Here is a 57,671-nt window from a genome sequence, read left to right on the forward strand (position 1 = left end):
TGCCGATCGGGGCGCCGATCCAGAACATCCGGATCTACGTCCTCGACCGCGCGGGGCGGCCGTGCCCGGTCGGTGTGCCCGGCGAACTGCACATCGCCGGTGTCGGTCTGGCCCTGGGCTACCACAATCGCCCGGAGCTGACGGCCGAGCGGTTCGTGCCCGACCCGTTCCACAGTGGACTGATGTACCGCACCGGCGATCTCGCGCACTGGCGCCCGGACGGGACGATCGCGTTCCTCGGCCGGATCGACCACCAGGTCAAGCTGCGCGGCCTCCGCATCGAACTGGGGGAGATCGAGACGACCTTGCGCGCCCAGCCGGGTGTGCGCGACGCCGCCGTGATCGTCCGCGAGGACACGCCGGGGGACAAGCGGCTGGTCGGGTACGTCGTCGGCGACGCCGAGCCCGGCGCGCTGCGGACGGCGCTCAAGCAGAGCCTCCCGGACTACATGGTCCCGCCGTCGTTCGTCGCGCTCGACGAGCTGCCGCTCACCCCGAACGGCAAGCTCGACCGCAAGGCGCTGCCCGCTCCGGTCGCGTCCCGGGACGCGACCAAGGAACTGGTCGCGCCGTCGAACCCGGTCGAGATCCTGCTGGCCGGGATCTGGCGGGACGTGCTCAAAGTGGACGAACTGGGCGTCGACGACGACTTCTTCGACCTCGGCGGCCACTCGATGCTGGCCACCCAGGTGGTGGCGCGGATCGGCAAGGAGGGCGCCGGCCAGGTCGGCGTCATGGACCTGTTCCAGCACCGCACGATCCGCGAACTGGCGTCCTTCATGGACGGTGACGGCGCCGACCGGCCACGGCACCTGCTGTACGAACTGACCAAGCCGGCGAAGCAGCGGACGCTGAACTACGTCTGCTTCCCCTACGGCGGCGGCAGCGCGATCGTCTACCAGCCGCTGGCCGACGCGCTCCCGGAGGGCCACTCGCTCTACTCGGTCGCCATCCCCGGCCACGACGTCGGACTGTCCGAAGAGGCCCTGCCCTTCGACGATCTGGTCGAGCGGCTGGCAGGCGAGATCCTCGACCGCATCGACGGCCCGCTGGCCATCTACGGCCACTGCGGTGTCGGCAACGCGCTCGCCGTCGCCGTCGCCCGGCTGCTCGAAGAACGCGGCCGCGAGCTGGAGGTCGTCTACATCGGCGCGATCTTCCCGTTCGCCCGGATGAAGGGCGCGGTGGGCACGCTGCGCACCCGGCTGGAGAAGCTGCGCAGCAACCGGTACTACTCGAACTGGCTCAAGGGCATGGGCGTCGACACCGACGACCTCGACCCGGCGCAGGCCGACCGGATCATCACGAACATGCGCGCCGACAGCCGTGCCGCCGAGGAGTACTTCAGCGGCCTGCTCGACGCCCGCGTGGCCAAACTGCGCGCGCCGATCGTGTCGGTCGTCGGCTCCGAGGACCCGGTCACCGACTACTACGCCGAGCGATACCGGGAATGGGAGTTCCTCACCGACACCACCGCGCTCGTGGTGCTCGACCAGGCCGGGCACTTCTTCCTGCGCTACCGGGCCGAAGAACTCGCGGAGATCGTCACTCGCGTGCATCCGGCGCTGGACGATCCCGGCGAGCTCGACGTCCGGGTCCGCGGCGAAGACGCGGCCTGGGCGGTACACGAGACCCATCGGTCCACTGTGGACGAGAAACCCGCGGTGCGGCCGAGCATGGCCCGGTTCGTCACGATCACGATCGGGCAGCTGGTGTCCTCGACCGGCTCGGCGCTGACGTCGTTCGCGGTGCCGATCTGGCTCTACACCCGCACCGGTTCGGTCGCTGATCTCGGCCTGCTGTGGGCGCTCGCGCTGCTGTTCGGCGTGCTCGTCCTGCCGGTGGCGGGCGCACTGGTCGACCGCGGCGACCGGCGGCGGATCATGATCGCGGCCAGCGGCATCGCGGGCGGGATCCAGCTGGCCCTGGCGTTGGTGCTGGTCACCGGGCACGTCCAGCTGTGGTTGTTCTACGTGCTGATCCCGCTCGGGTCGGTGGCCTCGTCGTTCCAGCGCATCGCCTATCAGTCCTCGGTGGCGCAGCTGGTGCCGAAGCAGTACCTCGGACACGCGATGGGCCTCGCGCAGCTGACCACCGGTTTCGCCCAGCTGCTGATGCCGGTGCTCGCGGCCGGGCTGCTGGCGGCGATCGAGTTGTCCGGCATCCTGATCCTGGACATGGCGAGCTACGTGTTCGCGATCGTGGGCCTGCTGCTGGTGCGCTTCCCGGACACGCTGGGCTGGCGCCCGCGCGAACCGCTGCTGACGGCGATCGCGGGCGGGCTGCGGTACTCGTGGAACCACCGCGGCTTCCGCACGATGCTGCTGTACTTCGCGCTGGCGAACGTCTTCCTCGCCCCCGCGCTGGTGCTGGTCTCGCCGCTCGTGCTGTCGTTCGGTTCGGTCACCGACGTCGCGCAGGTGGCGCTGGCCGAGGCGCTCGGCGCGGTGGCGGGCGGGATCGGGATGGCGCTGTGGGGCGGCCCGCGGCACCGGCGGATGGTCGGCGTGCTCGCCGGCAACGTCGGGATCGCGCTCGGCAGCCTGGTGATGGGCCTGCGGCCGTCGCTGATCGTCGTCGCGGCCGGGGTGTTCCTCCTGGCCGCCGCGATGTCCGTGTCGCAGGGCATCTACGCGACGCTGGTGCAGGTCAAGGTGCCGCAGCGGTTCCACGGCCGGGTGTTCGCGATCAACCAGACGATCACGTGGTCGACGCTGCCGATCGGGTTCGCCGTGCTGGCGCCGCTGGCCGTCGGCTGGTTCTCGCCGCTGCTGGCGCCGGGCGGCGCGCTGACCGGGTCGGTCGGCACCGTGCTCGGCACCGGGGAGACCCGGGGCATCGGGCTCGCCTATGTCGTCTTCGCGCTGATCCTGCTGCTGATCAACGTGGGCGGGTTCTCGCTGCGGCAGCTGCGCCGGTTCGACACCGAGGTGCCCGATTCGCTGCCCGACGATCTGGTCGGGGCGCAGGAACGCGAGCGCAAGCTCGCGGGGAAGAAGGCCGCATGAGTACGGCAGTGCTGGTCAGGGAGGCCCGCGGGCACTGGGTCGGCGAGGTCGCGCCTGCCGTGCGGGCGGCCGGGCACCGCGTGGTGCTGCTCGCCCCGCCGATGGACGAGGCCGAGCGGGCCGCGTTGACAGGTGTGGTGGACGACGTCGTCGCGCTCGACGACGTCCACGACCCGGAAGCCGTCGCGGCGAAGGTCCGCGAGATCGCCGGTGACGCGCCGGCCGGCATCTTCACCGGCTCGGACGGCGCCATCGCGAGCACCGCCCAGGCAGCGGAACTGCTCGGGGTGGCGCGCTGCCCGGCGTCGGTGTTCGCCTTGTGCGCGAACAAGTTCGCGGTCCGGGAGGCCCTTGCCACGGCCGGGTTGCCCGGCCCCGCGCACGCCCTGATCTCGTCGGCCGCGGAGGCGGCGTCGGTGGCTTCGGCGGTCGGGCTCCCGGCGATCGTCAAACCGGTCAACGGCGCGGGCAGCAACCTCGTCCGCGTCGTGTCCACTGTGGATGAACTGGCGGCCGCGTACGAGCTGCTGGCCGCGCGGCTGCCCGAGTCCGCGGACCCGCGCTACCACCGTCCACTGGGGACACTGGACCCGTCGCGGACGTTCCTCGTAGAAGGGTTCCTGCATGGCCCGGAGTACGCAGTGGACGTGCTGGTCCGTGACGGGGTGGCCGAGCCGGTCGAGATCCTCGACAAGCCGCTGATCGACGAGCGGAAGTTCGAGCTGGCGCTGTCGTGCCCGCCCGCCGGGCTCACCGGCGACCGCGCCGAGCTGGTCACCGCGGCGGCGGTCGCCGCGGTCCGCGCGCTGGGTCTCGACAACACCTGCGCCCACGTCGAGCTGATCGACGACGCCGACCGCGGCCCGACGATCGTCGAGGTCAACGCCGGTCGCCCGGCCGGGTCGATCATGCCGCTGCTGGCGAAGCTGCGCACCGGCATCGACGTGTTCGCCGAGCTGGCGGCGCTCGCGGTGGGGGCCCCGCCGCCAGAGCGGGAACCCGCGAAACTGCCGATCCCGCTGGGCATGCTGATCCTCTACGCGGCCGGTTCGGGCCGGTTGACGCGGATCGGCGGGCTCGACGAGATCGCCGACCTGCCCGAGGTGATCGACGTCGTCACCACCGTCTCGCCGGGACAGGTGCTCACCGACGAGCAGGAGACCTACGCGGTCAACCTCGTCGTGGCGGGGTTCGCCGATCACGACGACCTCGCCGCCCTGCACGCGGAGGCGAGCAAGCTCGTCCAGCTGGACCTGGAGGACGTGTGAACACCGCGTTCGTGGTCCGGGAGACCGCCGGGCAGTGGATCGCCGACGTCGTGGCAGCCGTGCGCGCGGCCGGGCTGGGGGCCGAGCTGGTCACCCAGCCCCTGGAGCCGGCCGAGCAGGCACAGCTGGCGGACTTGGTGGACGGCTTCGTCTTCGTCGACGACGTCCGTGACGCCGAAGCCGTGGCCGAGGCGATCCGGGCGCGGACCGCGCGTCCGGCCGGGGTGGTGACCGCCGCCGAGGGAATCATCGCGAGCGTCGCCCGTGCGGCCGAGCTGCTCGGCGTCGCGCGCTGCCCGGCGTCGGTGTTCACCGTGACGCACAACAAGTTCGCGGTCCGGCAGGTGCTCGCCGCGGCCGGGTTGCCGGGGCCGCGCTGCGCCCTGATCTCCGCCGAGTCCGAGGCGGCGTCGGTGGCCGCGGTGGTCGGGCTCCCGGCGATCGTCAAGCCGGTGAACGGCGCTGCGAGCAATCTCGTGCGCACGGTGTCCACTGTGGACGAACTGGCGACGGCGTACCGGCTGCTGGCCGAGCGGTTGCCGCTGTCGGAGGACACCCGGTACCACCGGCTCATCGGTGGCGGGCCGTCGCCGATCGACCCGCTGAAGGTGTTCCTCGTCGAAGGCCTGCTGCGCGGCCCGGAGTACGCGGTCGACGTCCTGGTGCGCGACGGCGTCGCGGAGCCGGTGGCCGTGGTGGAGAAGCCGCTGATCGACGAGCGCAAATTCGAACTGGGCATGGTCTGCCCGCCGCTCGAACTGTCCGAAGAGGACACCGAACGGCTGTTCGCGGCGGCGACGGCCGCCGCGCTCGCGCTGGGCCTGGACAACACCTGCGCGCACGTGGAGCTGATCGACGACGCCGAGCTGGGCCCGGTGATCGTCGAGGTGAACGCGGGCCGTCCGGCAGGCGGCGCCCAGCCGGTGCTGCTGAAGCTCGCGACCGGCATCGACGTCGTCGCCGAGGCCGTGTCGCTGGCACTGGGCACGCCACCGCCCGCACGGGGTGCGGGCCTGCCGGTGCCGGTGGGCTACCTGATCTTCTATGCCGAGGGCACCGGGCGGCTGGTCCGCGTCGACGGCACCGACGAGGTCGCCGACCTGCCCGAGGTCCTGGAGGTCGTCACGATCGTGCGCCCCGGCCAGCTGCTCACCGACGACCAGGAGATCTACGCGGTGAACGTGCTCGCCGCGGGGTTCGCCGACACCGAAGACCTCGCCGCGCTGCACGCCGAGGCCGCCAAGCTGATCCGATTCGAACTGGAGGAGTCATGACCGCCGAACTCGCGGCGAACCTCGACGGTGCCCATCACGTCGAGGGCAACGAACACACCAAGCTCACCGTGTACGCGGCCACGGGCCTGGACTGGGTGCGCGCGCACCGCGAAGCGCTGCAGGACCGGCTGCGCGAGCACGGCGCGATCCTGCTGCGCGGGATGCCCGCTGATCTGACGGTGTTCAACCAGGTCACCGAGGAGATCGGCGGCTCGCTGCTGACGTACACGGAACGGTCGACGCCGCGGTCGGCGGTCCAGGGCAACATCTACACCTCGACGGAGTACCCGCCCGCCGAGTCGATCCCGATGCACAACGAGAACTCGTACTCGGCGCACTGGCCCGCGCGCCTGTTCTTCCTGTGCGACACGGCGGCCGAAACCGGTGGCGCGACGCCGATCGCCGACAGCCGCGCGATGTACCGCCTGCTGCCGTCGGACCTGCGCGAGCGGTTCGCGGACGGCATCGCCTACACCCGGGCGTTCCGGGAAGGCCTCGGGCTGACCTGGCAGGACGCGTTCCAGACCGACGACCGGCAGGCGGTGGAGGACTACTGCACCGCCAACGGACAGACGTACGAGTGGACCGACGAGGGCCTGCGCACGCGGCACGTGCGCCCGTCCTTCGCCGCGGAACCGCACACCGGCGCGATGGTGTGGTTCAACCAGGCCAACCTGTTCCACGTCTCGAGCCTGGGGGAGGAGGTCAGCGAGGCGCTGCTGGAGCTGTACCCCGAGGAAGACCTGCCCCGCAACGCGTACTTCGCCGACGGCTCGCCGATCCCGGAGGCGGACCTGATCGCGATCAAGGCGGCGTACGACGAGGTCAGCTACGCGTTCCCGTGGCAGCCGGGCGACATCATGGTGATCAACAACATGCTGATGGCGCACGGACGCGAGCCGTTCACGGGCAAGCGGCGGACCCTGGTCGCGATGACCTGACCCGGCTGAGGGCTTCGAGCGGCCGTTCACTCAGGAGGTGGGAGCACGCTGATCTCCCGGTGCACCCACCTCCGGAGAAATGCTCGTACCGGGGCGGGCATGGCGGCGCGTCGCACCGCCACCATCACGTCCGCGCGGCTCGAACCCTCATTAAGGCGTCCCTCGATCAGGTCCGTGCACAGGTTGTCGACGGCGGGAATCAGATCGACCATCCCGTGATCGGCTGTCATCTCCAAGTACGGAAGCATGAGCAACCGGCGCAATGTCGATCCGGCGGCGTCCGTCCGCAACCCGAATTCGCGAAGCCACATGTAGGGCCGTTCGTCCTTGGAGTGGTCTCGCCACCAGGCGGTGGAAGAGAACCAGGGCAGCGGCGCCGTGATCATTTGCGCGCAGAGCGCTTCGGCGTCGTCGCGATCGATGGCCCAGCTATTCAGGTTGAATAGGCGAGATTGCATGAAAATGAACCTGGATCCGGTGAGAAAATAGTCACGCAGATAAAGAATGTGTGGTCCGTGCAAGGCTACTCCGTCTTGGATCGACTTGACTCGGCCATCCACGTACCAGGCGTATCGTTCCATCCAGGCTCGAAGTGCGTCGGCGCGGGTTTCGGTCAGCTCTTGCTGTACGTCTCTCCAGATGGTCACCCGGCTCTCGTCCGCGTTCGTGAAATGCCTGGAGATGTTGCAGGCGATGAAGATCGCGATTTCATCACCATTGTCAATGGCCGCGCCGAGCGTTTCCACGATGGTCCGCCGGACAATGGGGAGGTTGGCGGGCAGACTGTCGTACATGGCCGCGAACAACGCGTTGTCCACCGCATCCAGGTCGTCATAGACCTGTGAGCTCATCCCATAACGCAGGCGATCGGCGACGGCGGTGTTCAAACAGGCGGCAAGGGCGTCCTTCGTGATGGCGCGCACGGTGTGGTGGCCGGGCTGGCAGAAGCCCAGTGTCCGTGAGAGGAAGCCGCGGACACGGGAACCGTGTTCGGGGGAGTCCGGCATTTTCGACAACGCGAATGCGACGAACAGGTCAGCGCCGTCCTCGACATTACGGTCGAACAGCTGGATCGCGATCTGGCCGATGACCTCCCATTCGCCGACCGTGATCCTCGGGAGCAGCTCGGTCCAGAGTCCGCTGATGGTGGCATGTTGGCGCACCAGGTGTTCGGCGGCGAAGTATTCGAGGAACGTGCGATGAGTGAACCCGTACCTCGGCTCGGTTTCGGTCGCTCCGACATCGGTGAGAACCCAGGCGCGACCGGTGCAGAACTGGATGAACTCTTCGGCCGTCTGAGCTGCGTCGTCCTCGTCGAATTGTTTCTTCACGAGGTATTCGGACAAGATTTGAACGATGCGCCGACGGGTCAGGGCCCCATCCGCCGGTGCGCTCGTGAATTGCTTCCAGGCCAGGTGCTGGATGGCTCCCCTCAGCCTGCCCTGAAACTGGATGGGTATCCCGATGCCGCGCATCGAGTCCCAGCGCTCGAAAAGCATGGTCGCACAGCGTTCGTATACCTGCGCGAGATTGCGCGGGATATAGCGATCACTCGAGTACATAGCGCAGAGGAGCGCCAGGATGAGCGAGTTCCGGCAGAGTTCCTTGACGTACTCACTCTCGCTGGTGAACGACTGCGCCAGTTGTTGCTGCTCGGCCGCCGACAAGGCCGGATCGAGCGCGAACCATTTCCCCGCGTACGAGGCGACCTCTACGTCTTCCAGTTCGGTCACCACGCCGACCTGGAAGAGGTTGGGGCTCAACGGTGCCTCCGCGTAGCCGATCTTCCTAGCCGTGACCAGCACAGGAACCAACGGGTACCGGTTGACGAACCCCTCGACCAACTGCACGACCCGACGGCGAAGTTCCGACTCGGCGAGTTCGTCGAGCCCGTCCAGCACCACTACCGCCCTGCCGTTGCGCAGCAGGTAGTTCACCGCGTGTGCGGGCGGCTGAAGATTGTAGGGATCCTGGCACGCCTTTTCCAGGTAGCGCACCAGCTGCGAGCCGCCCTTCCGGAAGGAGGCCGCGAAGCTGCGGAGGACGATCAGGAACGGGACACGGCCCTCCGCGCCGGGAAATCGATCAGCCGCCACGTCGTGGGCGAGTTTGGTGGCGAGTGTCGACTTCCCGGCTCCGGGGTCACCCAGGATCACCGTGCGTCGACAAGGATGCGCCAACTGGTCCAGTCGCGGGACGGGTTGCCCGTCTTTCTCACTGCAGAGGCTGGGTTCGGTGTAGAGCTGTTCGTAGGGGACCGATCGGCTGATCCCCAGATGAGGCAGCCGGATCTCGCCGTGCAGGGCGACGACCTGGGCACGCAGCTGATCGGCGAACCGGTGGAACTCGGCGAGACTCTCCACCTTCTCGAGCAGCTTGCTGTTGGCCACCGCTGCCGCGCTCAACCGGCCGGCGACCGCCAGCGTGTTCGGATCGATCGCCGGGCCGACGCTCTGAATCGCCTCCTTACCGGCGACGACCAGCGCGTCGAAGATGACATCGGCGCTCGACGTCAGCAGTTCGGTACGGATACGGGCCGCTCGTCGCAGGCCCAGCCTCAGCTCGTTGCGGATATCGACGGACAGCCGCTCCCACCGTACGTCGCTGAGCTTCATGCCGAGCACGAGCTGGAGCGCTATTTCTTCGAAGTCGGGAGAACGCAGGTATTCGTCGAGTTTGAGACGCTCGTCCTCGGAAAGGTCTTCGAGCAGCTGATCGGCGACCCGGCCGGCCGTTAGCGGGCGGGTGTCCGCACGGGACTTCCGTCGTTTGCGTTGTACCCAAGCGGCGCCGAACAGCCGGGGTGCCACCTTCTGCAGTGCTTGCTGAGCAGCCACTTCGATACCGGACATCGTGGCCTTCCTGGCGACTCGTGCCTTTGAAGAGACGGTGCTGTGGAAGCTGACCGTTGGTCGTGGCCAGGGCCGGGCCTGTTACACCAGGAGGACTTCGTGCGGGCCCAACTCGTGTGTCGGTCGCGGCTGCCGGGGTGCGAGTCGGACCGCCGCGCGGTCAGCGTCGATAGTTGACCTCACCACGCAGAGCAGGTGCCGTGGGGCTGCCACAGCGCTGTTCGAACGTCGTGAGGAGGGGCGACGAGCCTCCCAGCGCCGCGTTCGAGGTGGTCGATCGTGAACGTCGAATAGTCGTCGACGCAGGCCAGGCCGTTGGAGGTGGTCCGGATATGCGCTCCCTCGGTGTGGTCGCGGGTGTCGGCCTGCAAGTTTCCGGACGGCGCGGAGAAGTCGAGCGCGATGAAGTCGAACCCGGTGGTCGGTCTCGGCGTCCACCCGCAGGGTCGCGCCCCAGAACCGCACCTCGTTCTCCGGCGAGGTAGTCCAGTGACCGCTTCTGCCGTTGACCGGAAGGGCGCCCTGTTGGGCGGTGAAGTCGAGGCTCGCGACGGGCTCGGCGGCTGCGGCCGGCGGGAACGCGGCGGCTGCGGCCGGCGGCGATGGCATGCGTGGTGAAGACACGACGGAACTTCATGGAACCCCCAATGTCAGCCGTTCTCCGCAGAGCGGTCCTTACCGATACTGCCGGGATTTCCAGTACCTGCCACGAGTCGAACTATTCAACCAGCCCCGCTTGCGCGGGAGGACATTTGCTGACCTGGTGCTTTGACGATCCTGCTGGTGGATCTTGTTCGGTTCGGGCTGTGGCGGTGCTTCATCTGAGGAGTCTGGCTCGTGTTGTTGGCGGCGCCGTGTGTGGTGGTTCCTTTTCCGCCATTTTCTGAGGATACGGCGGCCGTAGTTGTGGGTGACGGCGATCCGGTCGGGGTCCGCGCCGGTCAAAGCGAAGGGGCAGCTGGCGAAACTTCTCAGCATCCCGGCCACGCGGCCGCGTTCGCGGCGGCGCTGATCGAACGCCTGCTGAAGGTCGACCATGAGGTGCCCCAGGGCGGCAGCCCGCTCAACGCCACGCCCCGGATACCTGGCCAGCGCTGAGAGTAACGCCAACAGTGGCGACAGGGAAACCGAGCCCGCCGATGAGGTGCCGACGAGGCGACGCTTCCTTCGCCCGGTGGCGTCGCTGCCGGGTTTCCGTGACCTGCTTGAAAATCTCCTCATGGGTCGCCGGATACTAGGCGGGGTGGTTCCGAAGCTATCCGGGCCACCCCGCCCGTGCCTAGATGCCGTTGCTCCCGTTGCTCCCGTTGCGGCGGGTCCACCATTGCCTGATGATCGTCCAGGATGCTCCACCGGTACCGGCGACGCCGGCGAGAGTCGCTAGAGTGCCCCAGAATCCGGGGTTGAGCAGTCCGATGAACAAGATACTTCCTGAAACCAGGGATGCCAGGATGACAGCGGTGACGAACAGCGGGATGAGGAGCGTGCGTGCGCGTTTGGTCCGATCGTCGTCGTCGAGGATCCAGCACATCTTGCTTGAAGGCGGCGCTACCCGTTGCGGCCGCCGGACTTGTCCGCCTGGGCCGGTCGTTGAGAAAGCGGGGACCCCGGTGCCGGGGACGCCGTTAGAACGGAAATCCACAGGTGTTCTCCAGAACGTGTGAGGGCATGTCCGCGATGCGGAAGCCCGAAGTCGTTTCTGAGTGACGGTGATACGGCGAGGGTTCGTCCGGCTGTTCCTTTCCGCTGGGAAATGCGGTCAGTGTGCTTTCGAGCGAACGAGCTTGTGCAGCATGTGCCGTGTCTCCGGGTCCGTCGAATAGACGATTGTGCCCTTGCGGCTTCGACTCAGGAGAACTCTGTAAGTTCGTCGGATGTGCTTGTCGAAAGCGTGGTCGTCCAGACGGTTGAGGCCGAAGTCCAGGTTCTCCGTGCGTTGCGCGACCCAACGATCGGTGCGCCACACCAGGTCCGGCCCGAGGATGACGCCGGTCCAATCGAATTCGAAACCCTGGACGTTATAGACCGAGCCAATCTGGCCGATCCCGGCCGGATCACTAGCCCAGTGGCTGCTCGATGGTGCGCCATTCACTCCGCGGTCGCCTTTGACACTCCAGGGCCGCGCCCAGTCACCGATCTGGATGTCGAGCGGCAGGTTCTCACCAGGCTTGGCCTCGCTCCACGGCCAGCACAGTCCTGCGACGATCCGGGACGTGCCGTCGAGGTCCTGTTGCCTGATCCGAGCTTCCATTTCCTGTGGTGTGTCGGCGATCTCGACGGTGAACTCCCGGTCACCGGTCCAGATCGGAAGAGGGTGCCGTTGTTCGTCCAGCAACAGGCGTGTCCACGCGAGGTACTCGCTGCTTCCGTCCGCCCCGAATTGCTCGTCGAGCGTGATGCGGCGGACGGTGCGGCCGTTGTCCACCGCAGCGGACGCGATTAGCTCTTCCGTGCCGATCTCCCCGGGGCGCAGCGCCTGCTCTGGGTCGAGGAAGAACACCGATACCTTTGCCGCCTGGATCAGTTCGACTACCTGCGGAACTCCAGTTCGCTGGTCCCGTCGGGTGTAACGGGTCGCCGAGGTGTCTCTGACGCGATGCGCTTCGTCGCAGATCAGGACGTCGAGGCCACGCGGCTCTGCCCCTGAGTAGTTGTTGAAGTAGGTGAATAGTCCACGCACTTTTGTGCCGGGGTTCTCAGTGCCGACCACTTTCCGCCAGGTCGAAGTTGCCGGGCGCGACCCCGTCGCGTGGGTGACCGAGTACCCGCGTCGGGCGAGTTCCGCGAGCAGGGAGATAGCGATCGCGCTCTTGCCAGTGGCTGGCCGTCCGGAGACGATCAGGGTTTCGTTCACGCCACTTTCGGCAGCCTCGAGCACAGCCGAGCGTGCGAGTTCCTGGTTACCAAGGAAGACGTACTCGTCGTAGCCCTTAAACTCGTTTGCGGCCGCCACTAGAAGAGGATGCGGCTCGCGCACCGGGCTGGAGGAGAGTGTTTCAACGGCGCGCCGACTCGGATCTGGCGCGAGCCGGGTGCGGACGAAGTCGGCCATCTCCGCCCGGCTTTCAGGAGTGAAGACCCGGGTGCCTTCTGCACTCTCGAACTCGTGCAGGGAGCACACGTCTGCGTCGCGGGCTTGCGGAAGCCAGACCAGCCCGCTGATCGGTTGGTCCGATGCGACTGCGCGTTCCCTGAAGTAGGTGATCATCTTGTCGAGCTGGATCACGGGATGGATCGTGTGGCGAAGGCCCTCGAGCCCTTTCACGACAGCGCCGCTGGCATGCTCTGGCCGCGCTGCCAGCCAGCCCTTCATCTCGATTGCGACGTAGGAGTGCTTCCCAGTCTGGGGGTGGACGCCCGCCAGCAGGAGGTCGAACTCGGCGCTCGTGTAGGGAAGGCGGAAGTTAGCCAGTGCGTCGATCTCGCCGAGTCCAGCCTCGGTGAGTTCCAACGCGAAAGAACGGACGTATGTGTCCGAACCGGAGTGAGTTGTGGGGTCAGCGGCCAGCCCCGCCAAGGGCTGTGCAAAAGCGCTCCGCCCTGTCCTCACATGAGGTACAGGGCCGGGACATTTTTGTGTCACGGTGTCTCCATACAGGTTGGCGTATCCGCAAGCGAAAGCCAGATGGTTGTATGTCTGGCCGGACTGTATCACGGAGGTGGGTTGACTCGTGTTTCACAACCCTGTCCATAGCTGTGGCGTCCAGTGGCATGTCCGGTCTTCCACGGCATGGGCGGCCAGGAGTTAGTCCATCTCGTCTCGCCGCCCGTTGACGACGGCCGCCGGCGAGACGGGCGACTTCCTCACCGTTCTCCGGTACCCGCCCGATGGGTCAGTGCAGAACGGGACCCTGTGCCGTAATGCCTTTCCCTAGGTAACCGCCTACCGCGAATTCCTTCGCATCGAGCGTCGGCTCAAGGCCCTCGCGCCACGCTTCGGCTGGATCGAGGCCGCTTCGAACTCGGCCGCTGCGCGGGCGATCCGGCATATCCGCCGCATACGCTGTCGGTGGCCATGGCACCTGCCACGCTGGTGACGATCGGCGAACTGGACAACAACGCGGCCAACCTCGGCGCAGCCTACATCGGCGCTCGGCACGTTCTACCCCGGCGAACTGGGGACCAGAGCGTCGCAGAAGTACCGCGCGGCACGCTGCCCTGGCGGTCTACTCCCAGGGTATGGCACGGCGGAACATGTATGTGCAGCTCAAGACAGGCTATGACGCCAATCGTGGCCCGTCGTGAATCGCCTGGGTCAGTTTCTCCAAGACATGGAGGACCGCGTACTTCCGCGATCGAACTCTCCGGCGTCGGCCAGGTATGTACGACGCCAACTTCTATGATGTCGAGTCCGGAGAAGAGTTCTGGGTTTCCGGTCCGAAGCGAGATCGGACTGATGGTCGGTACGGCGGCGCACTGCCGGCGATCGATGACGACTCCCGCCGGTCGTGCGATGGCGCTGGCCGTGCTCGTCGGCATGACGATCGGCCTGCTCGCCTACCGGCGGCGGTGGCCCGGCGCGATGGCGACCGTGACGATAGCGTGTTCCTAGGGCTCGACGTCGGAAAAGGTGAGCACCACGCCGTCGGCCTGGAGTCGACCGGGGAAGGGCTGCACGATGCGCCGCTGCCGAACACCGAGCCCAGCTGCGGGCGATGTTGGACAAGCTCGCCGCTCACGGGCCGGTCCTGGTCGTCGTGGACCAGCCCGCGAACATCGGCGCTCTGCCGGTCGCGGTGGCCCGCGCCTGCGGTCATGAGGTGGCCTACCTGCCGGGGCTGGCGACCCGGAATCGTGAGCCTCGTCGCGGCGCCGTTGCCGGCGATCGCGGGCATGCTGACGGGCTGCGCATCGGCTGCCGGAGTCCGACGGCGTGTCGGCCCCGGCCGCCGAATACAACAAGGCGGTACTCGGCGATCCGACACAGAACACATACGGCTGCACGGAATCGGCGTACGGTTAAGCGTGCTTCGTGAAGTACAGCGGCCACTGCAACGAGGACGGCACCAAGCACAACGCCTACGGCGAGCAGGGGAGCTGCGCTGCCGTTGTCCGCGGCTCCTCGGTCTATCTCTTCGCGGTAGACGTCCATGGAGCCGGGGTGCGGTACGCAGCCCCGAGGCGGGGACTGACTCAGTCCCCGCCTCATTTACTGGTCCCGTGGCCAAGAGGGCTGCGACAACGGCGATAGCGGCGCTCGGGACACGCAGTCAGTTCCCTTGAGGAGCTATGACGCCGTCTCCCACGCGGTCACCGCACCACCGGTGACCTGGTCGATCCAGGCCCGATAGCCGGGAACGCTGTTGTAGATTCCGGGACCGTTGAGGCAGTTGCTGCTGTTGTTGCCGGATCGGCTGGTGGCGCCGGTCAGCTTACCGTCCAAAATGGACGGTCCGCCGGAGTCGCCGTAGCAGGCACTGGTTCCGGGTGCGCCCTGGAAGCAGATCTCCTTGCCTCGCTTGAAATCGGCGGTACACCTGGAGTCCGCGACGGTCGTGGTGTCCACCTCGCGAAGCTGTGGTGACGAGCCGCCGCACCCAGGGCTGCCGCATGTCTGGCCGTGCCCGATCAGCTTGTTGACGGTGCCGACGGCCGGGGTGGCGGCCGCGATCTTGATCGGCGTGGCGGTGGCCGCTCTCGACAGCCTCACCACGGCGATGTCGTTCGCGCCGAGGGTCGCGCTCGCCGCGGTGATGAGCTCGCCGCCGGAACCGGTGTTGATCGAGCCGATCCGGGCGGAGAAACCGCCTCCGGTGGAGCCCTGGACGCAGTGCTTCGCCGTGACGAGCCATTGCGGGGCGATCAGTGACGCTCCGCAGAAATGCCGGCCATTGCGTTGCAGTGAAGCGAAGAACGAGTACGGGGTGGTGACGATCTTGCCGCCGATGATGAAAGGTTCGATCGGTGGCCCGGCCGGTGATTCGGCCACGGCCGCGGGCCCGGCGAAGAGCGACCCGGCGACGAGGGCGGCGGCGATCATGGACATACGTCGGATCCACATGATTTTTCGGCCTCCTGCGAAAAAGGGGAGTCCTGCATGGGACGGGATTAGGTAGTGTCAGATCGATCAACACCTGACCGTAGTGCTCTGTAAAGTATCCGGTACCTCCTTTGGTACTGAATCGGACATACCAACGGTGGGTAAGGCGAAGAACAGCTGCCCGCGGCCGGGCCGGACCGTGCCGAATCTTTTACGCCGAGCTGTGGACAAGAGCCCCGTGGTCATGCTGGGCTGAGATCAGGTCGGTTTCTTTCTGCCCTGCGACGTCGAGGAGCGGCGCCCTGAGCCTGTCGGAGTACCTCCGGGAGAACTGGATCGACGTCGTGAACGACGCGATCCTGCACGTGGATCTCACCCTGGCGGCGATGGTGCTGGCCGTGCTGGTCGGGATGACGATCGGCCTGCTCACCTACCGGCGGCGGTGGCTCGGCGCGATGGCGACCACGACGACGGCGGCGTTCCTGACCGTCCCGTCGATCGCGCTGCTGGGCATCCTGATCGGCCCGTTCGGGCTGGGGCTGACGAACGTGCTGTTCGCGCTGGTGCTCTACGCACTCCTGCCGATCACGCGCAACACGATCGTCGGGCTGCGTGGCGTCGACCCGGCCGTGGTGGACGCGGCGCGCGGTATGGGCTTCGGCCGCGCGCGGCTGCTGTTTCGCGTGCGGCTGCCGCTCGCCTGGCCGGTGATCCTTTCCGGTATCCGGGTCTCGACGCAGATCACGATCGGTATCGCGGCCATCGGCGCGTACGTCAAGGGCCCCGGCCTCGGCAACGAGATCTTCGACGGGCTCGGCCGGTTCGGCTCGGTCAACTCGCTGAACCAGGTACTCACCGGAACGCTCGGGATCATGGTGCTGGCGCTGCTGTTCGACCTGGCCTTCGTGGTGGTCGGCAAGCTGACCACACGGCGACGTCCCCGCGCCCGCCGAGAGGTGGCCCCGGCGACGTCGGGGGAAACCGCCGGGACGGGCGGTGAGACGATCGAACTGCGGGAGGTCGGCAAGCGTTACCCCGGACGAGCGGTCCCGGCGGTCGAAAGCCTGACGATGCGCATCCCCGCGGGCGAGATCGTCGTGCTGACCGGTCCGTCGGGGTGCGGCAAGACGACGACCATGCGGATGATCAACCGGCTCGTCGAGCCCACTTCGGGCGTCGTCACGATCGGCGGCACCGAGGTATCGGCGCTCGACCTGGACGAACACCGGCGCAACACCGGCTACGTCATCCAGCAGATCGGGCTCTTCCCGCATTTGCGAGTGGACGCCAACATCGGCGTGGTGCCTCGGATGCTCGGCTGGACTCGACGACGTATCGTCGGCCGCGTGCGCGAGTTGCTCGGCGTCGTCGGCCTGACCCGCGAGCACGGCGTCCGGTACCCACGTGAGCTTTCCGGCGGTCAGCAGCAGCGCGTCGGTGTGGCGCGGGCGATGGCCGCGGACCCGCCGGTCATGCTGATGGACGAGCCGTTCGGCTCCACCGACCCGATCACGCGCGCCCGGCTGCAGGACGAATTCCTTCGCCTGCAACGGGAAGTGCGCAAGACGATCGTGTTCGTCACACACGACTTCGACGAGGCGCTGAAGGTCGGCGACCGGATCGCCGTGCTGCGGCCGCGATCGGTGATCGCGCAGTACGACACGCCCCAGGCGATCCTCGCCGCACCGGCGGACGACTACGTCGCGAGCTTCGTCGGCTCGAAGCGGAACCTGAAACGGCTCGGACTGATCCGGGTGGGGGACCTGGACCTCCGGCCGGCCGCCGGGCCGGAAGGTCTGCCCACGGCGCGGCCCGATGCCACCCTGCTGGACGTCTTGGACGTGATGGTGCGGACCGGCAGCACCGCGGTCGTGATCACCGAGGACAGCGGTGCGCAGCCGCTGGGAGTATGCGACGTGACCTGCCTCGTCGCGGCGCTGAGACCTACCGAAGAGGGTCCCACCGGCGAGGCGCCCGCGATCCCGGACGCGGAGGAGGCGCCCGGCCCTGAGCCGGACGCCACGGCGCCCGCGCGGCCTCGCCGTCGCCGGCTCGGGCTGCTGGTGCGCCCGGTCCTACTGACTCTCACCTTGCTGGCGCTCTTCCTGATCGTGCGCGCGCACCCGCTCGACTCGATCGAACAGCGCTTTCTCAACCCCGGCGAGATCCTCACCGAACTGGGCGTGCACCTGCGGCTCACCTTGATCTCGACGGCGTGCACCGTCGCCATCGCCCTCCCGCTGGGCATCCTGCTCACCCGCGCCGGCGCCCGCTGGGCCCGGCCCATCGGCCTCGGGCTGGGCAACCTCGGCCAGGCGATCCCGTCGATCGGGCTCGTCGTGCTGCTCGCGCTCTGGATGGGCACGGGCACCGCGACGGCGGTGACGGCGCTCGTCGTCTACGCGACCTTGCCGGTGCTGCGCAACACGATCGTCGGGCTCGACGGCGTCGACCCGACCGTCGTCGACGCCGCGCGCGGCATGGGCATGGGCAAGACGGCCGTCCTGTGGCGGATCGAGCTGCCGCTGGCCGTCCCGGTGATCCTCGCCGGGATCCGGACCGCGCTGGTGCTCACCGTCGCGAGCGCGACGCTGGCGACGTTCATCGACGGCGGCGGTCTCGGCGGCGGGCTTGTCGCCGGGATCGGGCTGTACCGCCCAATGCTGAGCCTGACCTTCGGCATCATCGTCGCCGCACTGGCGCTTTTCGTCGACTGGCTGGGGTTGGTCGCCGAGGAGGTCCTGCACCCGCGCGGCCTGTGACCCGACCGACTTCAAGGAGGACCAACCCATGCGGATGCTCCAGCGCACGACCGCCGCCGTGCTCGCGCTCGTCGCGTCAGCGTCGCTCGCGGCCGGCTGCACGATCGGAAAGGACGAGACCGGCGCCCAGGTGGGCGCGGGATCCATCAAGAAGATCGACGCGCTGAACGGCGCCCAGATCCGCGTCAGCTCCAAGGAATTCGACGAGCAGCTGCTGCTCGGCCAGATCGCCCTCGTCGCCTTGCAGGCGGCCGGGGCGAGCCCGCAGGACAAGACCAACATCACCGGCTCCAGCAACGTCCGCCAGGCGCTCACCAGCGGAGCGGTGGACCTGTACTGGGAATACACCGGCACCGCCTGGATCAGCTACCTCAACCAGACCAAGCCGATCACCGACCCGCAGGCGCAGTACGAAGCGGTCAAACAGGCCGACACCGCCAACGGCGTCACTTGGTGGGCACGCTCGCCTGCCAACGACACCTACGCCCTCGCCGGCAACCCGGCGGCAGTGGCCCGGACCGGCGTCAAGACGCTGTCCGACTACGCGGCCCTGGTGAAGCGAGACCCGGCCGCGGCCTCGACCTGCATGGGCCCGGAATTCAAGAGCCGGGACGACGGTTTCCCCGGCCTGGCGAAGACCTACGGGTTCACCCTGCCCGACCCGCAGGTGCACCTGCTCAACGACGCCGTCGTCTACCCGAGCGTCGGCAAGGGGGACCCCTGCGGTTTCGGCTCGGTCGCCTCCACCGACGGACGCGTGGCCGCGCAGAACCTCACCGTGCTCGAGGACGACAAGCATTTCTTCCCGACGTACAACCCCGCCATCACGATCGCCACTCCGCTCGCCCAGAAGTACCCGCAGCTGGAGCAGGTCTTCACGCCGATCGCCGCGAAGCTCGACACCGCGACGCTCACGGACCTGAACAAGAAGGTCAGCGTCGACGGCCAGAAGGCCGCCACGGTCGCCCACGACTGGCTCAAGTCCGCGGGCTTCATCAGCTGAATCGTGGCGGTTCCCCTGTGACGTCCGGACCGGCCTGTCTTCTGCCCGGTTACAGGCCGAGCAGCACGGCAGCGTCTTTGCCTGGTCGGGCGAACCACCCGACCAGCCGATCCCTCGGGTGTGGATGTTCGGCCACGCTGTGACCGTGTCTTGGGACCGCGTTCAGCCGGAGTCAGCGCGGGATGTCGCGGAATTCTCCGTGCTCCTGCGGTCGCTCAAAAGGAAATCGGGTCGCACCTTGCGGCAATTGGAGGAAAACGCGGCCGAACAGGGTGCTGTCCTACCTCGCAGTACCGTCGCCGACATGCTGCGCCGGGACGCGCTTCCCCGGGCGGAACTGCTGGCGGTGTTCGTACGCGCGTGCGGCGACGGGCAGCATCTGGGGGAGTGGTTGGGCACTCGCGAACGCCTGGCCGTGAGACCACACCTCGACCAGACGCCACAGACTTCGCCCGCACCGCCGCCGGCCATGCCATCCGATGACCTGCACAGCACACGATCTCGCCGAGTCTCGCTCACGACGGCGGTGATCATGCTCGTGGTGGCCGGATTCATCCTCACCACTTCGACCGGAACCGGCGGCCCGCCGCCGGCGATCCACCACGCCGACGGCCCGGCCCTGCCCGCACCTGCCGCGGCGGTGTTACCGGCGCCGGGCGGCTACCTCATTCGGTTGCGGCACTCGAATCTGTGCCTGTCCGAGGATCTGTCCGACAGCAGCGGTCAAGTCCGTCAGCGCGATTGTCGTCGCAGCGTGCCACCGATGGCGTTGCAGGCGAAGCACGGCGACATCTACCGGATCGCCATCAGCCATCCGGAGTTCGGTGCCGGATGCATGGGGATCGCCCAGGCGTCGTCGAAATCCGGCGTGGCGATCTACGACGACCACTGTGGCACCGGCGCGGCGGAAGAGTTCCAGTTGATCCCGGTCGGCGGCGCCGTGCCGGGATTCCGCATCCGTGCCGTGCACAGCGGGATGTGTCTGGGAGTGCGCGAAGTGTCCATGGACGAATGGGAGCCGCTGTTCCAGCTGCCCTGCCTCCCCGCCGGGTCGGGCCAGATCTTCAGCTTCGAACCCCGGTGATGGCTCTGCCTCGACCGGGGTTCTGCTCGGTGGCGGGGATGTCGTGCCGTCGTCACTGATGGGGGATGGGTACTCCCGCGGAAGCGAGTACTGCGTGGACCGAGTGGTCCACGCGGCGGTCGGGTCAGGCGCGGCGGAAGCTGTGTACCACGAACTTGGTCTTGGCGACCTGCTTGCCCGGTCCGAGGATGAACGACGGGCCGTTGCACGAGGAGCCGTTGTACATCCGGATGCTGTAACCGGTGCGGCTGACCGCGGAGTTGTAGTGCTTGTCCGGGTAGCAATGGGTGTTCTTGTCGAAGTACCCTGCCGTGCTCTTCGTGCCGGTGTAGTTGATTCCCGACCACAGGCACAGATCCGAGGTGCAGCTCGGCGCGGCCATCGCGGTGGCGGGCGCGACGACCGTTCCCGCGAGGGCGATGCCGGCGGCCAGCAGGGTCATCAGGCGATACTTGCGAGTCATCGGTTTCCCTCCCTGAGCGGGCGCTTTGCCCGATTCGACAGGAGCGTAGCGCCGGTAGCGCCGGTCCGTGAAGGCCTCCTTGAGGGACCCAGGGGCCCTCAAGGAGGCCTTCACGGACTTGGCATCCGACCAGGACACCTTTGCCTTACCACTCGATAGTACGAGTGGGACTTCAGCGACCGATCATGGGCGCGGGTCGCGCGTTGCCCATACGGGCAGCCTGGGGTACCCGAAGGTCTGCCGCTGTGCGGCTGGCCGATCGGCGCCGCCGCGATCATCGTGGGAAGACCGCCGTCCGAGGAGGTCCGCAGTGATCCATGAGGTCGACGAGGCGCTACGGCGTCTGGTGCGGGACGCGGCCCGGCGCGGCAGCGAGATCGAGGTCACGTTCGACGCGCCCACCAAGGAGTGGGCGGCTCGGCGCAACGCTCCCACGGTGAACGTCTACCTCTACGACGTGCGTGAGGATCTACGCCGTCGCTCACGAGGCCTCCTCAATGAGTACGACCCGCTCGGCAAGGTCTCGGCGCGGCACCTTCCGCCCCGGCACATCAAGCTGTCCTATCTGGTCACCGCGTGGACGCAGCGCCCGGAAGACGAGCATCGCGTGCTGTCCGACCTGTTACTCGGCCTGCTCGCCTACGACGCCGTCCCGGAAGCGGTGCTGACCGGGTCACTGGCCGAGATGGGCCTGCCGGTGCCGATGACCGTCGCGTTGCCGCCGCCCGAGGACCGCGCGTTCGCCGACGTCTGGACCGCTTTGGGCGGTGAACTGAAACCGTCGCTGGACGTGGTGATCTCCACCCCGGTCCACAGTGGACGAATGTACCCGGCCGAACAGCCGCCGAAGGAAGGCTTGAAGCTCGACACCCGCGATGGCGAGCTGATCGGGCACCATGTGGCGGAGAGTGGTGCGGTCGAAGGGCAACGCCGGGTCGCGATGACGCGCACTCACCGGAAGTCCCGATGAGCCTGGAGTACCTGTTCGGGCGGCTGGCCCGCCTCGAACAGCGGATCCGCGACGCGGTGGAAAGCCGCCGGGCCGCCGACCCGAACCCCGACGACCCGTTCCGTGGGCTGTACCTGTCGAACGAGACGATCGACGCGCTGCTGGAGGGCCACCGCGAGCCGTTCCCGCCGTTCACGGACTCCGTGCCGGACGGCCGTCTGCACCCGTTGGCGGAGCGCGTGGGACTCACCGGTGTCGACATCGAACTGCTGCTGGTCGCGCTCGCGCCGGACCTCGACAGCCGGTTCGAGCAGTTTTACGGCTACCTCAACGACGACGTGACCCGCCGCCGGGCGACAGCGGGCTTGGCCTTGCGCCTGTGCGGAGTTCCTGAAGCCTCAGCCGCGGGCCGGGCGCGGCTCGACGCCGACGCTCCGCTGATCACCTGTGGCCTGCTCACCTTGGAGGAGGAGGAAAGACCCTTCCTGTCACGCACGCTTCGTGTACCCGATCGGGTGGTGAACCACCTGCTGGGCGATGATCGGCTCGCCCCGGAACTCGCCGGGTGCGCACGGCTCGGCACGGAGTTCACCGACGTGACCGGTGCCGATCGGCTGGCCCGCGCGCTCAGAGGCCGGGTCGGGTTGGTCTATCTGAAGGAGCATCCTGGTGGAGGGGCCGAAGAACTCGGTGTCGCGGCACTGACCGGTGCCGGTTTTCCCGCGCTGGTGGTCGATGCGGCGCGGTGGCAGGCGGAATCAGGACGGGGCGAGCTCACCGGTTCGCTGGTGCGGGAGGCGTTGCTGCGCGGAGCGGGGTTGGTGCTGGGCCCGGTCGACGACTCCCCGCACCTGGAGAAGCTCGCTCATCCGGCGGTCCCGTTGATCGTGCACGGCACCGGAGCGTGGGACCCCCGGCGGAGCGCCATCCCGCCGTTGCAACTCGACGCCTTTCCCCTGTCCGCGGCGAGCCGGGTGGATCTTTGGCGCGGCCATCTCGACGGTGGGCTCGCACCGGACGTCGACCCGGGGGAGGCGACCGCGCATTTCGTGCTGGGGCCGGGGCAGATCGCCCGTGCGGCGAAAGCGGCGTCGGTGACGGCGCTGGCCGATGGCGGGCCGGTGCGGACGTCCCACCTGCGCGCGGGCGCGCGCAGCCAGAACGCGGCCGGGCTGCAACGGCTCGCCCGGCGGATCGAACCCGCGGTCGGCTGGAGCGACCTCGTGTTGCCCGCGGGCGTACTGTCCCTTTTGGACGAACTGGCCGCGCGGGCACGCTACCGCGACCAGGTGCTCGACGAGTGGCGAATGCGGCCGGGAGGTGGGCGCGGCCGCGGCGTGACAGGATTGTTCGCGGGCGATTCCGGTACCGGCAAGACGATGTCCGCCGAGGTGATCGCCGCCTCGCTGGGGCTGGATCTCTATACCGTGAACCTGGCGACGGTGGTCGACAAGTACGTCGGCGAGACGGAGAAGAACCTGGAACGGATCTTCACCGAGGCCGCCGGTGTCAACGGGGTGTTGCTGTTCGACGAGGCGGACGCGATCTTCGGCAAGCGATCCGAGGTCCGTGACGCGCACGACCGGTACGCGAACATCGAAAGCGCCTACCTGCTGCAGCGGATGGAGACCTTCGACGGTATCGCGGTGCTGGCCACCAACCTGCGAGCGAACCTCGACGAGGCGTTCACCCGCAGGCTGGACGTGATCGTGGACTTCCCGTTGCCGGACGTCGAGTTGCGGCGTCAGCTGTGGGACCGCTGCCTCGGCGCTCGAATGCCCCGGGCCGGCGACCTGGACCTGGGGTTCCTTGCCGAAGCGTTCGAACTCGCCGGAGGGCACATCCGCTCGGCCGTGGTGACCGGCGCGTATCTGGCCGCGGAGGCGGGCCGTCCGGTGGCGATGACGGATCTGGTCGGCGCGGTCGCACGGGAGTATCGCAAGCTGGGCAGACTTTGCCTGGACCGTGAGTTCGGCCCGTACCTGGCGATGGTGACCGATGGCTGAGCTGCCCGTTCGGGCAGCCGATGTCGCCCGTTCGGCCGCGCCCGGCAGCCTGGTGCGCTGCGCGGCGACGGCGCAAGCTTGACGGGCGGCGTAGCGACCGAGGGAGCGGACCATGCGCGGGCACAGCCACGACAACGACCTCGAACCGAGCCTGCGGCCGAAGGGCGACCGGATAGACCGGGACGAGGGCGGTCTGCTGGGCCGCGCCGCCGCGGCCGGGCGTACCGACGTACTCGGCCCCGCGGGCATGCTGGATCTGCAGCGCGCGGTGGGAAACGCCGGAGTGAGCACCCTGGTCGAAGAAGAACGTTCGCCGGTGCACGACGTCGTTGGCTCCGGTGGCGGCGCGCCTTTGGACTCCTCGACGCGCGCGGACATGGAGGGCCGCTTCGGGCACGACTTCGGAGACGTCCGGGTGCACACCGACGGCGCCGCGCACGATTCGGCGAAGTCGGTCAACGCGCAGGCCTACACGGTGGGTTCGAACATCGTGTTCCAGCGGGACAAGTACGACCCTGGTTCGGACTCGGGCAAACACATGCTCGCGCATGAGCTGACCCATGTCGTCCAGCAGCGGAGCGGGCCGGTGGACGGGACCGAGGCCGGTGGTGGGGTGAAGGTTTCGGATCCCTCGGACCGGTTCGAGCGCGAGGCCGTCGCGAACGCGGACCGGCTGATGTCGGCTCCTGCGCCTACCTCCGCGGTTCAGCGTTGCGAAGACGGTGGGCACTCCTCCGAGGATTCGGCGGCCGTGCAGCGCGAGGAAGCTCCTGAGGCCGAGGAAGGCGCGGAAGAGAAGATGGCGCAGACGTACGTGCAGCGCGAGGAAGAGACCGAAGAAGAGGCATAGTACCCGGCCCTAAGGCTGAGTGTCGGAATAGTGCGCGTGAAGGTCGCCTTCCCTCGGCTCAGCGCAGGAAACTCGACCTCCACACCGCGAGGTACGTGAAGGCCCCCTTGCTTGCGCTAGGCGTAAGCAAGGGGGCCTTCACGTACTCACTCTGCCCCATCGACCGGCTAGCCGTGTCCGATTCGGACGTCGCTGAGGTTCTGGAGGTCTTCGTTCAAGGTCTGGGCCTTTTGTGCGAGTTTGCGTCTGGTCTCTGCTCCGATGTCGCTGTCTTCGACCTCTCGGCCGAGCTTCTTCTTCATGACCGCGAGAATGTCCCACACCTCAATGTTGACTTTATGCGTGTCTCGGAGCTCTTCGAGGTCTTCTTTCGAAGTCGAGGCCACCGAACTTCCCTCGCCTTCATATACGCTCGCAACCTGGATAGTAAGGTTGATGTCGTGTTTGGGTGTCTTTCGCCCCTTCTCGTCTTGCCCCGCTTCTTTCAGTGTTTTGAAGCTCATGATCGCCGTGGTGCACTCGCTGCAGGGCGAACGAGTTACCTGCAACAGTATGTCGACAGGCTGGCCAGGTGTGGTGACCTTCTTCCAGCTTCGGTTGATCATCGTCAGGCACTTACGTTCGGCGTGACGTCCTTTGGCGCGCGATGTCGTGATGTGTTGACCGTTGACCGTGGCCACGCAAGTCGTGCCTTCGCTGAAGTCGAGGTCGTCAAGTTTCAGATGCATGGCAGCGAGCACCTTGGCCGCGGCAGCGGATGGCGAGCAGGTGACCATGACATCGAATACGCCTGCCTTTCCGCCGGATCTTTCGAGTGCGATCTGCTTCAGGCCTTTGGGTTGGTAGGTGTTGTAGATTCCCTGCAGGACCGAGCGGACCTCACCGGCCTTCGCGGACTTGGGCAATTTGCTGGCAATTTCAGAGTTGACCTGTCCTCGTACGTCTCCGGGGGCCTCTTTGTCCTCCTTCTTGCCCTTCAGCTTCGACCAGATCTTCTTGCCTGCCTTGACGATCGTGCCGATCACCGTGTCGATCACCTTGCCGACCGGGGCCTGGACCTTCTCCAGGATCGACTTGATCTTCTCCGAGATGCCGCCCAGCCCGAGCAGGCTCGCCAGGAACCCGAGCACCATCGGCAACGCCTTGGCCAGGGTCCGCTCGATCAGCCCCGCCACCGCGCCCGCCCCGCCCCGGGCGATCGACTCGACCGAGTCCAGGACCGACGAGACGAACTCCTTGATCTGGGCGGCCTTGTCCACGAAGAACATGACGATGTCGTAGATCGCCTTGCAGGCCTTGATGAACGCGGCCGCCGGGTTGAGCATCGAGATGATCCAGGTGATGCCAGCCTTGACGATCTTCTCGATCACGAATTCCTTGATCTGGCCGAGCACCATCTCCTTGAGGTCGCCCAGTTTCTCGATCACCCAGCGCCAGAGCCCCGGTACGCCTTCGGTGATCAGGATCTTGACCACCTCGAACGTCTGCTCCAGCTTGGCGAGCACGGGTTCCGGGATGAAACGGAGGATCCGCGCACGGACACTCGCCCAGGTGAGCCCGAGGATCGACATGATCATCTTCAGGATGCCCTTGGCGTCCAGTGTCTCCGGGATCTCGATGCCCGCGCTGGCCAGGTTGCCGAGCAGCCAGGCCTTCAGGCCGTCCTTGAGGTGCTGCACGATGTTCGCGCCGAAGTTCATGACGCCGGCCTTGACCGCGTTGACCAGGTTGCCGAGGAACTCGATGGGCTTGGCGATGATCAGGCCGACCGCGTTCGCCGCTCGCGACAGCACGCTCAGCAGCATGTCCTTCAGCTTCATGATCGTGTCGATCGCGCCGCCGATCGCCTCTTTCGCCTTGTCCCACAGCCCCTTGTTCTCCGCCTGCAGTGCCTTGATCTCCTCGTCGACGGCGTTGCGGGCTTCGCTGTACTTCTGCGCCAGATCCTCGACCAGCGACTGCTGTTTCTCGTCGACGGAGTTCTCGAGTTCGTCGAACTGGCCGCCGAACTCCTTGGCGGCCTCGCCCGCGATCTTGCGCAGGGCAGGGGACTGTGAGTCGACTTTCCGCCGGACTCGCTCGCGGCCTTCGGCGATCAGCCTTTTCGCTTCACTCAGCTGCTGGCCGACGAAATCGGCGATGTCGCCGATGACGCCCTGCATCTTCGCCTCGTAGACCTTCTTGGCTTCGAGGAAGAGGTTGTTCGCCTCCGCGGGCAGGCCGGCGAACAGGTCGTAGGTCCAGCGGGCCGCGCCGGTGACGCCGTCGTAGCGTTCGTCCTTGTACTTTTTCATCCGGGCCTGGTGGTCCGCGGTGAACGCGGCCTTCGCCGCCGCTTCGCCGGTCTCGAACCGTTTGGCCACCTGATCGTCGAGCGCGCCGAGGACCCCCTCGACCTTCGTCTTGGTCTCCTCGAAGATCGCCTTGATCTCCGCGGTGATCCGGGCCCGGTCCTGCTCGTCCTTGGCTTTCGTGGCCGACTTCGCCGCGTGCCCGCGTTGCCCGGCGGACGACCGCGCGCCGGTCATGCCGGCCATCGCGGCCTGTCCGGACGCCTGCGCCGCGCCCGTGACGGCGGCCAACTGGCCCGCCTCCGACTCGCGAACCGCCGCGGGGGCCGACGCCGTGTGCTGCTCGCCTTCTTGCTTCGCCGCGAGCGCGCCGGTGAACTCGGGCTCGTTGGACTGCGACAGCTGCTGGTCGGTGACTCCGGCCTCGGCCATTTTGCCGTGGGTTTCGCACTGGTCGGCGCGCAGGTCGGTTTGGCCGGGCGGGGCCTTGTCCGGCGTGGCCTTGCGTGCGTCCGGCGGGGACAACGCGGGCGGCGGTGGGGCCTCCGGTAGCGGTTTCACCGGTTTTTCCGTGGCCCTGCTGGTATCCGGCGCTTCCTTGGTGCGGTCGGTGACGTCCTTGGCCGACGCGTCCTTGCCGCTGGTGACCTTGCCCATCACTTCGGATTTGATCTGGTCCGCCTTGCCCGAGGAGGCGAACTTGTCGGCTTCGTCGAGATTCCGCGGCGCCTGCTTGGCGACGGCGGCGTTGACCGCGGCGACGAAGGCGGCCTTGTCGAACCCGGCCGGTTTGGCGGCTGCCATCTTGTCCGCCTGCGCCGCCTTGGCTTGGGCTTCCTTGTCGTCCGCGGGCGCGACCGCGGCGTCCTGTGCCTTCTTGACCTCCGCACCGGCGGGCGGATGAGCCTTGGCCGCTTTCGCCTGCCCGCCGACGTCCTTCTTGAGTGATCCGAACTTCGGGTCCGACGCGGGGGTCACGCCGGTGGGCGCGACCGGGGGAGCGGGGCAGCTGTTGCGCTGCACACCGACGAGGCGGGTCACGGCCGCGTTGCCCGCGGTGGCCTGCAGCCGCAGCAGCGCCGGCGGGGTCGCGCGGCGCGCGGGTTTGACCGGCCGCGCGGGTTCCGCGGCCGGGGCCTGTGCCACCTTGTCCCGGCTAGCCGGCATGCCTCCACTGTCGGCTTCGCCGGGCCGGTTGCCAACGGCCGGACGGGCGGGCCCCGCCGCCCGAACGGGCAGTTGCCTTTTCGGGCAGAGATTGGTTCCCGCCGATCCATCCACTTGGTCGTTCCGCCGTGGACGGACAGTAAGGAACATCGCCGATGACAGAGAGTGCGCCGACAAGGGAGGCACGCATGCCCACCTATCTCACGCCGGGTGTGTACGTCGAGGAGGTCGAGGCGGGCGCCCGGCCGATCGAGGGCGTGGGCACCGCCGTGGCCGCCTTCGTCGGTTTCGCGGCGGACGGTCCCTTCAACACTCCCACCCTGGTGTCCAACTGGACCCAGTTCACCCAGACCTTCGGCGACTTCGTCGAAGGCTGCTATCTGGCCCAATCGGTCTACGGCTATTTCCTCAACGGCGGCGCCAACTGCTACATCGTCCGCATCGGCGGTCCCCGGGGCGACGACAGGGCCAACGGCGCGGCGCCGAAGGAGCCGACGCGCCAGGCAGTGCTCGGTGGCTACCGCTTCGTCGCGAAGGAGCTCCCGGCTGGTGGACAGGCGAGTGAGCTCACCGTCGAGGTCACGGAACCGACCGGGGAAAACGCCGGCGACGACCGGTTCACCGTGCTCGTCAAGAAGGACGGCAAGGTCGTCGAGACCCACAACGTGACCACCAAGCGCACCAAGGAGAACGTCGTCACGTCGGTGCGCGAGAAGTCCAGCTTCATCACGATCGAAGAGCTCGCGACCGGTGGCGCGGTGGCGAAGCCGGACCGTGGCACCGCCGTGCTCACCGAGCCGCCGCAGCCACCGCCCGTCCCGCGGCGCATCGCGGCCGACGACTATGTCGGCGACGTCGCCGACCGCACCGGTTTCGGTGGCTTGGAGGCGATCGACGAGATCACCATGGTCGCGGTGCCGGACCTGATGGCCGCCCACCAGCGTGACCTGATCGACCTCGACGGGGTCAAGGCCGTCCAGCTGGCGATGATCGCGCACTGCGAGCTGATGGGGGACCGGATGGCGATCGTCGACCCGCCGCCCGGGCTCACCCCGCAGGAGATCCGCTCCTGGCGGATGGACCAAGCCGGGTACGACTCGAAGTACGCGGCGCTGTACTACCCGTGGGTGCAGGTGCTCGACGCCGCCAGCGGGACCAACACCTACGTGCCGCCGAGCGGATACATGGCGGGGGTGTGGGCACGCACCGACGCGACTCGCGGTGTCCACAAGGCGCCGGCGAACGAGGTCGTCCGCGGGGTGCTGGCGCTCGAGACGCATCTGACCAAGGCGGAGCAGGAGCTGCTCAACCCGATCGGCGTGAACTGTGTGCGCTCCTTCGCGGGCAAGGGTATCCGGATCTGGGGTGCGCGGACGTTGTCGAGTGACCCGGCGTGGCGCTACCTCAATGTGCGGCGGCTGTTCAATTACCTCGAGGAATCGATCCTCAACGGCACCCAGTGGGTCGTGTTCGAGCCGAACGACGACGCGCTGTGGGCCCGCATCCGGCGCACGATCAGCGCTTTCCTGGTGATGGAGTGGCGCAAGGGCGCGCTGTTCGGCCTCACGCCCGACGAGGCCTTCTTCGTGAAGTGCGACCGGGAGACCAACCCGGCCGAGGGGATCGATCTCGGCCAGGTGATCTGCGAAGTGGGCATCGCGCCGGTGAAACCGGCGGAGTTCGTGATCTTCCGGCTGGCCCAGATGTCCGGCGGCACCAGCCTGGTCAACGAATAGTGAAAGGGCTCCGAAATGGCACTTCCCGATCTTGACAAGGCCGTCGGCTGCTCGTTCGGGCTCGAGATCGACGGCGTTCAGATCAAGCAGATCTCCGAGGTCTCCGGACTGAAGATGGAGCAGGACGTCATCGAGCTCAAGCAGAACACCGTGGACGGCAAGTACGTCATCAAGAAGCTCCCCGGTCGCCCGAAAGCGGGCGAGGTGACGCTCACCCGCGGTCTGACCGAGGACAGCAGCTTCGAGAAATGGGTCAAGGACGCGCACTTCGGCAAAATGGGTTCCGCCCGTAAGGGTGGCGCGATCATCGTCTACGACTACGAAGGCACCCCGCTCAAGCGCTACAAGCTCACCAACGCGTGGCCGAAGAGCCTGGAGATCGGCGCGCTGAAGGCGGGCGACACCAGTGTGCTCACCGAGAAGCTCGTGGTCACCTACGAGCAGATGGAAGTCGAGTGAGCCCATGCGCAGGGTGATGGCGTCGGCGCCGGCCGAGGAAGCCCCCGTCGTGCCGGAAGCACAGGCCCGGCCGCAACTGCGGACCGAGTTCGCGTTCGAACTCCCGCGCGGGTACGTCGACGACGCGGGAAAGGTGCACCACTCCGGGGTGATGCGGCTGGCGACCGCGCGGGACGAGCTCGTCCCGCTGCGAGACGACCGGGTCCGGGAGAACTCGGCCTTTCTCACGGTAGTGCTGCTGGCGCGGGTAATCACCAGGATCGGCGACGTGACCGATGTGCACGCCGGGGTCATCGAGAACCTGTTCGCTTCGGATCTGGCGTTCCTGCAGGACATGTACCGGCGGGTCAACAGTGAAGGCCATACGCGGGCGGGTGTCGCCTGTCCGGAGTGCGGCCACGAATTCGTCGTCGACGTGGCCGGTGGCCGCCTGGGGGAATCGTGACGTACGCGGCCGGACGGCTGCACGAGGAAGTCGCGTACGTCGCCTACCACCTGCATTGGTCGCTCGACGACATTCTCGACCTCGAACACCACGACCGGTTGACCTACGTCGCCGAGATCGCCCGCATCAACACCCGGATGAGCGAGGGACGGTGACACTCCGATGTGGACGTGGCGCAGGAAGGAGCCGGGCTCGCCCCCGGAATCGCCGCCATCGGGACCGGCCGCGCTGCCGGTGACCCGTGCCGAATGGCGGAGCCTGCCGCCGATCCAGCGCGTCGTCGCCGAGCATCCGCTGATCAACCCGGTGCAGCGCTTCAGTTCCTCGTTGACGTCCTGGCAGAGCCCGGGCTACCTGGAGCCGCTGGGCCATCGGGTCGGTCCGGCGGAGCCCGCGGGGGTCATCGGTGGACTCGCGCGGGCTCCGATGACACAGGCGGCCGGGGCGCACGCGCCGGATATGCCTGTGGTGCAGCGGTCGGTCCGCAGGCGTGGCGTGCTGTCACGCCTGTGGGGGATGTCGGTGCAGCGCGCTGCCGAACCGGCTGCTCCGGTGGCCGAAAGCCCTGCCCTTGAAAGCCCTGCCCCTGAACCGGAATCCGCTCCCTTGGCCGCGACCGTGCAGCCCTACGAGGAGCCGTCGCCGGACGAGGCGTTGCCACCGGAACCGAGCCCGGTTTCCGAGCCGAGCGCCGCGTTCGTGCTGCCGGTCGTCGCGGTGGCTTCGCGTGAAGCCGACCGGCCATCGATGCCGTTGACGTCCGTCGGTCCGTCGGTGCTTTCGGCGCGCCCGCCGGTGAGGGCGGTCCAGGCGATCCGGTCGGAAACCCCGGGCTCGCCGCTCCACACGCCGGATCCCGCGGCCGAACTCGCTCCGATGCCCGCCGGACGGCCGTTGGCCGACGCTTCCGAGCCTGACCACGGCCCGATCGTGCCCACGCCCGACTCGATGGCGTCCTCGATGGCGCCGGAGCCCGACCTGACCGAAGCCGAGCCGTTCGAGACCGTGCCGGTCCGGACGCCGGACTCGCTTCCCGCGGAGCCACCCGCCTCGGAGGTGGCGACCCCGTCGTCGGCCGAACCGTCGCGGCCAGCACTTCCGGTCGTCCAGCGGACCGAACAGATCCACGCGGTCCCGCGGCGGCTGGGACTCGGCGCGCCGATCCTGCCGGACTCAGACCAGACCCCGGCTCCGGTTCTCCCGGTCGCCGAGCCGGTCGCCGAGCCGGACGGTGTCGCGGGCGAGCCAGAGGTCGAAGACAAGGTTGCCGAGGTGGACGCACCACTGGCGGGAGCCGTCGAAACCACGGTGCTTCCCCCGTCGACGGCCGATGAGACCTCGGCGGCGGTGCCGGATGAGGTACCGCGGCCGGTGGCCCGGATCGTGGCGGGCGAGGAGCGGAATCCGCCGTCCGAGTCTCGGAGTTCCACATCGATGGCGATCCAGCGTGCGGCGAGCGAACCGGCTCTGGAGCTCCCGTCGCCGAAACACCAGGACGTGCCGCTGTCCGGGGCTTCGGTTCAAAAGCCGGTTCCGAAGCCTGTGCAGCGCCTGCGCCAGAGTGACTTGCCGGGGGAGACGGCGGGAGACACGCGGATGAGCGAACCGCCATCGAGCCTGCCGACGGTCACGTTGTCGCGATCTTCCCCCAGCACCACCATCCAGCCGCTCGAATCGACGCGGATCCACACCACGACAAAGGAAATCTCAGCGCCGCCTGGGGCGCCGGGCGGCGCTGAGCACCCGGCACCGGCAGCGGCGACCGCGACATCACCGCTGCCGGTGGCACGGATCGTCGACGGGACGGGCAGCGTGACCGCACCCGTACCGGAGGCGGTGACCCAGCCGTTCAGAACGCCGGTGGCGAGCAGGCCGACCCTCGCCGCCTGGACCGCCTTGACGGGCGGGGCCAGTGCTGCCACGGCATTACCGGAACTGTCCGTGTCCCGCGTGATCGAGGCACCGCGGGTCACGAGCCCGCTGCCGTCCGCCCGTGTCCTGGACGGCTCGACACGGGCGACGATCCAGCGCTTCCACCAGCCGAGCCCGCCTGTCTCGGAGACGCCCGCGGTCGAGACGGTCACGGTGCCGCCGGTCGCTCGACGGGAAGACGCCGGAGTCTTACACCTGCCGCCCGCGGTGCTTCCGGTCGCGAGAAGCACCGATGACGTCGAACCGGCTCCATACCTGTCCGAGCCGAACAGTGGCGCCCTCGTGAGCGCGGGGAGACCTGGACTTCCCGGACCGTTACCGGTGGCGAGGATCCCCGAAGCCGTGCCTGACGGCCTGAACGTCCGGAAATCCACAATGGACGTTCGGCGCCTCGTGCAGCGCACCGCTTCGAGCGAGACCGTCGACCAGGGCGACGGCTTGGTGCTCAGCTCGCCGGCCGTCGTCCTGCCGCGCCAAGCCGAGACCGCGGTCGTCCAGCGCGAGCCGGAAACACCACCGCCGGCGCCCGACGCCCCACCTGTCCCGGCGCCAGAGCCCCCTGCGACACCTTCGGCGGCACCGGCCGCGCAGCCGGGGACCGAGGAACTCGTCAAGAAGCTTTTCGACCCGCTGCTCCGGCGGCTGAAGACCGAACTCCGCCTCGACCGTGAGCGCCGCGGCGCGCTCACCGATCGCCCGCACTGAAGGAGAAGCCGATGCCGGACGCGGAAGAAGCCGTCGCCGTTTGCTACGTCGTCAAGCTCGACGACAAGAACCTCGGCAATCTCGGCGCCTTCAGCAGTTGCGACGGACTGGGCTGCGAGTTCGTCATGGAGCAGCGGGAAGAGGGCGGGAACAACGGCATGGTCTGGCAGCTCCCGACGCGGATCAAGTACTCCAACGTCAAGCTCTCCCGCCCGGTCACCGAAGCCAGCTCGCAGATCACGAAGTGGTTCGCCGACATGGCGGGCGGCATCGAACGCAAGACCGCGACCATCGAAGCCCGCACCCTCGAAGGCACGGTGATCGCCAGCTGGTCGCTGGAGGGTGTCGTCCCCGTGCGCTGGAGCGGGCCGCAACTTTCACCCGACTCGCCGAAGGTCGCCACCGAGACCCTCGAACTGGCCCACCACGGCTTTCTCAGCCCGGCGAAGAAGGGCTAGCCATGTCCTCGCCTGTCACGTTCACCTCCGCGGGGTCGCAGCCACCCGCCGCGTACGGTTCCGGCGAACCGGCGCCGAACAATCTCCAGCGCGCCCTGCTCGAAGTGCGCAAACCCCCGCAGTCCGGTGGCACCGGGCAACCCGGCGCCAAGCTGTTCGACATCAAGTTCCAGTTCAACCCCAAGGAACTCTCGCTCACCAAGAACGCCAAATGGGGCCGTGATCCGCAGCGCAACGCGAAGAAGAGCGGACCACCCGAGTTCAAGGGCTCGGATCCGTGCAAACTCGCGCTGGAGATGTTCCTCGATGCCACCGACAAGATGGACGACGCCGTCGTCAAGAAGGTCGAGCAGCTCTTCACCTGCTGCGTCGCCACCGAGGAAAGCCGCCAGCACGGCAAGGGTTCGCCGCCGTGGGTGATCTTCAAATGGGGCGGCATGACCGGCTTCCCCGCCTATGTCGCCGGCGTCACCGCGAAGTACACGCTGTTCACGCCGTCGGGCACGCCGGTGCGCGCGGTGTGCACGGTGAACCTGGAGGAGATCGCCGGTGAACTGAGCGGCCAGAACCCGACCTCGGGTGCGCTCGCGGCACGGGACACCCACGTGTTCGTCGCCGGCGACTCCCTGCAGGCGGTGGCGTTCCGTGCCTATGGCGACGCGGGGAAGTGGCGCGAGATCGCCGACGCCAACGACATCGACGACCCGATGCGGCTGCGGCCCGGTACCCGGCTGCTCGTGCCGGCGCTGGAGGAACTCGATGGCTAACGAGAGTTTCGCGAACAACCTCATCGTCGAGGTCGCCGGCGGTCCGCTGCCCGACGACGTGAAAACGCTGCTCTCGCACGCCTACGTCGACGACAGCCGGAACCTGCCGGACATGTTCGTCCTGCGCTTCCGCGACTCCGGGCACGTGGTGCTGGACAAGGGGAAGTTCACGGTCGGTGCGGAGATCAAGCTGAAGGTGCAGACCTCCGATCCCGAAGCGCCGCAGGAATTGCTTTCCGGCGAGGTCACCGCGGTCGCGATCGACCTCGACCGGATCGGCACCTTCACCGAGGTGCGCGGCTACGACCACGCGCACCGGCTGTTCCGCGGCCGTCGGGTCGCGGTCTACCCGGGGATGAGCCTCGCCGACGTCGTCACGAAGGTGACCCGGCGGGCGGGACTGAAGGTCGGCAAGATCGATCCGGTCCCCGGAGTCGGCGGGCGCCCCCATACGCAGTTCAGCCAGGACAACGTCAGCGATTGGGAGTTCCTGTCCCGGCTGGCGGAGTCGGTCGGCGCCCAGATCGCGGTGCGCGGTGGCGCGCTGGACTTCAGGCTCCCGGAGAAGCCTTCGGCCGCACCCGCCACCACCGCGAAGGCCAACACCGATCCCTTGGTCCTCGAAGCGCACCGGACCCTGGTCAGCCTGCGCGCCAGCGTCACCGCCGCCGAGCAGGTGCCCGAGGTCGAGGCCCGCGGCTGGGACGTCGAAACGAAGAAAGCCGTGGTGGCCGTCGAAAAGCCGAAGAACGCGGGAACCGAGGTCGAGGGCGTCGACCCGGTCGCGCTCGCGAACAAGTTCTCCAGCCCCAAATACGTCTTGGCCGACAGGCCGCGGCGGACCCAAGCCGAGGTCAAGGCGGCGGCGATCGCGCTGTCCGAACGGCTCGGCGGCGCCTGCACCGAACTCGACGGGGTGGCCAAGGGCAACCCGAAGCTCCGGGCGGGCGCGGCGGTGACGCTGACCGGCGTCGGCAAGCCGTTCGCCGGCAAGTACACGCTCACCAGTACCCGGCACCTGTTCAACGCGGAAGTCGGCTACACCACCGAGTTCGCCGTCTCCGGCAGGCAGGAACGCTCGCTCTACGGGCTGGTCGCCGGCGGCCCCAGGGCATCGGCATGGCCCGGAGTGGTGCCCGCGGTGGTCAGTGACGCGAAGGATCCCGCCGGGCTCGGCCGGGTCAAGCTGACCTTTCCCTGGCTGGATCAGGACTTCACCAGCAACTGGGCACGCACGGTGCAACCCGGCGCCGGGAAGGGCCGGGGCGCGATGGTCCTGTCCGAGGTCGGCGACGAGGTGCTCGTGGGCTTCGAGCAAGGCGACTTCGAGGCCCCGTACGTACTGGGCGGGTTGTATAACGGCGTAGACGCGGTCCCGAAGTTCACCGCGCCGCCGATCGACGGCAACAGCGGTGAGATCTCCGTACGAGGCTTCGTCTCCCGCAAGGGACACAAGCTCGAATTCGCCGAACAGGACGGGATCATCGTCGCCTCCGGGGACGGGAAGCTGGTGGTCAAGCTCGACCAGAAGAACCAGATGATCGAAGTGACCAGCGGCAAGGGCGTCACGGTGAAGGCGCGGAACGGGGTGAGAATCGACGCGGGCAGCGGTCCGCTGGAGCTCAAGGGCCAGAAGGTTTCCGTGAAGTCGGCGACCGAGGCGAGCGTCGAGGCGAGCGGCGAACTGAAGCTGTCGGGCACGGCGGGCGTGAAGGTCGAAGGCGCGACGGTTTCGGTCAAGGGGCAGGGCCAGGCGGAGCTGACCGCGAGCGGCATCGTGACCGTGCGTGGCAGCGTGGTCAAGATCAACTGAGGGGGAATGGGCATGCCACCAGCCGCGAGGGTCGGCGATCCGACCGGGCACCCGGGCGTCATCGCCGGACCCGGTGTGCCGACCGTGCTCATCGGCGGGATGCCCGCCGCCACCGTCGGCACGCTGCACACCTGCTCGTTCCCGCCGCCCGCGGTGCATCCGCCGACGCCGGTCGCGCCGCCGGGCTGCCCGACGGTGCTGATCGGCGGCCTGCCCGCGGCGCGCATGGGAGACCTGGCCGCCTGCGGCGCGCCGATCGTCGTGGGCTGCCCGACCGTCCTGATCGGAGGCTGAAGTGGCTGTGCCGATGGAAGACTTTCTCGGCAGTGGACTGGCGTTCCCGGTGCGCACCGACGCGACGGGTTCGATCGCGCTGGTCGGCGGCGAACGCGAGGTCGTCGAGAGCATCCGGTTGATACTGGCCACCGCCCCCGGTGAACGGCCGATGCGTCCGGAGTTCGGCTGTGCGGTGCACGATCTCGTGTTCGCGCCCGCGGACTCGGCCACCGCCGGGCAGATCGCCTACGAGGTGCGCACTTCGCTGGAGCGGTGGGAACCGCGGATCACGGTCACCGACGTCGTGGTCGGTTTCTCCGAGGCCGAGCGCGGCACGCTGCTGATCGACATCAAGTACCACCTGCGCGGGACCAACGACCCGCGCAACCTGGTCTTCCCGTTCTACGTCATCCCGCCGCACGAGTCCACTGAGGACGGTGTGTGATGTCGCTGCCCATGCCGAACCTCGACGACCGCCGGTTCCAGGACCTGGTCGACGAAGCCAAACACCTCGTCCAGCGGAACTGTCCGGAATGGACGGACCACAACGTCTCCGACCCCGGCGTGACGTTGATCGAAACGTTCGCGCAGATGGTCGACCAGGTGCTCTACCGGCTCAACCGGGTGCCGGACCTGCATTACCTGCGGTTCCTCGACCTCATCGGCGTGCGCCTGTTCCCGCCGGCCGCCGCGAGCGCCGACGTGACGTTCTGGCTCTCGGCGGCGCGCGACGTCCCGGTGGTCGTCCCCGCGGGGAACCAGGTCGCGAGTGTGCGCGACGAGGTCGAGGAGCCCGTCGTGTTCACCGTGGAGCGAACCCTGACGATCGTGCCGTGTTCGCTCACGGGCCTGGCGACCGGCAAGGCCGACACCGGCGTGCCGCAGCTCGACCGCACCGACGACCTGCTCGTCGGCGGCGCACCCGCGTGTTTCGGCGAAAGCCCCGCGCCCGGCGATACCGTCTACTTCGGACTGTCGGACGCCGTGCCCGGCTGCGCGGTGCTGCTGCGGATGGACTGCGATGTCGAGGGGCAAGGCGTCGATCCGCGCGACCCGCCGTGGGTGTGGGAGGCATGGGACGGGCACGGCTGGACCGGCGGTGAGGTCGACCGGGACAGCACAGGCGCGTTCAACCGGCCCGGGGACGTCGTCCTGCACGTGCCGCCGGGGCACACCGAGTCGATGCTCGCCGGCAGGCACGCGGGCTGGATCCGGTGCCGGTTGACGGAACCGAAGCAGCATCAGCCGTTCTTCCAGCGGTCGCCGCGGCTGCGCTCGGTCGAGGCGTCGACCATCGGCGGCACGGCCGGTGCGGTGCACGCCGAGGTCGTGCGCGGCGAGGTCGTGGGCACCTCGGACGGTCTGCCCGGACAGCGGTTCCCGCTCGGACGGCGTCCGGTGGTCGCCGGCGGGGACGAGCTGACCGTGGAGGTGTCCGGGCCCGGCGGCTGGCAGGAGTGGACCGAGGTGTCCTCGTTCGCCGAGTCGGGGCCGGACGACCGGCACGTCCAGCTCGACCGGGTCGCCGGTGAGATCGCGTTCGGTCCGGCCGTGCGCCAGCCCGAAGGCGGCATCCGGTACTACGGCGCCGTTCCGGCCAAGGCCGCCGCGATCCGGGTGCCCGCCTACCGGGCCGGTGGCGGGCGGCGGGGGAACGTCGCCCGCGAAGTACTCGAGGTGCAACGGGATCCGATCCCGTTCGTCAGCTCCGTGGTGAACCGGCGGCCGGCGACCGGCGGGGTGGACGGCGAGTCGGTGCGGGACGCGGCGGTCCGCGGCCCGCTGCTGCTGCGCACCCGCGACCGCGCCGTCACCGCCGAGGACTACGAACAGCTCGCGCGCGAAGCGGCGCCCGAGGCGGCGAGGGTGCGCTGTGTGCCCGCGCACGGCGCCGACGGCCGCGAGACCGGCGCGATCCGCGTCCTCGTCGTGCCCGCCGTTCCCGACGCCGGCGAGCTGAAGTTCGCGACGCTGATGCTCGACCCCGGGATGCGAACGCGGATCGAGCGGTATCTGGACGAACGCCGCTGTGTCGGCGCCCTCGTGTCCGTGGAAGCGCCGTTCTACCACGGGGTCACGGTCGTCGCCCGGCTGAGATCGCGCCGCCGGACCAGCCCCGGCACCCTCGGCCCGCGGGCGACGCAGGCGCTCTACGACTACTTCAACCCGCTCACCGGCGGGCCGGACGGCGATGGCTGGCCGTTCGGGCGGCCGGTGCAGTCGGGCGAGGTCTTCGCGGTGCTGCAACGGCTTCCCGGTGTCGAGCTGGTCGAGGACGTCCGCCTGTTCGCGGCCAATCCGGTCACGCGGGAACGCGGCGAACAGGTCGACCGGCTCGACCTGCCGCCCCACGCGCTCGCGTTCTCGTTCGGGCACCAGGTCCGGGTCCGGGAGAGTGACGGATGAGAGCGGCCGTGCCCGGGCTGCCGAGCCCGCACCCGATCGGCGAGCAACTACCCTCGGTCTACGCCGAGGACCGGTTCGTCCAAGGCTTCACCGGTGCTCTCGACGAAGTGCTCGCACCGGTCTTCGCCACGTTGGACAACTTTCCGGGTTACCTCGATCCGGAATTGGCGCCGGAGGACTTCGTCGGCTGGCTGGCGCACTGGGTGGCGTTGCGTGTCGACGAAGGCTGGAGCCCGGCCCGGCTGCGCGAACTCGTGATCCGGTCGGTCGAACTGCATCGATGGCGCGGTACGCAGCGCGGGCTCGCCGAGCATGTGCGGCTGCTGACCGGTGGCGCGGTGGAGGTGACCGACAGCGGTGGCGTCGTGGCGTCGCCGGACCCCGGAGCGCCGCTCCCGGATCCGGGACCGCCGTGGGTCCATGTGCGCGTGCGGGTGCCCGAGCGGGACCGGGTCGACGAACGACGGCTGACGGCGACGGTCGTGGACGCGGTGCCCGCCCACGTGCGCGTCACGGTGGAAGTGGTGGAGGGGTAGCGGATGGTCACTTACCGCGAGTGCGGGCATCAGGGCCCAGCCGACGTCGAGTTCTGCGGCGAATGCGGACGGTACCTGAAATGGGACGACGAGGAACCCGTCGCGGTGCCCCAACCGGTCGCCCAGCAGCAGCTCGTGCAGCCCGCCGAGCAGCTCGCTCCCGTCCGGCAGCCGCCGCGGAAAACGGTCGAGGAGCAGATTCTCAATCCGGGCGACCTGATCTGCGGGAGGTGCGGCAAGGGCAACGCGCCCACCCGCAACTTCTGTGGCCGTTGCGGCGCGTCGCTGGCCGAGTCGGAGGTCGTGAAGACCTCATGGTGGCGGCGGCTGTTCAGCAGGCGCTCCCGGGAACACAAGGCAGGGGAGCGTCCGGGTAAGGACGGCGTCCGCCGCCGCGTCGGCCGGGCCGGCGCCGCGCGACGCCGCGCCGGCAAGGTCGTCCGCCGGATGATCGCGGTGGTGCTGCTGCTCTCGGCGCTGATCTACGCGCTGTACCAGCCGTTCCGGGGTGCGATCGACACCGCCGCGGCCGGCCTGTGGAACCAGGCGACGGGGATCTTCGAAACGAAGCTGAACCCGGTACGCCCGAGCAAGGTGACCGCGAGCGTGCAGTCGCCGGGTCATCCGGGGAACCTGGTCAGCGACAACGCCAAGAACACCTTCTGGGCGGCGGCCGCCCAGGGCGAGCCCGTGCTGGTGTTCACCTTCGATCGTCCGGTGGACCTGCGGAAGGCGATCGTGCATTCCGGCAACGGCGCGAACTTCCAAGCCGCGCACCGGCCGAAGACCCTGCATCTCGTGTTCTCCACCGGCAAGACCTACGACATGGTGCTGGCCGACACGCCGGACGCCCAGGAAGTCCCGATCGAGAACAGCGCGGGAGCGACCGGCGTCGAGCTCCACGTGGTCGGGCTGCATCGCTCGCTGGACGGCATGGACGTCGCGATCTCCGAGATCGAGCTGTTCGAGGCCGGCTGAGGAAGGACTGGATGACCATGCGCCCGAACCGAGCGGTGGCGGCGATCGCGTTCGTCGCGGTGCTGGGCGGAGCGGCGATCACCGGGGTGTTCGCGCCGACCGCGGCGCAGCAGCCCGCACCCTCCGCCGTGCCCTACCGGGTCGGATACGTCAGCGCCGCGGTGACGGGCTTGTTCCAGGCCACCGGCGAGGGCGCGGTGGCGGCACTGCCCGCGGGTGCGGGAGGCGTCGATTCCGACGCGTCCGCGGGCAAAGGCGGCCTGGTGTGGGTGAGCAAACGGGCCGTCCGCGATGGTGCCGAACGCGACGGCGAGATCTGGTACCTGCGGGATGGCACGCGGGTTCCGGTGCGCCTGACCGACGACGCGACCGCCGACACGCATCCGGCGTTGTCGCCTGACGGTTCGTCGGTCGCGTTCGTCTCGGAACGCACGGGGAGCAAGGACATCTTCGTGATCGGCGTCGACGGCCGCGGCCTGCGCCAGGTGACCTCCGGGCCGGCCGCGGACGATTCGCCGAGCTGGTCGCCCGACGGCGGCCGTCTCGTGTTCAGCAGTACCGCCGAGGATCCGGCCGGGGACCTCCACATCGTGCCGGCGAGCGGTGGCGCGCCGACGCGCCTGACCAACGACCCTGGTGCGGACACCCAGCCCGCCTGGGCCCCCACCGGTTCCCGGATCGCGTTCACCACCACCAGATTCGACCCGGCCGGGGATGTCGTGGTCATGGCCGACACCGGCGGCGCGGTCACCCGGGCGGTACCGGAGCCCGGCGACTCGTCCGAGCCCGCGTGGTCGCCGGATGGCGCGCGGCTGGCCTTCACCACGCGTCAGCCGGATCCGCTCGGTGACGTCAAACAGGTCGCCCTGCCCGGCGGCCAGGTCTCGGTGATCTCCGCGCTGTCCGCGGTCGGCGAGACCGAACCGACCTTCCGCGCCGACGGGCGGCCGGTGTTCACCGAACTCCGGGGTGGGGACACCACCGACATCTGGAGCGCGGACGCGCGCGGCGGCGACCGCCGCGATCTCACGAACCGGCCGGACGCCGACGAGGCCGATCCTGCCTTCTCACCGGACGGGACTTCGCTGGCCTACACGGAATTCGGCACCGGTGAGTCCCGGAACAGTCAGATCATCGTGGCGAACGGCGACGGCGGCGCGCCGAGACCGCTGACCGGTGGGGCCGGGGGCAGCAAGCGGGAGCGCCACCCGGCGTGGTCGCCGGACGCGACGAAGATCGCGTTCACCCGGACCGTGTCGGCGGGCGAAGGTTCCGACAGTTTCGTACGGATCGTGCGTGTCGCGGACGGCCGTCCTCTCGGCGACATCCCGATCCCGGCGCACCTGCGCGGTGACGATTCGCAGCCGGTGTGGTCGTCGGACGGAACGAAGATCACGCTCACCCGCGCCGCCACCCGGGTCGGGCCGCCGGGACCGTCCAGAGTGGACCCGCCGGTGGTGGACGTCCCGGTCGGGCGGGGCGGTTCGGCGCGGATCGGCAAGACGGTGCAGACCGACCGGATCCGGTCTTTGCCGGATGTCGTCCTGCTGATGGACCAGACCGGCTCCATGGGCAGCGTGATCGAGCAGGTCAAGACGAACCTCGGCAAGGTCATCGACAGCGTGCGGGACCGGGAGAAGGACGCACGGTTCGCGGTCGCGGCGTTCGGAGACGCGCGCGACCCCGACGACGTGACCGAAGGCGGCACACGCATCCCGCGGTCGTTCTACGTTCAGCAGCCGCTGACCCCGGCGGGCACCGAGGCCGAGCGGAAGCTGCTGTCCGACGCGTTCGCGCGGATCAGGGCCGACGGCGGCATAGACACCGCCGAGGACTGGCTGCCGGCCCTGCAGAAGATCGCGACCGGAGCCATCACCTTCCGCCCGGGCAGCAGCCGGGTCCTCGTCCTGGTCGGCGACGCGGCGAGCCATGAAGACCCACCGGACCCGCGGGCGGCGGTCCGGTCGGCGGTGATCGCCGCACTGAACGCGGCGAAGATCAGCGTGGTGGCCGTGCCCGCGGTGACCGGAGGCTCGAGCGGGGCGCGCGATCAAGGCCTCGACTATCGGGGACAGGCGACCGCGATCACCGACGCGACCAACGGTGTCCTCACGCCCGGAACCGACCCCGGCCGGATCTCGGAGGCGATCATCGCGGGCATCGGTGACCTCCCGGTCGGCGTCCAGCCGGTGAGCTTCTGCGATCCGGGCCTCACGATGACGTTCGACCCCGCGGGCCCGCAAAGTGTTCCGGGCGGCACGAACGCGCGGTTCGTCGAGACGGCGACGGTGTCCTCGACGGCCGCACTGGGTTCTCTTCTGCGCTGCCGCGTGGAGTTCCGGTTGAACGGGGAAACCACCGTGCGGCCGGGCTACACCGAAAACGTCACCGTGCGCGTCAAGGATCCGGCGCTGCCCCTGATCACGCTGCACGATCAGACGGTGACCGGGACCGGTCCCACGGTGATCGAATATCCCGTGAGCGCGGTGGACGCGAACGGGAGCCCGCTGAATCCGAGCTGTACGCCCCTGTCCGGCAGCCTGTTCCCGGTCGGTGCCACCACGGTGACGTGCACGGCGACCGGGACGAACGGCACCGCCGTCGAGACCGCGGTCATGGCGGTCGCTCCGCCAGGGGAGACCCGGCGGAAGCTGGTGTGGCAGGTCGCCTTGACCCAGCCGTCGCCCGACGTCGTCGTGCCGGGAAACCAGCGTGACCTTTCGGCACAGTTCGGGCCGGAGTGCGGGGCCGGCGCGGAAGGAACGGCGGACGTCTCGCCGGACGGGGCCACCCTGGCGTTCCAGAGCGGCAACGCGCTCATCTGTGTGGCTTCCGCCGACGGCGGGCCGGGCCGGATCCTGGTGCAGCGCGCGGGATTCGTCGACGATCCGGCCTGGTCGCCGGACGGCGGGCTCATCGCCTATACGAACTCCCCAGGCGAGTCCCCGCCCCAGGTCGCGATCGTGCCGTTCACCGGCGGCGACGGCCGGACTCTGATCGAAGGCCCCGGCGGGGCCGCACAGCCCGCGTTCCAGCGGATTCCCGACCTCGCCGTGAGCGCGACCGCCGTGCCCGCCGCGATCCCGTTCGAAGGGCTCACCACGTTCGAGTTCGTCGTCACCAACCGTGGAGTCACCGCGTCACCGGAGGTGGGGCTTTTCGTCCGGCTGACGGCCGGACTGCGGCAGGCGACGGTCCTCACCACCAAGGGCACCTGCACGCCCGAACTGGTGTGCGCGTTTGGCACGATGGTGCCGGGCGAGGAGGTCAGGCTGCGGTTCACCGCGACCGGCCTGGCCGCCGGAACACAGGCGGCGACCGGCACGGTCACCACTACAGGCCATGACGCGGACGCGCGGGACAACTCCGCGACCGCGGTCGTCACGGTCGCCGGGAAGCCGGTGCCACCGGTGACCCCCGGATCCTTGTCGGTCGGGATGTCGGTCTCGGCGGTCCCGCTGTTCGTCGGCGGTGACGACGTGGTGCTGACGTACTTGGTGCACAACGGTTCCCAAGCCGCGATGCCGAACGTTCGGCTCGTGACCCAGCTGCCACCGCAGCTTCCCGCGACTTCGGCCGCACCCGGATGTGTGCCGGGCGGCGGAAGTTGCACGCTCGGGACGCTGGCCCCCGATCAGACTGTGGCTGTCCGGATCTCAATGGCCGCGAAGTCCGCCTTCGAGGGCCAGGTGTCCGGCACGGTGAGCACGACCGGGCCGGACAACGACGCCGGGGACAACACGGCGAACGCGCGTGTGGTGGTCCGGCAGCCGGTGGTCGAGCTGGATCCGAAGATCGGCACACTCGGCTTCGTCCCGCGGGTGCGGGGAACGGACTTCCCGCCGGGCGCGGTGGTCCGACCGGCCTGGTCGGCGGGAATCTCCGCACCGGGGCTGGTCACGGTCGGCGTCGACGGAAGGTTCGAGACACAGTTCTTGATCTTCCACCACGACCTGATCGGCCCGCGCACGGTGAACGTGACCTCGGTGGGTGGCGTGAAATTCGGTGCGGTGCGGTCGAATCCGATCTTGGTGGTCCTCCGCACACTGCAACCCCCGTTCATCACCCGCGGCTGACGTGGACGCTGCCCCTATGGGCGGCGCACAGCGCACGGCCGCACACCCGTCCGCTGGTGCCGGGTGGGGCGCCGGACGCGCAGACTTCCGGGTATGGGAGCAACGGCGACGCTGTCGGAGGCGGGCCTGGTCGTGGAACCGGGCCAGGAGATCAGCTGCTCGGTGACCATTCGCAACGCCGGCCAGGTCGTCGATCAGTTCGCGATCGAAGTGGTCGGCGGCCCGGGTGCCTGGGCCACCGCGGAACCGGCGACGGTGAACCTGATGCCGGGGGAGGCGGGCACGGTCGTCGTCCGGTTCGCGCCGCCGCGGTCGTCCGACGTCCAGGCAGGCCTGATCCCCTTCGGTGTCAGGGTCTCGTCGAGCGAGGACCCGGCCGGGTCCGTGGTCGAGGAGGGCACCCTCCAACTCGGAGCCTTCGCCGAGGTGACCGCCGAAATCGTTCCGGCGAAGGTGGAGGCCGGTTCCAAGGCCGACTTCGAAGTGGCCGTCGACAACCGCGGGAACCAGCCGGTCGCCATCGAACTGAGCGCGCTCGACCCCGAGGACGAGCTCGACTTCGAGCTCGAACGGAACCGGGCCGACCTCGCGCCGGGCACGGCCGCGTTCGTCCGCCTGCGGGCCCGGCCGCGGAAACGGTTCCTGCGCGGGCAACCCGTACGCCATCGCTTCCAGGTGTTCGTCATCGCCGACGGTGCCGAACCGCTCAAGACCGAAGGCACCATGGTGCAACGGCAGTTGCTGCCGAAGTGGTTGCTGCCGGCGTTGGCCGCCCTGCTGGTGCTGCTACTGGCCTTGGTGACCCTGTGGTTCACCGTGCTGAGGCCCGCGGTGAAGTCGGCCGCCCGTGAAGCCGCTCAGGAACAGAACCAGGAGGTGATCAAGGCGGCGCAGGACGCCGGTGGCGCCGCGGGTGAGGCGAAGAAGAACGCCGATCAGGCCAAACAGAACTCCGAAGACGCGATGAAGGCCGTCGGGCTGACCCCGCCCGTGGACGGCGCGGCTCCCGGTCCCAGAACACAGAACGGTGTCCCCAACCCGGGAGCCAACACCACCGGGACACCGACCGACTTCCGCGTGGCGGCGGACGCGGCGGCCGACTCGAACGTCAACCGCTTCGCCGAATTCCCTTACGCCATGCCGGACGCCACGAAAACGCTGGTCGTCACCGACCTGATTCTGCAGAACCCCCGTGGCGACGGCGGAACCCTGAGACTGTTGCGGGATGCCGGTGGCACCAAGACCGTCCTGCTGGAAGTCGGCCTCGCGAACTTCCGCGACCTCGACCACCACTGGTTGCAGGCCTGGCGGTTCGCCCCGGGTGAGAAGATCGTGCTCGCGGTCAGCTGCCAGACACCGGGCGGCGGGGGTCGTTGCACGCCGTCGGTCTCCTTCTCCGGCCGAATCGAATAGACCGGATCAGATCAACCCCTCGCGCAAGGCGAACGCGACGGCATGAGCGCGGTTGCGGAGCTGGAAACGGTTGGTGATGTCGTGCAGGATCGATTTCACCGTCCGCTCGGAATAGCTCAACCGGTCGGCGATCTCCTTGGTCTCGAATCCGTCCGCGACCATCCGCAGCACCTGGGTCTCGCGTTGCGACATCCCGGCCAGATCCCAGCCGTTCGGCTGCAGGACGTCCCGCTGCAACCGGGACACCCGGGACAGCAGACGGCCGAGCAGGTCCGGCGGCAGCGCACCTTCCCCGGCGGCCGCGGCCTTCACCAGCCGCACCAGGGTGTCGGGGGTGGCGTCGGCCCGGCGGATGATCGCGGAGACACCGTTGCCCACGACGTCCAGCAACTCCGAGTCGTCCACCTCCCCGGCGACCAGGACGACACCGGCGCAGCCGGCGCAGTGGAGGCTGCGCAGCAACTGCCGTGCCTCCTCGTTCAGCCGCTCGACGATGACCAGTACGACGGCCGGCTCGTCGGAGCCGTCCGCGAAGCGGATCTCGGGGCGTGCGCGCAGCGCGGCGGTGACACCCGCGTGCGTAATGGTGTCGGTGGCATGAAGCAACACCGGGATCTGGTCGACCAGCATCGATGAACCCTCTCCGCGAGCAGCGTTTCCTCATTCCCAAGGATCGTGGGGTCGGGGTTCCGCGAACAGGGATCCGGAGTCCCGATATGTCCCGCTTTGTTACTCCGATCGAGCGACGCCTGCCTTTCTGATCTTGGCGATGGCCTGGGCCCGGTCGGTGACCTGGAGCTTGCGGAAGATGTGGGACACGTGGTTTCGCACGGTTTTCGGGCTGAGCACCAGCCGGTCGGCGATGGAGGCGTTCCCCATGCCCTGCGCGATGAGCCGCATGATCTCCCGTTCGCGCGCGGTCAGCTGCGGAAAGGACTCGTCGCGCGGGGTCTCCGTGCCCAGCAGGGAAAGCACCTGGGTCGCGATCGCCGGACTGAAGATCGCCTCGCCGTCGCCGATCACCCGTACCGCGCGGACGACCTGTTCGTTGCGTGCCCCTTTGAGCAGGTAGCCGCGCGCTCCCGCGCGCATGGCGGCGAACACCGCGGCTTCGTTCTCGAACATGGTCAGCATGAGCACGCCGGTGTGCGGGCCGGCGTCGACGATCCGGCGGGTCGCCTCGACGCCGTCGAGGTCCGGGAGGTTCAGGTCCATCAGGATGACGTCGGGCTCCAGCCTGCCCGCTTCCGTGACCGCGGTTAAGCCGTCGGCCGCCTGCCCGACGACCTCGATGCCGTGGGTACCGTCGAGCATCGCGCAGATGGCCGTCCGGAAGGCGGGATGGTCGTCCACCACGAGGACACGGAGGGGCGCGAACATCGCTCACTCCTTGGTGGCGAGCGGCAGCCAGGCGGCGACCCGGGTGCCGCCCGAGGCCACCGGCTCGATCACGCAGCCGCCGCCGAGGTCGCCGGCGCGTTCCCGCATCGAACGCAGTCCGGTCCCGCCGACCACGGGCAGCGTCTCACCGCCCGTGCCGACACCGTCGTCGACGATCTCCACGCGCAGATCGCCGTCCAGTGGCCAGAGGCGCACCGCGCACTGCCGGGCACCGGAGTGGCGGGCGACGTTCACGAGCGCCTCGCGGATGATCCGGTACGCGGTGACTTCCACCTCGGTCGACAGCGGCGGCAGCTCACCGCGGACCTCGACCGTCACCATCAGCGGGCCGTGCTCGGCGGGAACCCGGTCGGTGAGCATCCCGGCATACCGGCGCACGGCCGTGACGAGCCCCGTCTCGTCGAGCGCGGGCGGGCGCGCGTCGGTCACGATCCGGCGCAGTTCGGTGATGGCGCCGTAGAGTTCCTCTTCGAGCCGGGCGAGGAGACGCTCGGCCCCGGCTCGGTCGCGGACGATCAGTTCACGGGCCGCCCGCAGCCCGAGCACTGCCACGGCGAGTGTCGGTCCGACGCCGTCGTGGAGGTCGTTGAGCACCGTCCTGAGCCGGTCTTCGTACCCGGCAGGACGAACGACGTCGGTGACAACGAAGGTCCGGCGCATTTTCTCCCCCGTCCGGCGGCATGTCTGGACTCCTTGGCGTCCGGGTCAACCAGTCCTCGGCAAGGTGACGCAACCGTCGGCTCCATTTTGGGTAGCGTTCTGGTCACTCGCTGTACTAGTCGTGGAATCCGGTCTCGGCGTTTCCGTGCTTCCTGTCCGTTCTGGTAACGGTTTGGAGCCGATGCGAAACCGCAAGAAAATGCTGGGCTCAAGCGACCGCATTCGACGTTATCGCTGCCGATGTCGACCCGATGGTCGAATGAGGTGAAGGGGTCTTTTTCCCGCGTCGCGTCACGCTTACTGGTTTACGGGAGCCGCAAGCCTTTCATGGCCGGCCGCCCACGACGCCAACAGGGCCAGACCGTCCGCGGTCGCCGTGCCGGAGGCCGCGGTGTAGACGGTCAGGAGCAGGCCGGGGTCGGCAGGCAGCTCCATCGATTCGACGTCCAGGTCGAGCCGGCCCACTACCGGATGGTGCAGGCGCTTGCGCCCGGACCGGTGAAGGCGAACGTCCTGAGATGCCCACCGCTGCCGAAATAGGTCACTGCGTGTCGACAATTCACCGACCAGGGCGATCAGCTCCTCGTCGTGCGGATTGCGGCCGGCTTCCATGCGTAGCTTCGCGGCCACATCGGAGGCGATGCGGTCATAGTCGACGAAGAACGTCTCTGCCGCTTCGGGCTCCAGGTACACGAACCGTGCGGTGTTCGCCGGCCGTCGTGTGTCGGCCAGTACCGGTGAATACAGCGCGCGGGCAAGGTGATTCATGGCCAGCACGTCGTAACGGCCATTGCAAATCCACGTCGGCGCATTGGTTATGGCGTCGAGCACTTGCTGAAGTGCCGGGCGCGCCGTCGCGGCGGGACGCCGACGGCGTGGACCGCCGGGTGCCCTGGACTGCCGCGCGAGGTGGAAGAGGTGATCGCGCTCGGCCTCGTCGAGGTGCAAGGCGGAGGCCAACGCGTCGAGCACCCCGTCGGAGGCGCCGGCGAGGCTGCCGCGCTCCATCCGCACGTAATAGTCGACCGACACCCCTGCCAGGAGGGCCACCTCTTCGCGACGCAGGCCTTTGACCCGGCGGTTGCCGCCATAGGCGGGCAGACCGGCCCGCTCGGGGGTTATCCGCGCGCGACGCGAGCGCAGGAATTCCTTGATCTCGGTGCGCGGATCGATCTTGGCCACCCCTCCACTGTAGGCACCGCCCGCAGGTGGAGGGAGGTTCTGTCGGTACCCCCCTAGGTCCCTGACGCGGTCGTGGCGATGCCGCCGTCGACCGGGACGATGGTGCCCGTGAGGTAGGACCCGGCCCGGCTGGCGAGGAACACGGCGATGCCTGCCATGTCGTCGTCGCGGCCGAGCCTCCGCAGAGGGGCTTTCGCCGCGATCGTGTCACCGAGGGCATCGAGCGTGGACGCCATCATCCGCGACGGGAACGGTCCTGGGGCCACCGCGTTCACCGTGACGTGCTGGGGGCCCAGCTCCCTGGCCAGCACCCTGGTGAGTTGATGGAGTGCCGCTTTGCTGCCGGCGTAGGAATAATTGGGGGACTCGGCGACGTGGACGGCGGCGATACTGCCGATGTTGATGATCCGCGCGGGATCATCGGCGGTGCCCGCCCTGCGAAGCGCGGGGAGCAGTGCCTGCACCAGCCAGAACGGCGACTTGAGGTTGAGGTCGATCACTGCGTCCCAGGCCTCGTCCGGGAACGTCTCCAGCGGCTCGCGCCACATCGCTCCCGCGTTGTTGACGAGGATGTCGAGGCGTTCCGAGCCGGCTTTGACAAGATCGGCGAGGCGCCGGCACTCGTCGTGCCTGGACAGGTCGGCGGGAATTGCTTGAACGTCGCCGAATTCGGACAGCAGATGCTGTGCCTCAGCGCACGCATCCGCCTTGCGTGAGCTGACGACGACGCGAGCGCCCGCCTGCAAAAGGCCGCGCGCCATCATCATTCCGATGCCGCTGGTGCCGCCGGTGACAAGTGCGTACTTCCCGCTCAGATCGAAAAGATCTGCGTGAGGGGTGGACTGGTTGTCCGCCATTGGTTTTCGTTCCTTCTGTCGTGGAAGCCGATGGGGTAACGCCGCAGCGCGTTCCCCTTGAGTGTTGTCGGAGCTTTCGTTCCGAAGCCGACTCAAACAGGTTCACAGGTGTCGTGGACGTCTGGGAGACCCTGCTGATTCAGGTACTGTGAGAGCCCCTTTGCTCGCTGGCGCCGCTGGATCGCCGCTCAGCCCAGCCTGGCGACCCTGTGCCGCTGCTGCCGAAGTTGACGCCGGATGGCTGCTAGCCGACGCCGGACGCAACGACGACCATGACGTTGTCGCAACAATGATTGAAGGAGCACTTGTGGATGATCTGAGCAACCGCGTCGGACGGCTCGATGCTGAGGCCGATTACGCGGCACGCACTTTTGACCACGCGAACTCGAGATTCACGCAGGCCCACGAGAAGCAGGAAGAGTGTGAGCACTTGCGAACGGCCGCACTCGCACTCAACGCGCTCGGGAACATTCGACTTGCGCAATCGATGCTCCTGAATAGGTGCAATAGCTGACCTGCCACTCTGATGACGAGTAGGAAGCAGAGGAGAGCAACTGCCCGCCGTGGCGAGTCTGCTCACTGACGGAGCGCTCAACTGCGCGGGCGTCGGTTGCGCTGTCGTCAGGCGCACCTAGGCGTGTCACAGTCGCGCGCAAGCGACGACAGCCCGGGGCGCCAGAGAGCATGTTCAGCGAACGCGTTCTCGTGGAGTCGACCGCACCACCGCGATCGCGCACTGGCGTCGTCGGCGTTAGCCATCGGCGCGTGGCCGGCAGTGGGGCGCTGAGGGCAGGCGGTCCATCAGGCCCGCCATCGCGCGGTAGTGGGCGCTCGCCCGCGTGCCGAACGATCGTCGTACCTGTTCGCGGACCTCGGTGCTCTGCTCCTGGCTGAGCTTGAACATGCCCTCCGTACCGGTCACATGGACGCGGAACGCGCCGACGGCGGGCAGGATCTCGCGGAAGTAGCCGATCGACTCGGTCATGTCCCAGTCGCTGCCGAACCGGCTCTCGAGGGTACGCACCGTGGCCATGACCACGTCGAGTGTCTCCTCGATCGGTTCGATCTTCTGGACGGTCCCGCGCACGTGGACCGAGGTGAAGTTCCAGGTCGGCGCCGCCGGGGTGTACCCGTAGATCGTCGGTGTCACGTATCCATGCGGTCCGGTGAACGTCAGCAGCGCGACGCCGCCGTCCGCCAGCGCCGACCAGTGCGGGTTGTGCCGGTTCACGTGGCACAACAGGACACTGCCCGTCAGGTCGGCCGAACCGGTGTCGAACGCCTCCGCGATCGCCGCGAGGTGGGTGGCGAACGGGGCCTCTCCCGGCGGGCCGTTGCTCGTCAGCAGCGCCAGCGGGTTGTTCCTGATGACCTCGATCATCCACGACGTGTCGGGCGGGCGGTACGGACGAGGTACGAACATCGGCATCTCCCGGCAGTGGCTCATCGTGGCAGGGCCGCGCCGAACCAGGTTGTGAGGGCGGTCCGGAGCGCGGCGGTGTCGGGCGCGCCGTCGGTGGCGGCCGCCCAGGCGACATGGCCGTCGGGGCGGACGAGGAGCGCGGCGGGAGCGGGGATCTCGCCGCACCCCGGGACGGGCCAATGGCCGTCCTCGCTTCGCGCCTCGACGAGATCGACGCGGCCGGCCCAGTCCTCGGCGGCCGCCGCCACGTCGGCGTTGCCCCGCAGGTCGAGCAGTACGGGACGGGCGGCGTGCAGCAGCTCGTGGAGACGGGCGGTGCCCTCGTGCGTCTTGAGGTCGGCGTCGGGCACCCGGCGGCCGGCCAGCGGGTGATCGCCGTCTGCCGGGTACCGGATGTCCAGCGCGGTGAGCATGCCGCGCAGATACCGGTTGACGTCCTCGAATTCGACGAGCGAGGCGAACACGTCACGCAGCGCGTCCGTCTGGGCGCCGGGGCGGACCAGCGCCACCTGGGCCTGGACGTTACGCAGGACGCGCGCACCCACGGCGTGGCGCTCGTCGTGGTAGCTGTCCAGCAGGGTGTCCGGCGCCTCGCCGCGCACCACCGAGGCGAGCTTCCACCCGAGGTTGACCGCGTCCTGGACACCCACGTTCAGCCCCTGCCCGCCGGACGGGTAGTGGATGTGCGCGGCGTCGCCCGCGAGCAGCACCCTGCCCTCCCGGTACCGCGCGGCCTGCCGTGCGGCGTCGCTGAACCGGGAGACCCACTGCGGGTCGCACATTCCCCAGTCCGTGCCCACGAGCCTGAACAGCGACTCCCGGAGCTGCTCGAACGTCGCGGGCTCGTCGCGGTCCGGGAGACGGTCGAACTCGGAGGTGATGACCCGATGCCAGCCCGGCTCCAACGCGAACACCGAGACGTGGCCGCCCGGACCGCGCCGCATGAAGATGTAGTCCTCGGGCAGCCCGGGGAGCCGGACGTCGCCGAGCAGCCCGGCCATCGTCGCCGGAGTGCCGGGAAAGGCGATGCCCGACAGCTTGCGCACCGTGCTGCGGCCGCCGTCGCAGCCCACAAGGTAGCGGGCGCGCAGGGGAGTGGGTGCCGCGCCCGCCGTGCTCAGGTCGACGGTCACGCCGGCGTCGTCCTGGCGGATCCCGCTCACCTCCGACAACCAGCGCACCCGCACGCCGAGCTCGGCGGCCCACTCCTCCAGGAGCCGCTCGATGGCGGACTGCGGGAGGTTCAGCGGGTAGGCGTGCCGGGACTCGGACTCGTCGAAGTCCAGCCACAGCCCCGAGAAGTGGCTTACCGGCTGTCGTTCGCCGGCCGCCAGGAACCGGTCCAGGACACCGCGCTGATCAAGGATCTCCAGGGTGCGGGCGTGCATCCCGCCTGCTCGCGACTCGCCCGTCCGGCCCGCGAGCCGGTCGGCCACCACCACCTCGACGCCCGCCAGCCGCAGCTCACAGGAGAGCATCAGGCCGGTCGCCCCGGCGCCCGCGATCACCACGTCCGTGTCCATCCCGGCGTCTCCCATGTTGGTTCCCTCCGTCCACCGCCCGGGCCGCTCAGAGCGGGTTCACGCGGTACATCGGGAAGTACGATCCGATCCGTCCATTCGCGTAGTCGTCGGCCAGCTCGGGCACCCGGTCGAAGTCGTAGACCACGTCCGAGCCCTTCGGTGCGATCCAGCCCTCGGCCTCCTGGAAGTCCCGGATTCCGGGTGACTCCGGCAGCCGCCACACGTGCGTGTTCACGTGGATGTGGCGGGCGATGGCCTCGGCGCCACGCAGATGCGACAGGCGCATCCCGGCCTTCCAACCGCACGTGGTGACGACTCCCTCGCGGCCGAGCGCCTTGAGGGTGACGTCGTACAGGGGCTCGCCGATGTTGTCCACGAAGATCGCCACCCCGTTGCCGTCACCGAGGTTTCCGATGACTTCGAGGAAGTTCTCGACCGAGGTGCGGCGCCGCTCGTACCGGTCCCGGTCGGTCCCTTCGCGCCTGCCGGGCAGCGCCAGGTCGGGAAACTCGCGGCGGTCCACGGGCGTGATGCCGTGCTCCCGCAGGAGCGCGACGCGCTCGTCCGAGCCTGCCGCCATCGCCACCCGGAAGCCGGCCCGTTTGGCCAGCGTCAGCTCGGCGAACGACACGCCGCCGCCCCACCCGAACACCAGATGGTTCGCCGGATCGTCGTCGGCCACCTGCGTCCGCCAGCACCCGAACGCCTTGCGCCAGTTGTCCCATGCGGTGAAGTACCGCCCGTACGAGGCCCACTGGGACAGGGAGTACGCCGTGCTGTCCGGAACCGGCAGCAGCAGCCGTGCGTTCACCTTCGACCGCTTGGCCAGCAGCCCGACGGTGCCGGGGCAGTCGTAGGCGTACACGAGTTCGGCGTAGCCGAAGCGGTCGAGCCTGCCGAACGGCATGACCAGGCAGAGGTCGCCTTCCCGGATCCGGACGGCTCCGCGGTCCGCGTGGACCCCGAGCACGCGCACCACACCCATGTTGCCGAGGACCACCGGGTCTTCGCCGCGGCTGGTGCACACGTCGATCGGCGAACGGGCCAGCGCGTGGCCGATATTGGCCTCCCAGGAACCGAGGATCGGCTCCACCAGCGCCTCACCCTCCTCCAGCGGGGCGAAGGTGAACCGGTCGCGCCGCGGCACGCCCCCGCGGTCTCGCGCGCCGGACACCGCACCGGAGTCCAGGACCCAGGCATCTGACGAGTAGATGGCGACCTCCCGTGATCGAGAACCCGCGCGGTCAGGGGTTCGTGGCGTCCGGCACCCGGTAGTCCACCGAGACCCCGCCCCACGCCTCACCGGCGCCATAGGTCACGGCACCGAGTCGTCCCGCGGTGGGGAGCGAGCCGGTATCGAGCTCCTCGGCGAACGCCAGCGGAATCGAGGCGGCCGACGTGTTCGCGACGTTCGCGATCCGGTTCACGAAACGCACGCCGAGATGGGCGGTGATCCCGCGGACCTGTTCCAGGATGCGGGTGTTCGCCTGGTGGCCGACCAGGACGGTCGGCGCGGGGCCGTGGTCGAACAGGTACTGCGCCGACTCCGACATCCGGCGCACCGCGTGGACGAACACCTGCGCTCCGTCGAGGTGGACGCCGCCCGCGTCCTTCTCCCGGATGAGCCCGTCCTGGGTGCCGTCGCAGCCGGCGACCTGGCAGAAGCCCGTGAACTCCGCGCGGTTCTCCAGCAGGACGGTCGCGCAGCCGTCGGCGAAGAGGAACGCGGTCTTCTCGTCCGTCCGGTCGATCATCCGGGACATGGCCTCCACCGCGCACACCAGGACCGACCGCGCCTGGCCGGCGTCACAGAGCGCGAGCCCGGAGATCAGCCCGTAGACGAAGCCGCAGCAGGCCGCGTTCATGTCGAAGGTGAGCACCGAAGGCCCCAGCCCGGCGAGGTGCGCCACCTTCTGTGCGACACCGGGGAGGCGCTGCTCGGATGTGGTGCTGGCGACGATGAGGGCGCCGACCGAGAGCGGGTCGGTCATCCTGGAGACGATCGGCGCGCAGGCCTCGGCCGCCACCTCCACGAGCGGGGCGTCGTCCGGCAGCCAGGAACGGGACACGATGCCGGTGCGGCGCCGGATCCACTCGTCCGTGAGACCGATCGACTCGAAGTGGTCGTTGGCGATCGTCCGGCCAGGCTTCGCGGTGGCGATGTCGACGATGCCCGCACTCATCCCTGGGACGCCAGCTTCGCGAAGTAGGTGCTGAAATCGTCGAGGAAGACGAAGCCCGCGGTCTTGTTCAGGTCGGCCTTGAGCTGGAGCGTGCGCTCCAGCTGTTCGTGCAGCTCGATCAGGTCGAGAGAATCGAGATCGAGCTCGGCGATCGGCCGGACGAGGTCGTCAGGGCCCAGCGACGGGTCACGTTCACGCAGTTTCGCCAGCATGGTGTTCGTGATACTGCTCTTGATTTCGTTCATGTTTTCTCCGTCCACATGACTGGGTACTCGAATTGCCTCGGTGGGGACGGGATTGGCTGAACCCGGATTTGAGCAGGCTCATTCACGGGCCATTGTCCGGAAACAGTGGCACAGCACGCCGTCGGGGTACAAGCGAACGCGGGCGCCGGGGGTTTCGGCGATTCCGCGTCCTTTGCCGCACGGGCGGCAGGCTCATACGGTCCGCTATCGGGGCAGCGCCCTTTCCAAGGTGCCCGCGGGTGCCTGGTGTCCCGTCGACAGGACGCCGGTCGGCGACCGGTGTGACCTGGCGAGTCATCCCGTTTCCTCCCCGAGTCCCCGTGATCTTTAAGGACGGTGGCAGTGAGCACGAACCCCTTCGATGACGAGAACGGCCGCTTCTACGTCGTGATCAACGACGAGGATCAGCATTCCTTGTGGCCTGTCTTCGCCGAGGTGCCGGAAGGCTGGCGGGTGGTCTTCGGCGAGGCGGCGAGGGCCGAGTGCCTGGAGTACGTCGAGCGGAACTGGACCGACCTGCGCCCGAAGAGTTTGCGGGAAGCCATGGCGGTGGACTGACCGCTCGGCCGTCCGGACACTCGTCAATTCGGAACAGGTACTGATCAATCCGACGGTGGCGCCGGTTTCCGCGTCCATCGAATCCATGGGAACAGCGGCCCGGTAAGAGAGGGCAATGTACGACGTAATTGTCATTGGTGCCCGGTGTGCGGGCTCGCCGGCGGCCATGCTGTTCGCCCGGCAGGGGTATCGCGTCGCGCTTTTCGAGAAGGCGCGGTTCCCCCGGGACACGCTGTCCTCGCACTACATCCACCAGCCGGGGGTGGCGCTCCTCGACCGGTGGGGGCTGCTCGACGAGCTCCGCGCGGCGGGCTGTCAGCCGATCGATCACCAGAGCTATACGGCGCCCGGGGTTCGGCTGGACGGCTTCTCCCTGCCGGTCGACGGTCACCGGACGACCTACGCGCCGAGGCGGTACGTGCTCGACCCGATCCTCGCGGCCGGTGCCGTGCGGTCCGGCGTGGAGTTCAGGGATTCCTGCACGGTCGACGACCTGGTGTTCGAGAACGACCGGGTGGTCGGCGTGCGGTACACGACGCCCGGCGGCGCCGCGGCGACGGACCGGGCGCGGCTGGTCGTCGGAGCGGACGGCATGCGGTCATTGGTGGCCCGCGAGACCGGTGCGCGGAAGGTCATCGAGCACCCGCGGCTGACCTGCACCTACTACAGCTACTGGGCCGGGGTCCCCGCGCACTTCGAGCTCTACGAGCGGCCGGGGCGCTGGATCGGCCTCACTCCCACCAACGACGACCTCACGCTGATCATGACCTACTTCCCGCAGAGCGAATTCCCTGACGTGCGCGCCGCGGTGGAACCCGCCTACCTCGAAGCCGTCCGTGTCACGGCCCCCGAGTTGTACGAGCGGATGTCGGCGGGCACCCGCGTGGAGCAGTTGTACGGCACGGGGCACCAGGAGAACTTCTTCCGCAAGGCCTTCGGGCCCGGGTGGGTGCTGCTCGGTGACTCGGTGCACCACAAGGATTCCATCACCGCCCGCGGGATCACCGACGCCTTCATCCAGGCCCAGTCGCTCACCGACCACATCGGGGAGCGACTGCATGACGACAGGGCGCTCACGGCGGCGCTTTCGCGCTACGAGCGCGACCTGGACGACAAGTTCTACAACCTCTACCAGGCCGCGCTCAACGTGGCCGAGCTCAAACCCGAGAGGCAGTCGCAGATGCTGCGGAAGCTGGCCGGTCACCAGGAGCTGATCGACCGATATTTCTCGACGGTGTCGGGATCGTGCTCCTTCGACGACTTCTACAACAACGAACTCTTGGCGGTACTCGATCAGAGCTGACCAGCGGGCCTGTCGATTTGGAGACCCAATGATCCCCTTGTCGTTCGCGCAGCGCCGACTGTGGTTCGTGGACCGGTTCGAAGAACCGTCACCGACCTACAACGCCGCTTTCGCCCTGCGGCTGACCGGTGAGCTGGACGTGGGCGCGCTGGAGTCGGCACTGCGCGATGTCATCGACCGGCACGAGATCCTCCGGACGGTGATCATCGAGGACGACGACGGTGTCCCATACCAGGAGGTGCTGTCGACCGATCAGAAGCCGTTCGACCTGCCGGTCGTCGAGGTCGCGCGGCACGAGCGGGCGGCGGCGGTCGACGAGCTGGCCACCGGGACCTTCGACCTGGCCGCCGACGTGCCTATCCGCGCCAGGCTGGTGCGGTGTGGGCAGCGCGAGGACACGGTGGTGCTGGTGGCACACCACATCGCCGTGGACGGGGA

At 68.6% G+C, this 57,671-nt stretch carries 46 protein-coding genes and 1 pseudogene (2 of these 47 cut by a window edge); 31 read left to right on the top strand and 16 right to left on the bottom strand.

The genetic code is table 11. From position 1 onward, the window contains the following. The 4 genes in view from IE302_RS00330 to IE302_RS00345 are tightly spaced (each overlapping or abutting the next) and all read left to right on the top strand, a layout consistent with a single transcriptional unit that may run on beyond the window. Window positions 1-3,008, top strand: the 3' portion of a protein-coding gene (locus tag IE302_RS00330; RefSeq protein WP_191250552.1) for a non-ribosomal peptide synthetase/MFS transporter. 2,428 nt of this gene lie to the left of the window's left edge; the window shows 3,008 of its 5,436 coding nt (coding positions 2,429-5,436); its start codon lies beyond the left edge, outside the window; it ends in the stop codon at window positions 3,006-3,008. Continuing rightward, window positions 3,005-4,276, top strand: coding sequence for an ATP-grasp domain-containing protein (locus IE302_RS00335; RefSeq protein WP_191250554.1), 1,272 nt, complete (start codon window positions 3,005-3,007; stop codon window positions 4,274-4,276). Before IE302_RS00330 ends, IE302_RS00335 begins: the two co-directional genes overlap by 4 nt. Beyond that, window positions 4,273-5,550 carry an ATP-grasp domain-containing protein gene (locus IE302_RS00340; protein WP_191250556.1) on the top strand — a complete coding sequence of 426 codons (1,278 nt, stop codon included), beginning with the start codon at window positions 4,273-4,275 and terminating at the stop codon, window positions 5,548-5,550. The genes IE302_RS00335 and IE302_RS00340 overlap by 4 nt, the downstream gene beginning before the upstream one ends. After that, window positions 5,547-6,491, top strand: a complete 945-nt coding sequence (locus IE302_RS00345; protein WP_191250558.1) for a TauD/TfdA family dioxygenase — start codon at window positions 5,547-5,549, stop codon at window positions 6,489-6,491. Before IE302_RS00340 ends, IE302_RS00345 begins: the two co-directional genes overlap by 4 nt. Before the next feature lie 26 nt (window positions 6,492-6,517). Here IE302_RS00345 and IE302_RS00350 read toward each other — a convergent pair whose 3' ends face one another. Next, on the bottom strand, window positions 6,518-9,343 hold the full coding sequence (locus IE302_RS00350; RefSeq protein WP_191250560.1) for an NACHT domain-containing protein: 2,826 nt from the start codon (window positions 9,341-9,343) through the stop codon (window positions 6,518-6,520). A gap of 837 nt (window positions 9,344-10,180) precedes the next feature. On the opposite strand from IE302_RS00350, the gene IE302_RS00355 reads away from it, so the two are divergent. Beyond that, window positions 10,181-10,441: a hypothetical protein gene (locus IE302_RS00355; RefSeq protein ID WP_191250562.1), complete on the top strand. Its 261-nt coding sequence runs from the start codon at window positions 10,181-10,183 to the stop codon at window positions 10,439-10,441. A 181-nt stretch (window positions 10,442-10,622) separates the two neighbouring features. On the opposite strand, the gene IE302_RS00360 is transcribed toward IE302_RS00355, so the two are convergent. Both IE302_RS00360 and IE302_RS00365 read right to left on the bottom strand, forming a co-directional pair. Then, on the bottom strand, window positions 10,623-10,766 hold the full coding sequence (locus IE302_RS00360; RefSeq protein WP_191250564.1) for a hypothetical protein: 144 nt from the start codon (window positions 10,764-10,766) through the stop codon (window positions 10,623-10,625). Window positions 10,767-11,102: 336 nt separating this feature from the next. Further along, window positions 11,103-12,794 (bottom strand): DUF2075 domain-containing protein, encoded by a 1,692-nt coding sequence (locus IE302_RS00365; protein WP_191250566.1) that lies wholly within the window; start codon window positions 12,792-12,794, stop codon window positions 11,103-11,105. Between the two features lie 978 nt (window positions 12,795-13,772). On the opposite strand from IE302_RS00365, the gene IE302_RS43020 reads away from it, so the two are divergent. Next, window positions 13,773-13,895: a hypothetical protein gene (locus tag IE302_RS43020; RefSeq protein WP_268246737.1), complete on the top strand. Its 123-nt coding sequence runs from the start codon at window positions 13,773-13,775 to the stop codon at window positions 13,893-13,895. Further along, window positions 13,853-14,133 (top strand): annotated as a pseudogene (locus IE302_RS00370) (IS110 family transposase); the annotation flags it as partial. The gene IE302_RS43020 and the pseudogene IE302_RS00370, both read left to right, overlap by 43 nt. A gap of 437 nt (window positions 14,134-14,570) precedes the next feature. Here the strand turns inward: IE302_RS00370 and IE302_RS00375 are convergent. Continuing rightward, window positions 14,571-15,344 (bottom strand): S1 family peptidase, encoded by a 774-nt coding sequence (locus tag IE302_RS00375; protein ID WP_229907519.1) that lies wholly within the window; start codon window positions 15,342-15,344, stop codon window positions 14,571-14,573. A gap of 323 nt (window positions 15,345-15,667) precedes the next feature. Between IE302_RS00375 and IE302_RS43215 the strand changes: the two genes are divergently transcribed. From IE302_RS43215 to IE302_RS00390, 3 genes are all read left to right on the top strand, one after another. Next, the gene (locus IE302_RS43215) at window positions 15,668-18,085 is read left to right on the top strand and encodes an ABC transporter permease subunit (RefSeq protein ID WP_191250568.1); all 2,418 of its coding nucleotides are present in this window, start codon (window positions 15,668-15,670) and stop codon (window positions 18,083-18,085) included. A gap of 28 nt (window positions 18,086-18,113) precedes the next feature. Further along, window positions 18,114-19,088: a glycine betaine ABC transporter substrate-binding protein gene (locus IE302_RS00385; RefSeq protein ID WP_191250570.1), complete on the top strand. Its 975-nt coding sequence runs from the start codon at window positions 18,114-18,116 to the stop codon at window positions 19,086-19,088. 304 nt (window positions 19,089-19,392) lie between these two features. Further along, window positions 19,393-20,172 (top strand): RICIN domain-containing protein, encoded by a 780-nt coding sequence (locus tag IE302_RS00390; protein WP_191250572.1) that lies wholly within the window; start codon window positions 19,393-19,395, stop codon window positions 20,170-20,172. Window positions 20,173-20,296: 124 nt separating this feature from the next. On the opposite strand, the gene IE302_RS00395 is transcribed toward IE302_RS00390, so the two are convergent. After that, entirely contained in the window at window positions 20,297-20,635 is a 339-nt protein-coding gene (locus tag IE302_RS00395) for a peptidase inhibitor family I36 protein (protein ID WP_191250574.1), read from the bottom strand. Between the two features lie 310 nt (window positions 20,636-20,945). Between IE302_RS00395 and IE302_RS00400 the strand changes: the two genes are divergently transcribed. From IE302_RS00400 to IE302_RS00410, 3 genes are all read left to right on the top strand, one after another. After that, the gene (locus tag IE302_RS00400; RefSeq protein WP_191250576.1) at window positions 20,946-21,605 is read left to right on the top strand and encodes a Pvc16 family protein; all 660 of its coding nucleotides are present in this window, start codon (window positions 20,946-20,948) and stop codon (window positions 21,603-21,605) included. Then, on the top strand, window positions 21,602-23,590 hold the full coding sequence (locus IE302_RS00405) for an ATP-binding protein (RefSeq protein ID WP_191250578.1): 1,989 nt from the start codon (window positions 21,602-21,604) through the stop codon (window positions 23,588-23,590). The genes IE302_RS00400 and IE302_RS00405 overlap by 4 nt, the downstream gene beginning before the upstream one ends. A gap of 112 nt (window positions 23,591-23,702) precedes the next feature. Further along, window positions 23,703-24,440, top strand: coding sequence for an eCIS core domain-containing protein (locus IE302_RS00410; protein WP_191250580.1), 738 nt, complete (start codon window positions 23,703-23,705; stop codon window positions 24,438-24,440). A 167-nt stretch (window positions 24,441-24,607) separates the two neighbouring features. Here IE302_RS00410 and IE302_RS00415 read toward each other — a convergent pair whose 3' ends face one another. Next, window positions 24,608-27,898 (bottom strand): phage tail protein, encoded by a 3,291-nt coding sequence (locus tag IE302_RS00415; RefSeq protein ID WP_229907520.1) that lies wholly within the window; start codon window positions 27,896-27,898, stop codon window positions 24,608-24,610. A gap of 188 nt (window positions 27,899-28,086) precedes the next feature. Between IE302_RS00415 and IE302_RS00420 the strand changes: the two genes are divergently transcribed. The 15 genes from IE302_RS00420 (at window position 28,087) to IE302_RS00490 (ending at window position 45,898) form a co-directional block, all read left to right on the top strand. After that, window positions 28,087-29,634, top strand: coding sequence for a phage tail sheath family protein (locus tag IE302_RS00420; protein ID WP_191250582.1), 1,548 nt, complete (start codon window positions 28,087-28,089; stop codon window positions 29,632-29,634). A 15-nt stretch (window positions 29,635-29,649) separates the two neighbouring features. After that, window positions 29,650-30,093 carry a phage tail protein gene (locus IE302_RS00425; RefSeq protein WP_191250584.1) on the top strand — a complete coding sequence of 148 codons (444 nt, stop codon included), beginning with the start codon at window positions 29,650-29,652 and terminating at the stop codon, window positions 30,091-30,093. Between the two features lie 4 nt (window positions 30,094-30,097). Beyond that, window positions 30,098-30,538 carry a hypothetical protein gene (locus tag IE302_RS00430; protein WP_191250586.1) on the top strand — a complete coding sequence of 147 codons (441 nt, stop codon included), beginning with the start codon at window positions 30,098-30,100 and terminating at the stop codon, window positions 30,536-30,538. Continuing rightward, the gene (locus IE302_RS00435; protein ID WP_016333592.1) at window positions 30,535-30,693 is read left to right on the top strand and encodes a DUF6760 family protein; all 159 of its coding nucleotides are present in this window, start codon (window positions 30,535-30,537) and stop codon (window positions 30,691-30,693) included. Before IE302_RS00430 ends, IE302_RS00435 begins: the two co-directional genes overlap by 4 nt. 7 nt (window positions 30,694-30,700) lie before the next feature. Beyond that, the gene (locus tag IE302_RS00440; protein WP_191250588.1) at window positions 30,701-33,175 is read left to right on the top strand and encodes a hypothetical protein; all 2,475 of its coding nucleotides are present in this window, start codon (window positions 30,701-30,703) and stop codon (window positions 33,173-33,175) included. A gap of 11 nt (window positions 33,176-33,186) precedes the next feature. Continuing rightward, window positions 33,187-33,633, top strand: coding sequence for a phage tail protein (locus IE302_RS00445; RefSeq protein ID WP_191250590.1), 447 nt, complete (start codon window positions 33,187-33,189; stop codon window positions 33,631-33,633). A 2-nt stretch (window positions 33,634-33,635) separates the two neighbouring features. After that, window positions 33,636-34,400 (top strand): CIS tube protein, encoded by a 765-nt coding sequence (locus tag IE302_RS00450; protein WP_191250592.1) that lies wholly within the window; start codon window positions 33,636-33,638, stop codon window positions 34,398-34,400. Continuing rightward, window positions 34,393-36,213 (top strand): VgrG-related protein, encoded by a 1,821-nt coding sequence (locus IE302_RS00455; RefSeq protein ID WP_191250594.1) that lies wholly within the window; start codon window positions 34,393-34,395, stop codon window positions 36,211-36,213. Before IE302_RS00450 ends, IE302_RS00455 begins: the two co-directional genes overlap by 8 nt. A gap of 12 nt (window positions 36,214-36,225) precedes the next feature. Beyond that, a complete protein-coding gene (locus IE302_RS00460) occupies window positions 36,226-36,507 on the top strand; it encodes a PAAR domain-containing protein (protein WP_191250596.1) in 282 nt (93 codons plus the stop codon). Between the two features lie 13 nt (window positions 36,508-36,520). Then, window positions 36,521-36,934 (top strand): GPW/gp25 family protein, encoded by a 414-nt coding sequence (locus IE302_RS00465; RefSeq protein ID WP_191252995.1) that lies wholly within the window; start codon window positions 36,521-36,523, stop codon window positions 36,932-36,934. Continuing rightward, the gene (locus tag IE302_RS00470; RefSeq protein WP_191250598.1) at window positions 36,934-38,895 is read left to right on the top strand and encodes a putative baseplate assembly protein; all 1,962 of its coding nucleotides are present in this window, start codon (window positions 36,934-36,936) and stop codon (window positions 38,893-38,895) included. Before IE302_RS00465 ends, IE302_RS00470 begins: the two co-directional genes overlap by 1 nt. Further along, window positions 38,892-39,431: a phage tail protein gene (locus tag IE302_RS00475; RefSeq protein ID WP_191250600.1), complete on the top strand. Its 540-nt coding sequence runs from the start codon at window positions 38,892-38,894 to the stop codon at window positions 39,429-39,431. The genes IE302_RS00470 and IE302_RS00475 overlap by 4 nt, the downstream gene beginning before the upstream one ends. Before the next feature lie 3 nt (window positions 39,432-39,434). Further along, the gene (locus IE302_RS00480; protein WP_191250602.1) at window positions 39,435-40,409 is read left to right on the top strand and encodes a zinc ribbon domain-containing protein; all 975 of its coding nucleotides are present in this window, start codon (window positions 39,435-39,437) and stop codon (window positions 40,407-40,409) included. Window positions 40,410-40,420: 11 nt separating this feature from the next. Next, on the top strand, window positions 40,421-44,485 hold the full coding sequence (locus tag IE302_RS00485; RefSeq protein WP_229907521.1) for a VWA domain-containing protein: 4,065 nt from the start codon (window positions 40,421-40,423) through the stop codon (window positions 44,483-44,485). Window positions 44,486-44,578: 93 nt separating this feature from the next. Further along, a complete protein-coding gene (locus IE302_RS00490; protein ID WP_191250606.1) occupies window positions 44,579-45,898 on the top strand; it encodes a COG1470 family protein in 1,320 nt (439 codons plus the stop codon). 6 nt (window positions 45,899-45,904) lie between these two features. Here IE302_RS00490 and IE302_RS00495 read toward each other — a convergent pair whose 3' ends face one another. From IE302_RS00495 to IE302_RS00540, 10 genes are all read right to left on the bottom strand, one after another. Further along, window positions 45,905-46,528 (bottom strand): response regulator transcription factor, encoded by a 624-nt coding sequence (locus tag IE302_RS00495; protein ID WP_191250608.1) that lies wholly within the window; start codon window positions 46,526-46,528, stop codon window positions 45,905-45,907. A gap of 99 nt (window positions 46,529-46,627) precedes the next feature. After that, window positions 46,628-47,278: a response regulator gene (locus tag IE302_RS00500; protein WP_191250610.1), complete on the bottom strand. Its 651-nt coding sequence runs from the start codon at window positions 47,276-47,278 to the stop codon at window positions 46,628-46,630. A 3-nt stretch (window positions 47,279-47,281) separates the two neighbouring features. Beyond that, the gene (locus IE302_RS00505) at window positions 47,282-47,959 is read right to left on the bottom strand and encodes a sensor histidine kinase (RefSeq protein WP_191250612.1); all 678 of its coding nucleotides are present in this window, start codon (window positions 47,957-47,959) and stop codon (window positions 47,282-47,284) included. A gap of 297 nt (window positions 47,960-48,256) precedes the next feature. Beyond that, the gene (locus IE302_RS00510) at window positions 48,257-49,141 is read right to left on the bottom strand and encodes a helix-turn-helix transcriptional regulator (protein WP_191250614.1); all 885 of its coding nucleotides are present in this window, start codon (window positions 49,139-49,141) and stop codon (window positions 48,257-48,259) included. A gap of 53 nt (window positions 49,142-49,194) precedes the next feature. Continuing rightward, the gene (locus tag IE302_RS00515; RefSeq protein ID WP_191250616.1) at window positions 49,195-49,998 is read right to left on the bottom strand and encodes an SDR family oxidoreductase; all 804 of its coding nucleotides are present in this window, start codon (window positions 49,996-49,998) and stop codon (window positions 49,195-49,197) included. 751 nt (window positions 49,999-50,749) lie between these two features. Then, window positions 50,750-51,421, bottom strand: a complete 672-nt coding sequence (locus tag IE302_RS00520; protein WP_191250618.1) for an FMN-binding negative transcriptional regulator — start codon at window positions 51,419-51,421, stop codon at window positions 50,750-50,752. A gap of 20 nt (window positions 51,422-51,441) precedes the next feature. Continuing rightward, window positions 51,442-52,959, bottom strand: a complete 1,518-nt coding sequence (locus IE302_RS00525) for an FAD-dependent monooxygenase (protein ID WP_191250620.1) — start codon at window positions 52,957-52,959, stop codon at window positions 51,442-51,444. Window positions 52,960-52,990: 31 nt separating this feature from the next. Next, a complete protein-coding gene (locus tag IE302_RS00530) occupies window positions 52,991-54,118 on the bottom strand; it encodes a zinc-binding dehydrogenase (RefSeq protein ID WP_229907522.1) in 1,128 nt (375 codons plus the stop codon). A 70-nt stretch (window positions 54,119-54,188) separates the two neighbouring features. Next, window positions 54,189-55,127: a ketoacyl-ACP synthase III gene (locus IE302_RS00535; RefSeq protein ID WP_191250624.1), complete on the bottom strand. Its 939-nt coding sequence runs from the start codon at window positions 55,125-55,127 to the stop codon at window positions 54,189-54,191. Next, window positions 55,124-55,372 (bottom strand): hypothetical protein, encoded by a 249-nt coding sequence (locus IE302_RS00540; protein ID WP_191250626.1) that lies wholly within the window; start codon window positions 55,370-55,372, stop codon window positions 55,124-55,126. The genes IE302_RS00535 and IE302_RS00540 overlap by 4 nt, the downstream gene beginning before the upstream one ends. A gap of 342 nt (window positions 55,373-55,714) precedes the next feature. Between IE302_RS00540 and IE302_RS00545 the strand changes: the two genes are divergently transcribed. The 3 genes from IE302_RS00545 to IE302_RS00555 all read left to right on the top strand — a co-directional run. Further along, on the top strand, window positions 55,715-55,930 hold the full coding sequence (locus IE302_RS00545) for an MbtH family protein (RefSeq protein ID WP_191250628.1): 216 nt from the start codon (window positions 55,715-55,717) through the stop codon (window positions 55,928-55,930). Between the two features lie 115 nt (window positions 55,931-56,045). Further along, window positions 56,046-57,233, top strand: a complete 1,188-nt coding sequence (locus IE302_RS00550) for an NAD(P)/FAD-dependent oxidoreductase (protein WP_191250630.1) — start codon at window positions 56,046-56,048, stop codon at window positions 57,231-57,233. 28 nt (window positions 57,234-57,261) lie between these two features. Then, a protein-coding gene (locus IE302_RS00555; protein WP_191250632.1) for a non-ribosomal peptide synthetase crosses the window boundary here: on the top strand, window positions 57,262-57,671 show its 5' end (the start). The gene runs 7,399 nt beyond the window's last position; 410 of the gene's 7,809 nt are visible here — the first part of the coding sequence; its start codon is at window positions 57,262-57,264; its stop codon lies off the right edge, out of view.

This window comes from Amycolatopsis oliviviridis (assembly GCF_014654365.1).
In the GTDB taxonomy this organism is placed as follows: Bacteria; Actinomycetota; Actinomycetes; order Mycobacteriales; family Pseudonocardiaceae; genus Amycolatopsis; species Amycolatopsis oliviviridis.

Bases quoted from the DNA above. Each gene is read 5' to 3' on its own strand.
- IE302_RS00335 (WP_191250554.1), top strand. From the start codon at position 3,005: ATGAGTACGGCAGTGCTGGTCAGGGAGGCCCGCGGGCACTGGGTCGGC.
- IE302_RS00345 (WP_191250558.1), top strand. From the start codon at position 5,547: ATGACCGCCGAACTCGCGGCGAACCTCGACGGTGCCCATCACGTCGAG.
- IE302_RS00350 (WP_191250560.1), bottom strand. From the start codon at position 9,343: ATGTCCGGTATCGAAGTGGCTGCTCAGCAAGCACTGCAGAAGGTGGCA.
- IE302_RS43020 (WP_268246737.1), top strand. From the start codon at position 13,773: ATGACGACTCCCGCCGGTCGTGCGATGGCGCTGGCCGTGCTCGTCGGC.
- IE302_RS00375 (WP_229907519.1), bottom strand. From the start codon at position 15,344: ATGTGGATCCGACGTATGTCCATGATCGCCGCCGCCCTCGTCGCCGGG.
- IE302_RS00385 (WP_191250570.1), top strand. From the start codon at position 18,114: ATGCGGATGCTCCAGCGCACGACCGCCGCCGTGCTCGCGCTCGTCGCG.
- IE302_RS00390 (WP_191250572.1), top strand. From the start codon at position 19,393: ATGCTGCGCCGGGACGCGCTTCCCCGGGCGGAACTGCTGGCGGTGTTC.
- IE302_RS00395 (WP_191250574.1), bottom strand. From the start codon at position 20,635: ATGACTCGCAAGTATCGCCTGATGACCCTGCTGGCCGCCGGCATCGCC.
- IE302_RS00405 (WP_191250578.1), top strand. From the start codon at position 21,602: ATGAGCCTGGAGTACCTGTTCGGGCGGCTGGCCCGCCTCGAACAGCGG.
- IE302_RS00410 (WP_191250580.1), top strand. From the start codon at position 23,703: ATGCGCGGGCACAGCCACGACAACGACCTCGAACCGAGCCTGCGGCCG.
- IE302_RS00415 (WP_229907520.1), bottom strand. From the start codon at position 27,898: ATGCCGGCTAGCCGGGACAAGGTGGCACAGGCCCCGGCCGCGGAACCC.
- IE302_RS00420 (WP_191250582.1), top strand. From the start codon at position 28,087: ATGCCCACCTATCTCACGCCGGGTGTGTACGTCGAGGAGGTCGAGGCG.
- IE302_RS00425 (WP_191250584.1), top strand. From the start codon at position 29,650: ATGGCACTTCCCGATCTTGACAAGGCCGTCGGCTGCTCGTTCGGGCTC.
- IE302_RS00430 (WP_191250586.1), top strand. From the start codon at position 30,098: ATGCGCAGGGTGATGGCGTCGGCGCCGGCCGAGGAAGCCCCCGTCGTG.
- IE302_RS00440 (WP_191250588.1), top strand. From the start codon at position 30,701: ATGTGGACGTGGCGCAGGAAGGAGCCGGGCTCGCCCCCGGAATCGCCG.
- IE302_RS00445 (WP_191250590.1), top strand. From the start codon at position 33,187: ATGCCGGACGCGGAAGAAGCCGTCGCCGTTTGCTACGTCGTCAAGCTC.
- IE302_RS00450 (WP_191250592.1), top strand. From the start codon at position 33,636: ATGTCCTCGCCTGTCACGTTCACCTCCGCGGGGTCGCAGCCACCCGCC.
- IE302_RS00455 (WP_191250594.1), top strand. From the start codon at position 34,393: ATGGCTAACGAGAGTTTCGCGAACAACCTCATCGTCGAGGTCGCCGGC.
- IE302_RS00460 (WP_191250596.1), top strand. From the start codon at position 36,226: ATGCCACCAGCCGCGAGGGTCGGCGATCCGACCGGGCACCCGGGCGTC.
- IE302_RS00465 (WP_191252995.1), top strand. From the start codon at position 36,521: ATGGAAGACTTTCTCGGCAGTGGACTGGCGTTCCCGGTGCGCACCGAC.
- IE302_RS00470 (WP_191250598.1), top strand. From the start codon at position 36,934: ATGTCGCTGCCCATGCCGAACCTCGACGACCGCCGGTTCCAGGACCTG.
- IE302_RS00475 (WP_191250600.1), top strand. From the start codon at position 38,892: ATGAGAGCGGCCGTGCCCGGGCTGCCGAGCCCGCACCCGATCGGCGAG.
- IE302_RS00480 (WP_191250602.1), top strand. From the start codon at position 39,435: ATGGTCACTTACCGCGAGTGCGGGCATCAGGGCCCAGCCGACGTCGAG.
- IE302_RS00485 (WP_229907521.1), top strand. From the start codon at position 40,421: ATGACCATGCGCCCGAACCGAGCGGTGGCGGCGATCGCGTTCGTCGCG.
- IE302_RS00490 (WP_191250606.1), top strand. From the start codon at position 44,579: ATGGGAGCAACGGCGACGCTGTCGGAGGCGGGCCTGGTCGTGGAACCG.
- IE302_RS00495 (WP_191250608.1), bottom strand. From the start codon at position 46,528: ATGCTGGTCGACCAGATCCCGGTGTTGCTTCATGCCACCGACACCATT.
- IE302_RS00500 (WP_191250610.1), bottom strand. From the start codon at position 47,278: ATGTTCGCGCCCCTCCGTGTCCTCGTGGTGGACGACCATCCCGCCTTC.
- IE302_RS00505 (WP_191250612.1), bottom strand. From the start codon at position 47,959: ATGCGCCGGACCTTCGTTGTCACCGACGTCGTTCGTCCTGCCGGGTAC.
- IE302_RS00515 (WP_191250616.1), bottom strand. From the start codon at position 49,998: ATGGCGGACAACCAGTCCACCCCTCACGCAGATCTTTTCGATCTGAGC.
- IE302_RS00520 (WP_191250618.1), bottom strand. From the start codon at position 51,421: ATGTTCGTACCTCGTCCGTACCGCCCGCCCGACACGTCGTGGATGATC.
- IE302_RS00525 (WP_191250620.1), bottom strand. From the start codon at position 52,959: ATGGGAGACGCCGGGATGGACACGGACGTGGTGATCGCGGGCGCCGGG.
- IE302_RS00535 (WP_191250624.1), bottom strand. From the start codon at position 55,127: ATGAGTGCGGGCATCGTCGACATCGCCACCGCGAAGCCTGGCCGGACG.
- IE302_RS00540 (WP_191250626.1), bottom strand. From the start codon at position 55,372: ATGAACGAAATCAAGAGCAGTATCACGAACACCATGCTGGCGAAACTG.
- IE302_RS00550 (WP_191250630.1), top strand. From the start codon at position 56,046: ATGTACGACGTAATTGTCATTGGTGCCCGGTGTGCGGGCTCGCCGGCG.